Genomic DNA, 53,480 nt, shown 5'->3' with positions numbered 1-53,480 from the left:
TTGTAGATACAGAGCTGCAGGCCACTAGCTGAGCCGAACATAGCCGTTTCACCCCGGCCATAAGTCGAACACTTGGTTGCCCAGCTCACCTCGTTGATACCGTTGATGCTGCGTTGTGTCCGGGCGCGGCAATGGAGCTTTGCTGCGATGTCGTCTGGCGGTGTCCAGCCCTGTACATCGAGTGCCAAGTGAACGGCACACTGGTTCTTTTCCATGACGTTCAGAACTGCCGTGGCAAAGGTATCCATGAGCTTTTGCAGTTCTCCATGATCACGCGCTTCAATAGCGTGCGGTGACACCTCGATTTTGAGATGTGGCCCAACACTGTCAGGCTTGGCGTTGAAATTCTTGATCAACAGAATGATGCCCAAGTCAGCATTTTGCAGCTTGTACTGGTAGCCAGAGTCACGCCCTACCCTGCCTTTGTGCCAAATCTCACCGGCAAACTCGACATAACCTGGTTCTTCGAACATTGGCAGAATTTCAGGACGCAAAACGCCCCGGTAATGCTGTCGCACGGTGTCCACACCACAGCGCAAGATTCTAACTTTCGACAGGTCAGTGAGCTTTGCGTCTGATGGGTCAATGAAAAGACGACTTGTAGCGTCTTCCTCAAACGTCATCGGTGCGACACGAAGCTGATGCTTTGGCTTAGCCATGGTTAAAACCTCTTATTGCTGGACAATGCGAAACTTAAATTTGTTTTATATGACGTGTTACAGGGACGTCACCGGCGCGGCCGCGTCGCTCTGGACCGAGCCGCTCCGCTCCGCGCCGGTTCCGTCTACCTGCTGTACGGCTTTTCATCACGTGACGTGTCCTGAATGATCGTTACGCGCGGCTGATTGAGCTCAAACCGCTGTTGAGCCGTTAGCTTGGGTTCGGGTTGGTTTTTGTTTTCACGCTTCTCTTGAGCAGCTAGGCGCTGTTGTGGGTCAGTACCTTGGCACATGGCAACGCCGCTCCAGTCATCCCGCCTAAGCTCGACGTAACACGGCGTGATCACCCGGATTTGATACCCAAGCACCCGCAAATCAACCGAGCTTTGAGGGAAGTAGAAGCCTTCTTCATCGAGCATGTGAAACAACACCAGCTCTTTGCCTTTTTCGTTGTGATAGCCGCTCATAGCCGCCTTAACAACGATGGTTTTGTTCCAAAAAGGGTGCGAGCCGGGTTTGTCTTTGGCTACATAACGAGGCTGATCAGTTTGACCAGGAGGAACATCATTGCCACCCACAGGAGCAGGCGCAGGAGTAATCGGCCCGTTAGTTTCAGGGGTGGCAGCAGCAAGCGTTTTAGTAGTGTTGTGAGCGAGGCCACCAGTGAACAGATCGCCGGCCCCGCCAGCGAAAATAGAATAGATAATGACGGCGATAAAACCCAAAAGGCCCAATATCTTAGGCGAGAGAAGGAGGTTTTTACCGGCTGAGGTATCACGGACAGTACCGGTCGAAGTCGAGTCATACAGCTTGAAAGTAGAGGCCGTAATCTTTTTGAGTTCGACGATGGATGATCCGTCGGTCTGGGGTTTGTTTTCTTGTGCATCGTGCATTGCCTCCTTGTAACGGCCCTTGATGCCGATCAGCCCGAGGTTGGCGTGTAGATAGGCTTTTTCGCAGGTCAGGCGGATGTCTTCACGGATGTAGCGAATATTGGGCGTGGTCAGGATCACGTCCCAGTTCCAATGCCGGTGGCGCGTCCAACCATCTAGCCAACTGGTTGGCCGGTCGGCTTCTTTGGCTTTTTCGATGCCGCCGGGAAAATCGAATTGCTCCAGGTCTCTTTCGCGCCACGACTTGGGGAACAAGATTTGAGTTTCATCGAAGATCAGGAACGCGCCTTTCGGCGCCCACATGAACCAACGACGAAGCTTTTCAAGGTCTTCAGTTGATTCCATCGAGAGGTTGATAACCTCAGTCGTTTTCGGGCAATCAGGGAAGACCTCATACACCCGGTCCAGCGTGAAGCCGCGGATGTTGGTAATGATGGTGCGGCCCTCTTTGATTGCCGGTATGGCATCGTCCTGCAGGGCACCGGAAGTCTTGTAGCTGCCGTTCGGGCCGTGGTGAATCTTGATCGACATATCAGCGGCCTATGAAGGGAATGAACTTCATCGCCCACCGGGTCGGTATGGCCGAAAAGATGATCGTTAAGGCTTCGGGTATGCGGAAAAACGAGAGCGTGTTACGCATGCCCTCGGGTATCAGGGAATAGGCGTTTTGCACTTCTTGAGTCACGCCTAGATCATCGAAAATATCCTGTACGACTTCGTAACCAATCTGAGCCGCAAAGATCATGCTTTTGAAGTAGGCGTAGATCAGCACCTTGGTCAAAAACACCATCACTTCTTTGATGAACAGGTAAATGCCTGTAGTCATCCAGTCCCAGAGGTACTGGATGAACTCATAGATGTGCGCGAAAAAATCGGTGATAAATGAGAAGTCCATAATTAGCCCTCAATCCCGAACAAAGATGATGTAGGCCGCGAGCAACGCAGCAAGGAAGAGAATCACTAGGCCGATGCCTGATAGTTCGTTGGCGTACTTACTCAGGCACAGCTCATACGAGGTGCCCATCACGACATAGGATTCACAGTAGAGTTGGCCACCAGAGCCGGAGAGGTTGAGGCTTGTAACCCCTTTGAATAGCTCGCCAAAATCATTGGTCAGGTCAGACAGTTCGGCTTTGGTGTCCTCGATCTTTTGATCCCACTCTTCAAGATCAAAAGTGCCACGCTCATTGGGGGCAACTGGCGCACCTGGTGTGTTTTCGGTTGAGCCGGTGAGTGCTTCACCAATGGCATCGAGCTTGTCGCCTAGAGCATCTTTGAGATCGCCAATGCTTTTGTTGGTGGCACCGGCTCCAGTGGCTTGTTTACCGCCGCCAACGACTACAGCGCCTGGAGCTTGTTCATCGTTGTTCGGGTTGCCGTCTGCGTTGCCGCCGTTATTGGGATGGTCTGGAGAGTCCTGGGCGATAACTTCCTGACTGTCTTTGTCGACACAGGTGTAAGTGCCCTTGACGTAGGAGCAGATGCGCGAGCCTGATTTAGGGATGCATTGAAAGGTGCCTTCACCAGCACCGAAGACACCGCAGGTGTCCGATTCGTTATTGCAGTAAGCCCCACCATCGTAAGTGCCGCAGGCAGGGTTTTTGGTGCTTTGGCAAATCGTATGTGCACCGTACTTGGTGCAGGTCAGATCAGGGTCATCGGTAGGCGTCGGCACGGCCTGATCTTCGGGTATTTCCTCCGAGCCCTCGCCCGCTTCTTCACCAGTGGATTCAAAAGAAGCTACACAGAACGTATTGGCGGGGTCGTTGTAATCGGGATATGCCTTGAAGTAGCCGCCATAACGTTTGCGATACTCGCAACCATCAATGGAAATGGTGGTGCTGGTGGTATAGCTGCCAGTCCCTTTGTCGTAGGTACACTGAACATTTGCAGCAATGCCAGTACCGAGTTCGGGACACTCTTTAGGAGTTTCACATTTGCCATTTGCCGGGTTGTACACACCGGAATCACAGCCGTCACCACCGCGAAAGGTGATGTAGAAGGATGTTGGAAACCATTTGCCCTCTGCATCCGTATGACCACAGTAAAAGGATGTTTCGCTTTTACGTGCCCCCAGTGACCATGTTTCACCGGAGACGGTTAAGGTTTCACACGCATCAGCAGGTGAGGAATAAGGATAAGGTCCGCCCGAGCCGGTTTTGGGCGCCGACCACATATAGGGTGCTGCGTGTGCAGTACTGGCTGTGAAAGCCAGAAAAAGCAGTATGACTTTACTGATTTTTTGAATGCACAACATGGTTGAAACCTAGTTTTGAAGTGATAAAAAAAGGGGCCTTTCGACCCCCGTCCTCACAGGTACTCGGCACTGCGAATGCCTTGGACAAAGGCGCTCGCAACCAGAACGCCGAGTAGCAAAGACCAGATCATCGTTAGATCTTTTTCACGACAGCGATCACGATGCCCACGACCACCAATGCAGCGACGGCAGCAATGACGGACTGACCGACAGTCAGCCCATCAGTCTCAGCCGCCTTGATCGCCGTTTCGACGGCAGCGGTATCGATTGCAAAGGCGCTGTTTGCGGCAACAGCACCGACCAGACCGATGCAGGCGTTGCGAGGGTTGAGGGAACGACCGAAGGCCGAAGCGGTTTTTTGCAGGTTTACTTTGAGTTGATTCATTGGACTTACCTTTTTAATTTTCGGAGTTGTGAAATAACCAGCCCCACCCCGAAACCGGCCACGAACAGCGAAAGCGTGCCCAAGAAGCCGATACGAAATAGTTCTGGTGAGAAGCCACCCTGTAGAAGCAGATCAAGTTGACCCGCCGCCTCAGGTGGCAGCACATAGCCTTGAATCCATTCAAACGATGAGCAGGACACGGAGTTGTCAGCGTTGGTTGTCCAGGTGCGGCACGCTTGGATGAATTCAGTAGCCATGTTCAGAACGGTTCCTGTGCAGGAGGATCGACAGGAACCGAGTATTCAAAGCAAACAGGGCAAACCGTGTAGTGAGGCGGCACGCTCAGATCGGATAACCAATCGACTTGATCAGCGGGTTGGTTATGGAGCTGGCCCATATCCCCGCCGCAGAGGTCACAGAAGATGCGGTCGACTATCAGCACGGTCATGCTCTCCGATTAGTTGGCTTTTGCCGGGTCGGATGGTTTGGCCGTGCCAGTGTTGGACGGGGTTGGGGTTGGTGTTGGGGTCGGTGCAGAACGAGTGCCGGGTTTTTCTACGGCCTCGATGTGGACAGCAAGATTGTTGCCTTTCTGTTTGCCTGCACGGGCAACCTCGAAGGTGATGCGCACTTGTTGCAGCGGATCAAACTGAGAACCGGCGGCGAACACTTCATCAGAGACTTCGTTAGGCACGTCCATGCTGACAATGGACAAACCGTTTTCAGTAATGCCGTCGGGTTCATCGCCGTAGAACACCTTGACGATCTTTACATCGTTGCCGTTCTGGCTGAATGCCAGTTTCTGAGTGCCGAGAAATGCAACTTCCATAGTTGAACGAGCCATGTGTATTACCTCTCTAAATTGCGCTTGATTGCGCGGTTTTGCCTTTCTTCGGGCTGAGTTTTCCCGCACCGGATAACTTTCAGTTTTTCCGGTGGGTGGCTTTCAGATCGAAGCGGCGTTTGTGTTAAGTCGCTAAATTCGTGGGTTGCTGGTTAAGCGTTCAGGGTCAACATCGTCGGAGTCGTCTAAGCAATGCCTTAACCTTGGGCATGGAATTACATGACCCACCACCGAGGCGACTGAACACTGCCTTAAGCCTGGAAAGCGAGAAGCGGGTTGAACAGTGAAGGGAGTTGTCACGACCGCGTAACAGTCCGAGCCAGTCGCGCAGGACAAACCGCGCAATATTGCTCAGCGCCAAGATGCCTAACGCGCAAATCAGGATGATCTGCATGATGCCCAGGACGTGATAGAGGTTATAAACGCTCATTAGTTGGCACCTTGCTCAGACACGCTGCATGCCTGCATAGCCTTGTAAATTGACTCGTCTAATGCGCCTGAAAACTCATTCAACCCTTGCTCAACACCTATTAGCGAAACAAGGGCAGCGGCTACGCAACCGAGCGTGAAGGGAATCGTCCAGTGCCAGAGCAATTCCACTAAATAACGGGCTGTGCGGAAGTCGAACTTTGATTGAGCTGGCTCAAACTGTTGCGGGTCTGCTGGGCTTGATTTCCAGCAGATCAGCCAACTGCGAAGAACGAAGCGCCATAGCCGTTGTGGAAAGCCAAACAGTAAAGAACCCAGCAAAATGCCAACGAAGAACCACGGAACAAAAGAGTAAGCAGTCATCGTGTAATCGCCCATACAAAGCCGAGGTTGATGGTTACGCAGGTGCTGACAATTGCCAGCTCAGTCCACGTTATGCCCGTTCCCCAAAAGGTCATTGGTTAAGCCCCATGTTGGAACGTAAGGCACCGGCTTGCCCTAGTCGTAGATAACGCTCCAATACTTCGGAGGTCGGTTGCTGGGCGTGTGTTTCGCGCATTTGTAAGCCGTCTGGCAGTACCAGCGGCCATTGACGAGATACGGCAGCCCATGGGGTTTGCAGTCGTTGCAGGGTGTGGACTGGTAGAGTGCGGGCTTTGCCATTTCGGCCAGTGTCCAACATACAGAGCAGGCGCAGTTCTCGGCGTGGGGTTGATGCAGGTAGCGGTTGAGCGTCATAGCGCATGCCCTCCCCTGGTCGTCCGTTGGTGATGTTGATCACTGGGCGTCCTCCTGACTTTGTTTAACCTGGGCAAAGCTGGCTTCAAGACGAATGATTAGCTCTGCATTTATAGAGCGGCGTGATGCCTTTGCGGCTTGTTCCACCTGGGCACGTAGTGCAGCGGGTAAACGGAGCTTTAATTGGGCGTCTAGGCGGCTCATTTGGGCTAGTCCTCTTCGCAGAGCTGTTGCGTGAGCAACGCGACATTGACCATCAGGCGTTTGCCGACTTTGCGGCTAGGCAGGTAGTCGCGCTCTAACCAGGTGCGAACCACAACAGGCTCATGCCCCATGCCGATCCACTCGGCAAATGCCTGCCAAGGCATTAAAGGTGGCGGGCCGATCAGTTTTTGATTGTCTGGCACTTCCGTATCCATTCGCTTTAATCCACTATGTTCAGCAATGATCCGAAGGCAGCTCGGGGCAATTGTTTCTCTCGGGGAAAATATAACCCTGCCGTGGTGCAAGGGCAATAGCTTCCCCTGAAAAAAGTGAAAAAACCTTTTTATGACGACATCCGCAGACAGAGCACGAGCCTTGATAAAAAAGCTCGGGCCAAAAAAAGCCAGTGAATTGGGGAACGGCGATCACGACAGATGGAAGAGCGTGAGTAAGGGAGCCGTAAGGGTCACGACAGATGAAATTGACGTTCTGGTTAAGGCTTATCCGCAATATGCCTTGTGGCTTGCTAGTGGAGAAGTTGCGCCAGAATCAGGGCAGACAAGCCCTGAATACGATGAAGCGAACCGAAACTTGAGCCAACCCAACGCGGGATAGCGATCACAAAAAAAGTAACTAGGCGCTGGTACGCCCGTAGAAAGGACTCTAAAGATGACTAAAGCTCTTAAAACAGTAGAAGCTGTACTTATTTCACAAACAACTTTGGTCAGCTACCAGCCTAAAGACTCAACCAAGAGTAGATGAAGAAAATATTAACCTTGCCGATGGCGACATTGGTATTAAAAAGATAAACCATAAAGCCTTAAGGAAAATATGAAACAATTAAAACAAATAAATGCCATACATAAAAAAGCTACTCAAAGAGACGCTAAATGAGCCAAGTTAGCATCACTCCTGTATTCCTTATATTAATTGCAACATGGATGACAATGTCTTATGCCAGCAAGTGGATAAAGACACACACATCAGAATCAAGGTTCGGTTCAATTGACGGACTACGTGGATATTTAGCACTTTTTGTTTTTATGCACCACTCTATAATCTGGTATTTCTATTTAAATACCGGAAAATGGGCAGTTCCACCCTCAAACATTTACACGCATTTTGGACAGACTAGTGTTGCTCTATTTTTTATGGTTACGGGCTTTTTATTTACTAACAAAATAATTGAAAACAAAATCACCCCGATAGACTGGCTAAGGGTAATAGTTTCGCGAGTTTTACGGCTAACTCCTTTATACCTATTTGCAGTAACAATATTGTTTATCGTAGTAACCATTGCAACTAAAGCCGTACTAAATGTCACTTACAGCAAATTAATAATTGATTGCGTTAAATGGGTGTTTTTTACAATTCCTGGTGCACCTGACCTTAACGCCCTAAAACACACAACAATGGTTGTTGCCGGCGTGGTGTGGACACTACCATTTGAATGGTTTTTTTACCTTTCACTTCCTTTACTTGCAATGTTGCAGGGTCAAATACCAAAAGCACGCTATATCATATTCAGTGCTGCATCGCTATATATAATAACCAGATTCTTTTCACCTGCAACAATATTAATTATTCCATTTTTCGGAGGAATAATCGCTGCATATTTTGCACGATTGGAAATCTGTAAAAAATCTTCCAAGCACTGGATCTCATCAACTTTAGCAACAGCATGCTTAGTATTAGTAGTCACAGTATACCCAACAGCATACGGCTACCCTCAATACATACTTATAACTATATTTTTTATATTTATATCTTCCGGGAATGACTTGTTCGGGGTACTAACGCTTAAGCTATCCAGAACCCTAGGAGAGCTGACATACAGCATATATCTTTTACATGGCTTAGTTCTCTATATCTCCTTTAACCTCATCGGATACAACACAGCCACATCACTGTCTACAGTTTCATACTGGGCATTTATTATTTTTCTCACACCACTCATGTTAAGCCTAAGTATCTGGACATTTATATACATTGAACGACCTACATACTCTCTCACTTCGCCCATCACAAAAAAACTACGATCATTATTACACCGACTCAAGGCTTATCAATCGAAACCAAGAATAACTTTATAACTGGCACTATAAATAAAAACAATATAACTCTAACTAAAGCAAATAGTACCAGCATTAGAAATAGTGCCTTGGACTGTCGAAAAAGTGTCGAAATCACTGCATGAAAATGCAGATTTTTGCGAGATTGGCAGTAACACAAAGCCCATACAGCGGGGCTTTGCAAGCTAATGCAGCGGTCAAAGAGGGGTTCAAATCCCTATCTTCCCGCCACTATTCAATACTTAAGCCCCTGAAATTCCTAGAGTTTCGGGGGCTTTTGTTTTTCTGGACACGCAACGTGTCGAAAAAGTGTCGAAAAGATGCAATGCCGGCAATTCAACATGATGCTGGATATGCACATGGGATTGCTGGTGGCGCTGCATCGTAAGCGACCTATCCATTCTGCGACTTTGGTTACCTTGCGGATTTTGCTGCTAGGCTGAACTAATAGAGGTACAAACAACTGTTTGGTGCCATTTCTATTTAAACGTGGTCTGTTCCCTATTGTTGCTAGACCGTTACCGAAGGCCCCGCTGGTGACTCTGGACAGTCCAGACGTCGAGGCAACCAGCACGGAAATCTGGATATAGGAGGCAATGTCAAAGCCGTAGGATCTGTCATGGATGGCGGCGGCAACTCCAACCACCACGCCCATTAAGCTGCAGTTTCGCCGCCCGGCACTTGACCCACTCCATACTTCGCGCCGGCCCTTAGCGCGTGCCGAAGCTTCAAAGCCGGCCGCTCGACGTAGTAGTAAGAAACGCCGCTTAGCAGGAACGACAAGAGCAACACCGCCGCAACAATATGGCTGTCGTAAGCGACCGGCCAGAAACCCCGCAGAAAATACATCACCACGAAGTGATTCAAGAATACGCCGTAGCTGATGTTCCCAAGGAATTCATCAATCCGGTGAAACTTGAGTTTCGCCAGTAAAAACACGGCGGGCACGCCCAGCGCTATACCGACGGTTACCTCGGCGTTGAAAGGGCGACGCTCGATCAACCCCGCCATAATCGCCACAAAAAACAATGCGGCCGCCACGGCGGTGCCCGTAGCGATCGCTAAGCCCTTGGCCTGCGGTTTGTAAAGGTAGCTGCCGCACAGGAACATAAACAGGACGCCCGGCAGCAAACGGTAGCCGTACAGATCGGTGTTGATGAACCCAAGGCACGCGGCCATGAAGACGGCGACGGACAAGGCGAAGGCAACGCCCCTCGCCCTGTAGATGATCAGGAAAGGGATCACCAGGTAGAAGCACATCTCAAGCCCGAGCGACCAAGCCGGCGGCAAGATCTCCACCCCAGCCGCGCCGAACATGTAGAAACCGAGGGGCACCATAGGCAGGCTTGAAGCGATAGTTCTAAAGGTCAATTCGGCCGCTTGAGGCGTTCCTGGCAGCAGAAAATAAATCACCAAGCAGGAGGCAATGAAGTAGAAAAGGAACTGAGGATATAGACGCAAGGCCCTGTCCAGGTAGAACAGGCCAACTTTTTCCGGCGCCTTGTAGTTGCGCTCGATCAGCGAGGTCATTACGAAGCCGCTGATGATCAGGAAGGAAATCACGGCAACCACGCCAGGATTTAACCCCACGAACGTTTTGCCCATATGAGAAACAGCGACCAGAACGGCCAAAAGCAGACGAAAAGCTCCCACTTACCCCCCAAAAGTCTTTGTAGTTATGGCGCGTAAATTACGATGCTTTGCGCCCGGAGAACAGGCTTTTTCTCCGCTCCGGTATTTTCCTCATCCTCTTTAAACTCGATTAAAAGCCGCCGCCAAGCCACTTTCGCATGATGGGCGCATGACGACGCCCATTCCCTACTGGCTGACCACTCCCTAAGCCTGATAGGAGGACCTTCATTTATGCCGGAAAACGGTAAGCATAGTGTAGTGGTCAACTAATCTCAGACACGGTTTTAAGTTTTTCCTCTGCGGTTGCTGGAGCCAAACCATCGTTAAATTGATGAGGGCGGATCCAGCTGTAGTGATGCATCAGGTATTGGCCTGTAGTGGACGATCATGACCAGCTGCTTTCGGCCAAAGCTGACTTCATCAGTAAACTCACTCATACGATATAGTCTTAAAAATATCTCTGAAGCCTTTTCCTAGACAATAGTAGACAATAGGGGACAGACCACGTTTATTCTAAATCCCAACTAGAAACCGTGGTCTGTCCCCTATTGTTCAAGCTGAGCAAGCAGCGAAGAATTCTGGCCGATCATTAAATTCAGAATTGGTCGGTAGGATCGAAGCCAGCTTTCTAGGAGACTCGTCCTCGGAAAGCCTGATACCCGCAGATAGAGCACGTGAACTTGCACTGATGGCCAGAAGTGGCATGCCAGACGAGATACGCAGGCGTGTTATTGCAGAGATTGGCAAGTCTATAAGAGTGGGACACAGCGAAGCTTTCGTTAGCCTCGAGGACTTGAACTTAGACTTCGGCATTCCCGACAAAGAGCTTGAAGAACTTCAGAAGGGAATAATTGAAGAGCTGGAGAAAGCCGGTTATCGAGTAAAGTGGGACGATATAACGACTATTTCTATTGAGTTTAAGTAGCTCGTCAATAAAAATGAAATAGCTAAATGCTGGTACGCCCGAGGGACAAGGGAGAGAAAGAAATGAAGGCTGACTGGAACGATGCCCCAGACTACATACGGACAAGGGCACGTAGGGGAAACACAAAAGGACTGATCATAGCCGGTGTGATCGGAACCTGCGTGACGCTAGGAGGGCTTGCCTTTACCGACTCAGACCGAATAGGCGACTTGGCAAAGAACTTCACGAACCCAAACTACGTAAGACCTACGCCCGACTACGAGAAGCAGCGCAACAGAAGCGAAATCAGCGACTCCAAAAACTGGGATCGAGTCGTAGAACAGCAGGCAAGGCGTGATCAAGTCCGTGAAACAGTGACCATCACCCCACTGCCTCACAACGAACCAGAATCCACCCAGGTTAAACAAGTTTCCTTTAGCGACCGAAACTACGTACCACGCGGTGCCGATAACGTTTTGAAATTCGAAGACCCCAACATACCGATAGAAGCACCAAAGCCCCCTGAGAGAACGAAAATAACAATCGTTGAGACAATAGGGGACAGACCACGTTTATTCTAAATCCCAACTAGAAAACCGTGGTCTGTCCCCTATTGTTCATAACGTAGTGCCCGCAACAAAACCTCTTCCGAAAGAGATCGAAAAACTCAAAAGGCCAAAAGAAATCGTTGTTGTGAGTAAAGAGACACGGATTAGGGACTACTGCCCGTATAAGGAAGGAAGCCTTGAGCATAGAAACTGTAAAATGCGAGCTGACTTAAATTCGCGAAACAAGTATTAAATAACACAAACGCCCAACAGACCAATAAACTCAATGCAAGTCCAGAATTTCTAAATAGGCGTTACTAAACTCCCTATCTAAATCAGATACTGCACGATAGTTTGTAACTGCAATTGTTAGAGAAAGCCCAGATAGCTTACTCAATATATTTTCGCTTTCCTCTTTCCTCTTTAGCGCATTCTCAATATCCGTATCGATATCAAGTTTTGAATGTTGAATCTTTTTTTCTAAAAGATAATTACTCGACTGAATTGAACGATCAATAATTGTTTGATACAGTCCAATTTGCTGCGCTATAACAGATAAAATTATTTGCTTATAAGAGGCGACCTTATCACTTTCCGAAGAGGCTAGAGCATGAGAGAACTGGCTCTCTTGACTCTTTAAAACTTTATCTTGAACCTCATAGATTCTTATGAATTCATCAGACTGCATTTGCAGCATAGTTCTCTGCAACCGTATAGTAATAACTATTGCAACCAAGGTAACAAATGAAATTACTGGAGAAAAAACACCCCCAAAGAACCCTCCTAAATTTGACCAATTATTGGACTCACTAGATAACGCCCCGCTAAATGTTCGAGTATACAAATACACACATACACAAAAACCTATAAACACTCCTCCAACAAACACATACAAAAGGAACTCTAAAGGATCTTTTCTTTTCTCACTCATAGACAGTATAAACCAATAATAAACAAAAATATAAACCGCATGGACAGACTACGGTTTTGTGCAGATTGAATTCAAAGACAACCTGCCCCATATTACTATGATAAGCTACCGCACTCGTTTCGAGTTAGTCAGATAGTCACTACCACTTAGAGGACCTTTATATATATCCTCAAGTAAAAAATGCAAAACCTCCTTTAACTCTCTCTTATTAACTGGCAACATTATTGCCCCATTATTTACTACAACAGGTAAATCTGGAAAGTTTGCAGCAGCAGTTGAAATATCATTGACCGAGTAACTGTCGAGTATACCTAGGCTTTTTATAGTATGGACCATCTTCCTCACTTGCGAGTCAGCCTTAGATATAAAATCAGCCAAGTCAACTATCTCTATAGACCCATGCCCTGCCATCTCAGTTAAGTCGTCATCAGTAGCTTCTTTGTAATAGTCTGTCAGATCAAATACTATACGTGCATTATGAAAGCTTTTAAATTTAGTTTTATTACCCTCTATTACAGCTACCAACTTATTATCCACAGTAAATATATCGTCTGTAGACTTTACAAATACATTACCAGTTTGCATTTTTATGAGAGGCAGCTGACTTAAAGAAAGTGCTTGACGCGAAGAAAATTTTTGTAAATAAACCCTAGTCAACCCACCCGTTGTTACACCTGTAAACAGCGCTTTTATTGGCTCATTTATAAAATTAGATATAACCAAATTTGAAAATGAAGTTACATTAGCATTAATTGCATCAATCATAATTTGAGACTCAGCGACAGAGTCTAGAACTAGAACCTCATCATCATCTGGCTTCCAGTCACCATTGAAGGGCACTTCTGTACTCACCCCTCTTTCGAAAGCAACACGTTGATCTTCAAATATCTGAATAAGCTCGGTTTGAAGAGACTGATTTACTCCAATACGCTTAACCTGAGAATTACCGTTATCATCTTTGATAAACGCAAAAAAATTCTGTTGTGCTGGCATTTTAATCCTCGACGTCGATAACTATATATTCTGTTAGCTGAGCTGCTATTAATGGCGAACTAGCGCGCCTTAACTCTTTCTTTGTGATAAGTACATAAGTCACCCCTTCTGGAGTTCCCACTTTATAAAAATGCCATTTCATAACACCCAAAAGCGGATTAAAATGATAACTATATCCAGTAGATGTTATAATAGCGAATATAATCAATGTCGGAACCCACACCATCCAGTTGAGCGCACCAAAACTCGAAGTAAATAACGGCAACAAATAGAGCAGTAAGAAACCCATATTCTCACGATCAGCTGCCTCTACCGTTGAAACAGAAAAATTAAAATGCTCCAAGTTTTTTTTTGCATATCTAAGCATCCATATACATATCAAAACCAGAGTTAAAGATGCCGCAACTGCTAACCCTGAAAAAATGTGATCCCCATTAAACCAAGCCACCCATGCATATGTTAACCCCACGGGGGCTATGGAAGTGCTTGTAAGTAACACTTTTGCAACCGAACTTAACACCTCCCCTCCTCCTTGCACTCGAATTACAAGTTATAGTGAACAGCACACCAATAGCAAATTAACGTATTAAATTTTTCTAACAATAATAATTTTCGTACAACCAAGCTGTACTAATAAATATCTCTCAAGGAGCCGCCCTACAACTATAGGTCACCGCTTCGCATAAAATAGAAACTCTCATCACCAAAATGGCAATGTGCCACACTCCACTTACGAAGACTAGGCAACAAAAGTCTATGTGTCGAAAAAGTGTCGAAATCACTGGCTATAAATGCACAACATTGACCAGCTTGATGAAAGCGAAAGCCAGAGAATGACTGGCTTTGACTGAAATAGGTCAACAACGGACAGTGTTGAAAACGGGTTAAAATCCCCACCTTCCCGCCACTATTCAAAAGGCTCCAGAGGTTTTCGCCTCTGGAGCCTTTTTCGTTTCCGGGGCTTTTGGGGGAAATTTTGGGGAATGGATTTACCGGGGCTACCATTTTTGTTTACCCCGCCACCTTGTCCTTGCCTACTTCGAATAGCACTGCAGGCTTAGCTTCGTCACAAGAACAAAGCAATCAACCTGTCCTTCCCCGCCAGGGTAAGGAAATACCGAACGTCTGGAACTGAAGGCAAATTGAAGGCAATATGGCCGGGCCTGCGATAGCATAGGCGACTGAACCCACGGATGATGTTTTGACTTTACAAGGAATGTACTCAATGAAAGCTGCTTCTATAATTGCGACCTGTGTGCTCGCTCTTTCACCCGCAATCGTATTCGCTTCCGGTTGCCCCATAGGCAAGGAAGGACCAACCCCGTTTAAGCCAATCACTGAAAACAGCGGTTCGCTCGACGTGCAAATCTACAGCCAAACCGACCTCGGCAGCGAAGCGATCAAGGCAGAGGGCTGGCATTTCCGCGCACGGACAATCGTTTTCGGTAAGGATGCTGTGGCTCAACTTCATTCCCACGATAAGCGCCCCGAGACTGCGGTGATGAAGCACGGCACGGTAACGGTCTACGAAGAGAACTGCACTGTCAGCTATGAGATGAAAGAGGGTGATGTCTACCAGTCTGGCCACGGCGACGCCCATTGGGTGGTCAATAAAAGTGGCGCACCTGCTGTCATGTTTGTGGTTGACCTTGTGAGTAAAGATACCTTCCCGGGATCCCACGACAAGATGTAAGACGGCCAAGTGTTTGCGCAGTCGATTAACTTAGATAGTTGCGCTCACCCAATCTCGGCTGGATTAACACTTGGTTTCGATCCTATGGGGTCAAACAAAAATGCAGAACGCCTGGCGTTCTGCATTTTTTTGTAGCCGCACATGGCTTAACCCGAAGAGTCTGCACCACCAAGCTGGAGAAACTGCAGTTTGTGCACTTTACCCTGGCTGTCTTGGTACACCATGATGACCGGGACCACGCCGCGTAGCTCGCTGACGTCAGTCAAGGAAATAACTTTGGCCACATCCAGCTTGTTACCGTATTCGTACTGAACAGGATTGATGTCATCAATGTTGTTGGCGTTGGCAAAGGCTACTGGGGCCAAGCTCAATAATATTGCTGCAAGGGCGGTAGTCGCTTTCATCTGGTTAACTCCTGAGTCCATTCATTGGGTGTTGCTAAACCGGTCCTTGTGTTGCCACCTGAGCACCGGCTTGCTCTGATTGCTGGTTACGGGTTTATAGAGTCGAGTGGCTATTTGAAATTACAGAAGAAGCTTTCAAAGGCGATGACCGGTAATAGCAACAATCCAACGACCTGTTTTTCCCAGTCAGCCCCGATATTTGGCGCTAGCTGTAAACGCGTAATAGGCCCCACCTCGCTAAGCTCGGTCGAATTTAGCGTGAATAGCGCAGCTCACGATTGCTGCGACTCTTAATCATCGAGGACCACCCCGAGCAAGGCGCAGCTAATGGACAATGCATCAAAACTCCAAGCATTACTTGCATCTGACCCCTTACGCTGGCGCCTGCTGGAAGTTGTGCACTCCTTGGCTTTACCCGATTGCTGGATAGCTGCGGGCTTTGTCCGAAACGCTGTTTGGGATCACTTGCACGGCCGCGCGCCGGGCATGGTCTCAACCGATATCGATGTCATTTGGTTTGATCCGCTGCGCTGCTCGCATGAGGAGGACAAAGCTCTGGAGGCCAGACTGCGCAAGCTGGATGCGTCGGTTAGCTGGTCTGTGAAAAACCAAGCGAGGATGCATGTTCGCAACGGCGATGAACCTTACCTGTGTGCAACCCAGGCCATGAACTTCTGGCCAGAAACCGCAACGGCAATCGCGGTAAGGCTGGGCAAGGACAAATCCTGCGAAATTGCAGCGCCCTTTGGGCTCGATGATCTATTTGGCTTGGTGCTCAGGCACACAGGGCGGTTTGCTGGAGAAAAAAATGCCATCTATCAAGAGCGCTTGAAAACCAAGAACTGGCTGGCGACATGGCCTTTGCTTGAGCTTGCATCAAACCCGTCCAATGCCGGCTAGGCACAAACAAAGACCAGACACTGGGCGCGGCTTAAACAACAGGCATAAAAAAACCGGAAGCAAAGCGTACTGACGTTTGGCTTCCGGTTGTAGTTGCTCATGGTTTAACCCGATGAGTTTGCGCCGCCAATCTGAAGGAACTGCACCTTGTGCACATTACCCACGCTGTCTTGATACACCATGGTGACCGGAACTACGCCGCGTTGCTGGCTGACATCGGTCAACGAAATCACTTTTGCCACATCAAGTTTGGCGCCGTATTGGTATTGGACTGGATCAACTTTTGCGGCACTGCTGGTGCTGGCGAATGCAGCCGGGGCCAAGCTGAGTAATGCTGCTGCGAGGGCAATGGAAGCTTTCATCTGGGTCACTCCTGAGTTAATTCAATGGGTCATGTTCAAGCTTCTACCGGGCCGGTCCAGGTATTCTGGCCTGTGGGTTGTGGCTGGTAGTTGCTGGGTACGGGATTAGTTAAACACCCGTGGGTTCGCCAGAGAAATTGACTTGATTGGTACTAAATATTAGCGCGATAAATAGTTTCAGGTAATCGTCCCAAAACTATCTATAGAGACTGAATATAAATATTCCTGCGAGTCATAAGCCGTGCAAAGCGCTAACAACGCGACTGCACTGAGTTTCTCTGTACTGCTAGATAGAGTCGGGCCTGCGCCAGACATTACAAACCGACGCTATCCGCAGCAGGTATATTCATAGGCTCGACGCCTATCAGCGCACAGTTCCATGCCAAGGAAAGGCTCTAGCGCGAAAGGTTCAGGTTATCGAGCAGTGTGCTACGTTGTGCCAAAAGTCGCCCACAAAAAAGGCGCCGCAGCGCCCTTTTTGACCGATTAAGCCATTAAGCCGTCAGCTTGGTCAGTGCTTCGCGGTATTTGTCGGCGGTCTTTTGCGCAACATCCGCCGGAACCGCTGGCGCAGGAGCCTGTTTGTTCCAGCCGGTGGATTCTAGCCAATCGCGTACGAACTGTTTGTCGAAGCTTGGTGGATTGCTACCTTCGACGTAGCTCTCGGCTGGCCAGAAGCGGCTTGAGTCAGGAGTCAGCACTTCATCCATCAAGGTTAGCGTGCCGTCTTCATCGAGGCCGAACTCAAACTTGGTGTCAGCGATGATGATGCCGCGCGTGGCTGCATATTCAACAGCAGCGCTGTACAGGGCGATGGCGGTGTCACGTACTTTAAGCGCCAGTTCGTCGCCGATGATGGCTTGGCATTGCTCAAACGAGATGTTCTCGTCGTGGTCACCGACAGCGGCCTTGGTCGATGGTGTAAAGATAGGCGCAGGCAGCTTGGACGCTTCTTTCAGGCCAGCGGGCAGTTGAATACCGCAGATAGTGCCGCTGCTTTGGTATTCCTTCCAGCCAGAACCAACGATATAGCCACGTACGATCGCTTCAACAGCCACAGGTTTTAGGCGCTTGGCAACGACTGCACGACCTTCCACTAACGGCAATTCAGCAGCGCTAACGACGTCCTCGACCTTGTCGCCGGTGAAGTGGTTAGGAACCAAGCCCGCGAGCTTGTCGAACCAGAAATTTGAAATCGAGGTAAGGATTTTACCCTTCTCTGGGATCGGCTCATCGAGGATGACGTCAAACGCTGAAAGGCGGTCGGTCGCAACCATCAACATACGCTTATCATCAATTTCATAGAGGTCGCGGACTTTACCTGAGTAGATTTTTTTCAGGCTGAGGGTCGCAGGCATAGTCATGTCGGAGTTTCCGTCTTAAACAAACGAAACAGGCGAAACACGGGGTTTCGCCTATCGGTTTCATGCGGGCTGCGCGTGCAGCCTTGCGCGATGTCCAAACCACCTGACCTGAATCAGGTGGTATCGGTTTAACCCAGGTTGTCCTGAATCAAGCCGAGGATTTTGCGCGATACGTCTTCGGGTGCAACTGTATTGATGTCTTTATCAACCGACACTTGAACACTGTCACCCACTGTTGTCAGGCGTACCTGATAACGTTCGGCACGTGCATCGATTTCTTCTTGATCAGGTTCGCTGCTAAACAAGCTACTGAAGAAGCCCGGCTTCTCTTCTTTGGTTTTGGAACCTTCCGCGAGGTTGACGTAGTAAACACCCAGGCTGCGATTGAGGTCGTCGATACGTACATCCGCAGAATCCAGCGAACGGCCAACACCAGACCAAGCACGGTCGAAGTCCGAACCGAGGGTCAGGATTGGGTTGCCGTTACCGTCTTGCGACATGCTCACACGGCTTGGTGTGTCGTAGTCACGCGCGGCCAGCAGTGAAACCGAGCCACCTTGCTCGGAGCTACGCGCCATGCTCACCAGCATTTCATCAAGCAAAGCGGCATCGAGGCTTTCGTTGATGCTTTTCTCGGTGAAGGCCACATCGGCAGTGCTACCCGCAGGGCGCTCAGCACTCACGACGAAAATTTCACTTGTATTACGCTGCACGCCTGGCTCGATACGGACACGAACACGGGTTTCTGCATCGGGGGTCGAACCGGAAACGCGAGTGCTCAGGCGACGAGCCATAGCGGCGGAGAGATCACCAAAACGCTGCCAGTCGGTGGTGAATTCGCCGGTTTGCGGACGCTCGTCGGCAATACGAAAGCCATTCGACTCATAAAACTGGCGCGCCACTGGCCAGACTTCAGCAGGCACACGCTGAGCAACAATCCAACGTGAAGCGCCACTCTTCTGCAGGCTAAATTCACTGGCATCCGCCTGAACTTGCAACTGTTGAGGGCGCGGTACGTCGTATTCGCCTTCAACGTTTTCCGTAGCAACTTGCGGCGGAATAGGTAGCAGTGGGTCCAGCGGTTTGCTGTGAACATCGGCTGGCAGCTGCATAGGTGCAGTCTGACGAGCGTTCAGGTAATCGCTTCCACGATCACGAAAATAACCATCTTCACCCCAAATCCAGCCGCAACCGCTGGTGCTGGAGATAATCAAGGCAAGTGTTGTAAGTCCGGCCAGTCGCTTCATGCGTTGTAATTCCTCAATTAAACCAATACGCCGCACTGGCGCAGGGCCTGACGCAGCGGCTCATGACAACGCGGGCTGAGCCAGGTCAGAGGCAGACGGATACCGTCTGGCATCATGCCCATCTCGTGCAGTGCCCACTTGACTGGAATCGGGTTTGATTCAATAAACAGGTTCTTGTGCAGCGGCATCAAACGGTCGTTGATGGCACGCGCGATAGCCGCTTCACCACGCATTGCAGCTGCGCACAGGTCGCTCATGGCGCGCGGCGCAACGTTGGCGGTGACCGAAATATTGCCTTTGCCGCCCAACAGCATCAGTTCAACCGCAGTGGCGTCGTCGCCGGAATAAACCAGGAAATCTTTGCTGACGCGATCAATCACGTCTTTTGCTCGCTGCAAATCACCAGTGGCTTCTTTGATACCAATGATGTTGTCGATCTTCGACAGACGCTCAACAGTCTCAGGCAGCATGTCGCAGACCGTACGGCCCGGCACGTTATACAGAATCTGCGGAATGGCGACGGCTTCAGCGATATGCCGGAAATGCAGGTACAAGCCTTCCTGGGTCGGCTTGTTGTAGTAAGGCGTGACCAGCAGGCAGGCGTCTGCGCCGACGTCTTTGGCGGCGCGGGTGAGTTCTACTGACTCACGCGTGGAGTTGCCGCCAGTGCCGGCGATCACTGGGATGCGCCCCGCTACCTGATCAACAACGCGGCGGATCGCCTCAATGTGCTCAGACACTTCCAACGTCGCCGACTCACCCGTGGTGCCGACCGCGACGATGGCATTGGTGCCTTCTTGCAGATGGAAATCCACCAGTTTGCTCAGGCTATCCCAGTCGAGATCACCTTGTGCATCCATAGGAGTGACCAGTGCCACCATACTGCCCGCAATCATGCAACCGCTCCTGCCGAAAAAAGAGAGCCGTAATGGTACTGGCGCTATGAGCCTTGCACAAGCAAAGCGCAAGCGTTACCGGCAAGTGGATACAACTCAATCAGGATTACAAACCGTTTTGCCAGGTTTTGCGCGCGGACAAACAGTCTAGAAACACCCGTTTCAGGGCGTATTAGCAAGTTATGAGCGTGATACAGCTGGTAATGATCATGCTTGGTGTTTTTCAACGCTTGCCTTGGGCTTGATCAGTCAGTTCGTCGTGGGTGATTCCCCTGAGCAGCGCTTTTCGCTACCCTTCCCCTTTGAGCGTCACTGTTTAAGGTAAGTCGCTCGCTCATTGTTTTAGGAAGGCTGCATGTCCCCCCCCTCAGTACGCGAACAATTCCTCGTTATCAGCGCACTTGGCCCTAACGCCATGGAGCTGACTAACGTCCTGTGCCGCACTAGCCACGAAAACCGCTGCGCAGTAATCAGCACGCGCTTGAGCCGACACGGAGAGTTCAGCGCCCTGGTATTGCAGATCACCGGTAGTTGGGACGCTCTGGCTCGTCTGGAAGCAAGTTTGCCAGCACTGTCTAAAAAGCACAGTTTTACTGCCAACGTAATTCGCAGCGCGGCCACTGAAAACCGCCCGCAGGCTTTGCCTTACGTGGCCTATGTCAGCTCGGTATATCGCCCGGACATCCTTAATGAGTTGTGTCAGTTCTTTATCGACCATAACGTAGAGTTGGAAAACCTGACCTGTGACACCTATCAGGCGCCACAAACGGGTGGCACCATGCTCAATGCCACGCTAACTGTCACGCTGCCAGCGGGCACGCAAATCAGTTGGCTACGCGATCAGTTTCTGGACTTTGCTGATGCTCTCAACCTGGATGCGTTGATCGAGCCTTGGCGCCCACAAACCCCATAAAACCTTGTCTCGCCGTTTTAGGCGCAGCCATTTTGCATAGGGTTTCCAAGGAGTTTTGTATGACAGTGAAGATTGACGCCCCCGTCACCGATTTCCTGGCTCCGGCCACCAGCGAACAGCAGATCCAGCTGTCAGCGCTCAAAGGTCAACAAGTGGTGATCTACTTCTATCCAAAGGACAGCACACCGGGCTGCACCACTGAAGGCCAGGGCTTTCGGGATCAGTTTGCCGAATTCCAAGCAGCCAACACGCTGATCTTCGGGGTGTCGCGTGACGGCTTGAAGTCCCACGAAAACTTCAAAGCCAAACAGGGTTTTCCGTTTGAGCTGATCTCCGACAAAGACGAAGCTGTGTGTAAGCTGTTCGATGTGATCAAGCTGAAAAAGCTTTATGGCAAGGAATACATGGGCGTTGATCGCAGCACCTTCCTGATCGACAAAAACGGTGTGCTGCGCCAGGAGTGGCGCGGGGTAAAAGTCCCGGGGCACGTTGATGCCGTGCTCGCGGCGGCACAAGCACTTAATATAGCCTGATTACCCTAAGTACGAAAAAGGCCACTGTTTAAGTGGCCTTTTTTGTGCGCTGCGTTTAGTAGATAAAACCACCAACGCTGTTGGCTATGAACAGGGTTGCTGAGCAGTCTCGATAATCTCCACTCGCGGCCACGCGTCCAAAAGTGCCTTGAACAGGGTTGCCAATGGAATCGCAAAGAACACGCCCCAGAAGCCCCAGAGGCCGCCGAACAGCAATACCGCACAGATGATCGCCACTGGATGCAGATTGACCGCCTCAGAGAACAGCAGCGGCACCAGCACATTGCCATCGAGCGCCTGGATGATCGAGTAAACCAGCATCAAGTAAAGAAACTGATCGCCAAAGCCCCACTGGAACAAGCCAATCAGCGCCACCGGCACCGTCACCACGACGGCGCCGATATACGGCACCACAACTGACAAACCCACAGCCAGCGCCAACAAAGCTGGATAGTTGAGGCCTAACGCCGCAAAGGCAATGTAGGTCACCACACCGCAAATGATAATTTCGATCACTTTGCCGCGAATGTAATTGGCGATCTGCTTGTTCATCTCCGTTGCGACTTGGCTGATCAGGGTGCGTTCTTGCGGCAGATACCCCCGAAACCATTGACCGATGACTTCGCGGTCCTTGAGGAAGAAAAACACCAGAATCGGCACCAGCACCAGATAGATCATGACACTGATCAACACCGGCAGACTCGACAGCGAAAATGACAACGCCCACTGACCGAACCGCCCTGCCCCGCCACGCAGCGACTCGATCGACTGCAAGACCTGTTGCTCGGTGACCAAGCCCGGATAACGCTCAGGCAGCATCATAAACAATGATTGCCACTCGCCCAGCATGCGCGGCAGCTCATTAAATAACGTGCTGAGTTGATGCCAGAGCAACGGCATCAACCCCAGAATGATTAACGCAAGACCGCTGACAAATAAGGCAAAGACCAGCCATACCGAAATAATATGCGGCACGCGGATGCGCTCAAGCGCACTGACCATGCCTTGCATTAAAAAAGCCAAAACCAGACCCGTTAGTACAGGCGCCAACATGCCGCCCAAGGTCAAAATCAAGCCAAAGCCAACAACCAGTAAAACTGCCAGTATCACCGCCTGCTCGTCAGAGAAGTAACGGTGTAGCCAATCGCGTAAAACCTTGAGCATTAAAAATCCTTGATCAACCGATAATAAGCCGCACTACCAACCGGTATCGCTTAAGCTTTGCGTAACCAATAACGATAAACCCCGCCCTGCACTTCTTCGTGCAACAGGCCGTGGCCAGCCAGAGTAGCGAAAGCGCGAAAATCGCGCTGTGAGCCAGCATCCGTTGCGGTCACTTTGAGCACATTGCCACTAACCAGTTTATTCAACTCAAGTTTGGCTTTAAGCAGTGGCATCGGGCAATTCAAACCGCTGGCATCGACTTCTGCATCAAACGCTGGAGGCGAATCTTGCACATCAGCCATCAAACTATCTCCAAAATTCTGCCGAATAATATGCTTGATATCTTTACCGGTTATTTCATGACTAACAACCGAATAACCCACATGCGCGCTCAGGTACGATTGTCGGAGCGCAACATACGCGATGTAACCCAAGGATGCCATGCTCAGTGGAGCCGCCAAAGGAAGGAAAAACAACCGAAGCGCAAGGCACAAACACTCGCTGTAGCATGTGTTGACTAGCAAAGGGCTCTCCAGCTCCAGCGTCGGCTGCCGCAATGCCGATTGCCGCAGCGACGGGCTGCCCCAGCAAACGGCTGCCGCAGCAAACGGCTGCCGCAACGAACGGCTGCCGCAACAATATCTTTCACTGAAGTTTTCAACGGTTTCCTGGAGGCTCTGGTCATCGCAACCTGATCACAGCTACAGTAGGGACACTAGAAAAACCAAGAGCACCTTGAATGAACTTCCTGCGCCCTGCACTTTTGACGCTTGCCTGCCTGTCAGCCTCGGCTCAGGCTGCCAACGACTTGCCGTCATTAGGCGACGCCAGCTCGGCAATCGTCTCCCCCCAGCAAGAGCATCAGTTGGGCAGAGCCTGGTTGAGTTTGTTACGCGGTCAGGTCAGCCAGTTATCCGACCCGCAGCTCAAAGACTTCGTCGAGACGAGCGTTTATCGGCTCAGTGAAAGCAGCCAGCTGAATGACCGTCGGCTTGAGTTTGTCCTGTTGAACAGCCCGCAAATCAACGCATTCGCCGCACCGGGTGGAATTATCGGGGTTAACGGCGGCTTGTTCCTGTATGCCGAAACTGAAGCCGAATACGCCTCGGTACTCGCTCACGAATTAGCTCACTTATCGCAACGCCACTTTGCTCGCGGCCTCGAAGCCCAGCAACGCATGCAGCTGCCGGTGATGGCGGCGATGCTCGCGGGGATTGTCGCAGCAGCAGCGGGCGCAGGTGACGCCGGTATTGCGGCGATCGCCTCGACACAGGCGGCGGCGATTCAGGAACAGCGGCGCTTTTCCCGGCAAAATGAAGCAGAAGCCGACCGCATCGGCATTATCAACCTGGAGAAAGCCGGTTACGACCCCAAGGCCATGCCAACGATGTTTGAGCATTTGATGCGCCAATACCGTTACGACCGCATGCCTCCCGAGTTCCTGCTGACTCACCCCGTGTCCGAGTCACGTATCGCCGATACCCGCAACCGCGCTGCACAGTTGCCTAGCGGCGGCAAGGAAGACAGTCTGGAATATCAGATCATGCGCGCACGGGTGCAGCTGTTTTATGAAGGCACGCCGGGGCTGGCGGCAAAACGTTTCCGCGCAGAGCTGACAGAAGATCCAAGTAACGACGCCGCACGCTATGGCCTGGCCATTGCACTGATCAAAGGTGGTCGCCAGAAAGAAGCCGGTGAGATTCTGAAACAGTTGCTGAGCAAGTCCCCAAAATCAGTTCCCTACAATCTCGCCCAGGTTAGCCTGGATACCGCGGCCAGCCGCTTGAGCGACGCACAAAGTCGTCTCGAACGGATGCTGCGCGACTCTCCTGACAATTATCCACTGAATCAGGCACGGGTCGACCTGATGATCCGCCAAGGCCGTACTCAAGACGCCGAGAGCAAGCTCAACGCCCTGCTCAAGTCGCGACCGAAAGATCCTGACGTCTGGTACCAGGTCGCAGAAGTACGTGGCCTAAGCGGCGACAGGATCGGCCTGCACCAAGCACGTGCTGAGTTCTTTGCCTTGGTTGGCGACTACAAGCAGGCCATCGAACAACTCGACTACGCCAAACGCCGCGCCACCAACAACTTCCAACTGGCCTCACGGATTGATGCTCGCCAGCGTGAGCTGGTTGCCGAGAAACGCATGATCGACGAAATGCTCAATTAATCGACTAAGCGACGGACAACGCCATGCTTGTCCGCCGCGAACCCAACAGCAATGCACTCAACGATAAGCACAGCTCGTTGACAGCAAGGGTGATTGAACAACTGCCTTAGGCGTTGCCGGACAGCCTCATGCGCGCTGCCTTGGTGAACTCAAGCATGCGCGTCAGCGGTTTGATTGCTTTGGGAATCAGCGCTGAATCAACAAAGATTTCATTGCTGCCTTCACGCAAGCAGCTCAGCGTACGCTCAAGGGTGTTCATTGCCATCCACGGGCAATGCGCGCAACTCCGGCATGCCGCGCCGTTACCTGCGGTCGGCGCCTCGACAAACTCTTTATCCGGGCACAACTGCTGCATCTTGTAGAAGATGCCGCGATCGGTTGCGACGATAAATTTCTTGTTCGGCAGGCTTTGCGCCGCCGCGATCAACTGGCTGGTCGAACCGACTGCATCCGCCAACTCAATCACCGCAGTCGGTGATTCCGGGTGAACCAACACGGCAGCGTCTGGATACAGCGCCTTCATGTCTTCAAGCTGCTTGGCCTTGAACTCTTCGTGGACGATGCAGGCGCCGTCCCACAACAGCATGTCGGCGCCGGTCTTGTTCTGGATATAACGCCCCAGGTGCTGGTCCGGTGCCCAGATGATCTTTTCACCGTTGTCCATCAGGTGCTCGACGATCTCGACCGCGCAGCTTGATGTCACCACCCAGTCGGCACGCGCTTTAACCGCTGCTGAAGTATTGGCGTACACCACCACGGTGCGCTCAGGATGTTGATCACAAAAAGCAGCAAACTCATTGATAGGGCAACCCAGATCCAACGAACAAGTGGCTTCCAGCGTCGGCATCAGCACGCGCTTTTCAGGATTGAGAATCTTCGCCGTCTCGCCCATGAACTTAACGCCTGCCACCAGCACGGTTTGGGCCTCGTGCTGGTTACCAAAACGTGCCATCTCCAGTGAGTCGGAAACACAGCCACCGGTTTCTTCGGCCAGCGCTTGCAGCACCGGATCACAGTAATAATGCGCGACCAGCACAGCGTTCTGCTTTTTTAGCTCCGCGGCAATTTCAGCGCGATAAAACGCCTCTTGCTCGGCGGTCAGTGGCGCCGGTTGCTTGGCGTCTAGGTGCGCCTGAACCAGAAGGCGTTCGGAAATCTGCGTCATGTCATCAGGCCCTGTAACGGTCTATCAGCACGGGATTCAAGTATACCCCTGCTGCTGGCAATACAAGCGCCGAACAGACAGGTGTACAAGCGTAGAGGCTGGAGCGGGCCTGTTATCTTCAGGCCTCGATTGGGGTAGCGGCGGGCATAATATCGCGTTCAGGCAAGTTTGCTCAAACAGCATGACCTACCTAGCCAGCGCACAAACAAAAGGCACAAAAAAACCCGAGGTTCTGCAAGAGAACACTCGGGCTTTCTCCCTTTACAGCCAAGCAATCTGACTATGAAGGCAATATGGTGGGTCGTGTGGGATTCGAACCTACGACCAATTGGTTAAAAGCCAACTGCTCTACCAACTGAGCTAACGACCCGTTGCGGAGGCGCATAATACTGATTTAACTCAGCATTTCAACCCTTTAACGCATTTTTTTAGGCATATCGGGTTGGATCGGCAACGCCCGCGGCAATGAATCCCTCACTGCGCAAGCGGCAACTGTCGCACTTGCCACAGGCTCTACCCTGGTCGTCTGCCTGGTAACAGGACACAGTCAAAGCGTACTCAACGCCATGGGCAATCCCGGCCTGAACTATTTGCGCCTTGCTCATGTTTTGCAGTGGTGCCTGTATCCGAAATCCATTGCCTTCTACACCGGCCTTGGTCGCTAAATTGGCCATGCGCTCGAATGCTTCGACAAATTCTGGGCGGCAATCCGGGTAACCCGAATAGTCCACGGCATTGACGCCGATAAAAATATCACGCGCGCCCAGCACCTCTGCCCAACCGAGCGCCAACGAGAGGAAAACAGTGTTACGCGCAGGCACGTAAGTCACTGGAATGCCTTCAGACGGCGCCTCAGGCACATCGATGCTGTTGTCAGTCAATGCCGAACCGCCCATGCCGTTAAGGTTTAAACCAATCACCTTGTGCTCGACGACCCCCAACTGCTTGGCGACATGCTCTGCAGCCTGCAACTCGGAGCGGTGGCGCTGACCGTAATCAAAACTCATGGTGTAGCAGGCATAACCCTCGGCTTTGGCCAGAGCGACCACGGTTGCCGAATCAAGGCCGCCGGAAAGTAAGATGACAGCTCGTTTAATACTCATATTGAATCCTCGCGCCTTAGCTTAGGACGCCATGCTCAGATTGAAGGCTTACAACGCAAATCCTGCGTCGGCATAAAATCACTGGGGCCAGTTAACGGCCTTGCTCGTCATTCCAGAGAATTTTGTGCAACTGCAATTGCAGGCGAACCGGCAAATTGTCGGCGACGATCCAGTCAGCCAGATCACGCGCGCTGACTTGCTGGTGGCTTGGCGAAAACAGCACCTCACCGGCACGCTCATTGAGCCGATACTGAATCAGTTTAGTCGTCGCCCAGTCGTAATCTTCACGGGAGCAAATGACGAACTTGACCTGGTCATTGCGGGTTAGCAGGTCAATATTCTCGTAGCGATTGCGCGCCACTTCCGCTGAACCCGGTGTTTTCAGGTCAAGAACCTTGCTCACACGCGCGTCAACCGCTGAAACGTCGAGCGCGCCACTGGTTTCCAGCGACACCTCAAAGCCAGCGTCACACAGGCGCTCAAGCAGAGGGATGCAGTTTGGTTGGGCCAAGGGTTCGCCACCGGTGACACACACGTATCGCGGTGAATAGCTGGCGATCTTTTCGATGATGGCGTCAAGCGACATCAACTCGCCGCCATTGAAGGCGTAGGCGGTGTCGCAATATTGACAACGCAGGGGGCAGCCAGTCAGGCGCACGAATACTGTGGGTAAACCAGCAGTACGCGTCTCCCCCTGCAGCGAGAAAAATATCTCGGTGATGCGCAGGGTCTTTTGCATATAAGCCACGGGCGTAACAGCTAAACAGGCTGTCCGCCTCCGTTGCGGGAAAGAAAGGTGTTAATCATTACGAATAACACCCAGGACAAGCACAGTTAGCCTATCCACCAATGAAAACGCCGCGCTCAGTTTGGGCACGGCGTCTTTTACAATTTCAATTTCAATTTCAATTCAAACATCAAACCACTGCACGAAGAATTTAAGCTACATCCGCTGCAGGTTGCGCTGGGCAAGCTGCGCTGCAGATGAATTCGGGTATTGCGCAATCACTTGCTGGAATGTGCTCTTAGCCTTGGCCTGATCACCTAGGCGCTGCTCAACATCGCCCAGCTTGAACATCGAATCAGGCACTTTGCTGTGCTGTGGGTACTTTTGGGCAACGTCGGCAAATGCCTGTGCGGCACCTTGCAGATTGCCTTGAGCCAGGTTGACCTCACCCAACCAGTACTGGGCATTGCCAGCATATTGGCTTTTAGGGTACTTACGCAAAAAAGCGCTGAACGCCTGATTGGCTTTGTCAAAATCTTTAGCCTTGATCAGGTCGAAGGCAGCGTCATAAAACAGCTTTTCCTTCTCTGGATCTGGCTCACTGGCCCCAGCTGCTGGCTGGGAGTTTGGCGTCGCGTCGGCGCTTGTAGCGCCATCCGCTGAAGAATTCTGTGTAGCTGCAGCACCCGCACCCGCTGCCCCACTGCTCAGCCGTTGATCAAGGTCCTTGTACCGCTCAAGGTTCTCTTGTTTCATCCGCTGAATATCGTTTTGCTGCTCTTCAAGCATGCCGCGCAGCCGGCCGATCTCGTCCTGCATCTGCTGCAACTGATTGAATAGCATGCTCTGCGCAGAGGCCGGAGCTTGCGCTCCGCCTCCTGCATAAGCGCCGGACGCCTCATAACTCGGGGCTGGATAGCTGCCCGAGTTACTGTCGACAACTGGAACCTCAGCCCAGGCCACAAGTGGCAGGCTGAGAGCGAGTAGGCTTACGAGACGTCGGCACTTTTGCATATCGAATTACTTACGCAGTTCGACGCGACGGTTCTGAGCCCACGACTGTTCGTCGTTGCCAGTCGAAACTGGACGTTCTTCGCCGTAGGAAACCAGTTCCAGCTGAGCAGGAGAAACGCCCTGCAGAACCAGGTAGCGTTGAACGGCTTTCGCACGACGCTCGCCCAGAGCCATGTTGTATTCACGCGTACCGCGCTCGTCGGTGTTGCCTTCCAGAACGACGCGAGCGCCATTGCCTTTCAGGTCTTTAGCGTGAACGTCCAGAGCGCGCATGGCTTCTGGCTTCAGGTCCGAACTGTCGTATTCGAAGTAGAAAGTAGTGATAGCACGCAGAGCAGCTTCTTCGCTCATGTTGCCGTCAACCGAACCCGCGTCAGCACCGTAACCAGCGTTAGGATCGATTGCGCCTTCGCCAGCGGTATCGCCGCCTTTAGAAGAACAACCAACAGCAACAGCCAGAGCCAAGCTCAGCGCAGCAAACTTACCAAATTTCAGCATTTCCATCATATAGCTCCTAATGAACCCCAGTGTGTTAAGCAAAATTGCAAAGTAACAAATGTACAACGCCGCATCAGTTCAGGTAGGGGGACCAGGAAGGCTCTCGAACTTCGCCTTGAGCGGTAGGAAGAGGGAGCCTGACGCGACCATTTACGGACGCTAACATCAAGACTCCCCGACCCTGCTGGCGGGTTGCGAAGATTATCATGGTGCCATTAGGCGCAACAGTGGGTGATTCATCCAAATTTGTAGATGAAAGTATCCGCACGTTTCCGCGCTGCAGGTCTTGAGCCGCTACTTTGAAGTTGGTGAAGCCCTCTTGGCGATGAATCATGACCAAGGTTTTCTCATCAGCAGACAGTTTTGGGTTGGCGTTGTAGTTACCTACAAACGTTACACGTTCAACTGAACCGCTATTGATATTGGTTTTATAGATCTGTGGCTTGCCGCCACGATCCGATGTGAAGTAGATAGTTTGACCATCTTTACCCCAGAACGGTTCGGTATCAATACCAAACTGGTTCGTCACCCGGCGCAATGACTTGGATGCCATATCCATCACGTAGATTTCCGGGTTGCCGTCTTTGGACAAAACAAATGCCAGGCGATTGCCATCCGGAGACCAGGCTGGAGCGCCATTGAGACCTTCAAAATTGGTGATCTGCTCACGACGACCGGTATCGATATGCTGGACGAAGATGCGCGGGCGACGCTGCTCGAACGACACATAGGCAATACGCTTGCCATCCGGCGCGAACGAAGGCGACAGGATTGGCTCACGCGACTGCAACAGGGTTACAGCGCGAGCGCCGTCGTAGTCCGAACGCTGCAGGGTGTAGCGCGTGTTATCCACTGAAAAACGCTCAGCCGTGACATAGAGCAAGCGAGTTGAGAATGCACCCTTGACGCCGGTGAGCTTCTCAAACGCCTGATCGGAGATGTAATGCGCCATGTCACGCAGCTGATCAGTCGTACCGCCAACAGTACCGGTCATCACCTGCTGCTCAGTGGCCACGTTAAACAGTGCGTATTGCACCTGAATACGGCCACCAGCAGGCACCATGCTACCGACCAGAACATACTGCGCGTTGACCGCTTTCCAGTCGCGGTAGATCACTTCGCTGGCCTGGGTCGGCTGGCTGATCATGTTCTGACGAGGAATGGGCTCGAATACACCTGAGTTGCGCAGGTCATTGCCGACAATCTCGGCAATATCATCAGGCAGCACACTGCCGCCCTGCCATCCAAAAGGCACCACAGCAATTGGCGTAGCGCGGTCTGTACCGGTGCTAATGACCAGTGGATCAGCCGCCTGTACTGCGCCGACCATCATGGTCAAACTCAGTAGAACGATACGCATCAGGGTATTCACAGATCTAAATCCTCCGGTTTGAAGATGGCGCGACGCTTACGGTACTGGCTGTCAAACGTTGCACGATCAAGTTGTTGCATCTCAGAGATACGGCCGACGTTACGCACGGCTTGTACGGCTGAATTATCAAAAGGTGCATCGCCACTGGAGCGCGACACAGTGGCATTGGTGATGGTGCCATCCGGCAACATCTCTATCAGCACTTCAACACTCATTCCATTACGTGCCGAAGGCGGACGACGCCATTGTTCACTGACCAGCTTGATGATCAGGTCATCAAGGCTGCCAGCCACTTTATCACCGACTTCATCAGCCAATGCTTGCTGGTGGCCCACATCATCAGAGAGCAACTCAGCCAAAGCAGCGGCTTTTTTATCCTCTACAGCTTTACGGCGCGCCTCTTCGGCGGCCTTTTTCTTGGCGTCCTCCGCTGCCTTCTTTTTCTTCGCGTCTTCGGCCGCTTTCTTTTTTGCGTCCTCAGCTGCTTTTTTCTTGGCGTCTTCTTCCGCCTTCTTCTTGGCGTCCTCGGCCGCTTTTTTCTTGGCGGCGTCATCGGCTTTCTTGGCTATTGCGGCCTTTTTCGCTGCATCAGCCTTGGCTGCTTCCGCCTTTTTGGCCGCGTCAGCCTTCTTCGCAGCATCGGCTTTTTGAGCTTCCTCTGCTTTCTTTTGTTCCGTTGCCTTGGCCGCCGCTACTTTCTGTTCTTCAGCCTTTTTCAGCTCCAACTGCTCCGCTTCGTACTGCGGAGCGGCTGTTTTCTTCTTTTCACCGGCAATTTTCTGGTTGGTCTGCGTGGTCGCCTGACTCTGCGATTTAAGCTGATACAACGTCGCCTGAACGATCGGCTTGGCAGGTGGCAGGTCGGGGGCAAAAGCAAAACTGACAAACAGCATGCCGAACATCAACGTGTGCAGGGCTACTGCCCAGACAATCGGCCAGAAATAGTTTTCTGAGGTGGAGCGCTCACGTTGCTCGCGCATTACGGGGCCTCGGTAATCAGCCCGACGTTACCCACGTCAGCCTGCTGCAAACCACCCATGGCAGCCATCACCGTGCCGTAGTCGACCGATTTATCACCGCGTACAAACACCTGAACCTGTTTGCCCTGGCGACGACTCTCATTGATGATCGCTGTTACCGCCTGAGTCATGCCGTCGAGCGATACCGCTTGATCCTGCACGGTGTCGGTGTCGACTTCAGTTCCCATGTTCCAGTAATACGACTTGTCGGCCTTGATCGAGATCGTCAAGACTTGCGCGTCGTTGTCCTGCGGCAAAGTCTGGCTGCTGACTTGCGGCAGATCGACCTTGACTCCTTGGTTGAGCATTGGCGCAGTCACCATGAAGATAACCAGCAGCACCAACATCACGTCGATGTAGGGCACCACGTTCATCTCGGCGACCGGCTTGCGTCTGTTACGAATTCTGGCCATCGCTTAAAAACCTATCGAGTGAGCCAACAGCTAAACCAGCCCTTGGCAGAATACCGCGTCAGCGTTGAGTGGTTGGCGTGCGGTTATTGCCCGCCTGACCCTCGCTAAACAGCTGACGCCCGCTATCAAATCAACTGGCGGTCAGTCTTCTGTTGTATGTACTTTACGGTGCAGGATCGCGTGGAATTCGTCGGCGAATGTGTAATAGCGAGCAATGAACATTTCACCGCGCGAAGAGAAACGGTTGTAGGCGATTACCGCTGGAATCGCTGCAAACAGGCCGATTGCAGTCGCAATCAATGCCTCAGCGATGCCTGGCGCTACAGTCGCCAGCGTGGCTTGCTGCACCTGAGCCAAGCCGCGAAAGGAGTTCATGATGCCCCACACGGTGCCGAACAGGCCGATGTAAGGACTGGTTGAACCCACGGTCGCAAGAAACGGCAGGCTTGTTTCGAGCTTCTCTTCTTCACGCGAGATAGCCACACGCATGGCGCGGGCAACGCCGTCCATGACCGCATCAGGGTGAACATTTGGCTGCTGACGCATGCGCGAAAATTCTTTGAAACCGGCGCGGAATATTTGCTCCAGACCTGAATCCGGATCAGGATTGCTACCCGCCTGACGATACAGCTTGGACAAATCGATACCTGACCAAAAGCGCTCCTCGAACGAATCGAGAGAACGCTTGGCAGCACGGAGCATGGTGGTGCGCTGGAAAATCATGATCCAGGAAGTGACCGATGCGGCCACCAAGGTCAACATTACCAACTGAACAACCAGGCTGGCATTGCTGATCAAACTCCACATCGACATGTGGTCAACGGCGTTGGCTTCCACGCTTACTCTCCTGCTGTAGATGTACCCGCGCCGCTCTGCTCAGCAAAGGCTGTGCGCAAAGCTTCGGGAATGGCCCGGGGTTTCAAATTGTCGGCGCGCACACAGGCCACCAAAAACTGCCCTTCACAGAGCAGCACATCATCCGCAACCCGCCTGACTTGTTGACGAAACTTCAGGCTGACACGGTTCAATTCAATTACTTGCGCACTTACTTTTAGCTCATCGTCGAGCTTCGCCGGTGCGTGGTAACGCACTTCAGTCGAATGCACGACGAATAACAGGCCCTCACTTGCCAGCGTCGATTGGGAAAAACCCAGCGATCTCAGCTGTTCGGTGCGAGCCCGTTCCATAAACTTGAGGTAGTTGACGTAGTAGACGATACCGCCGGCATCAGTGTCTTCGTAATAAACCCGACAATGATAAGCGAACGGCTGAACTCCGTTTTGCGCGCGCATACTTTAGTGCTAGCTCCTAGTCTTGCCAATTGGGTAGAGCAAATATATTTTCGCCATCGCTAACCACTCACCCGTTATTCAACCGACGACTGGCCAGGTTATACAACCGAGTCCCCGTCAACACTGAACAGATCTGCGGCTGGAAGTTCCCCCATACGCTTCGGTACATTGAGTCCAAAATGTAAGTAAGCATGCCGTGTAACGACACGCCCCCTTGGGGTGCGCATGATGTAGCCCTGCTGGATCAGATACGGCTCCAGCACATCTTCAATGGTGTGACGCTCTTCGCTGATCGCAGCCGCCAAGCTATCAACCCCTACCGGACCGCCATCGAACTTCTCGATCATGGTCAGCAACAGGCGACGATCTTGATGATCAAAGCCACGCTCATCCACATCCAGCAAATTGAGCGCCAAATCGGCAACCTGACGACTGATATCACCATTGCTGCGCACTTCAGCGAAATCACGCACGCGGCGTAGCAAGCGGTTGGCGATACGCGGCGTACCACGGGCGCGGCGGGCAATCTCGAATGCGCCCTGCGCCTCTATCGGCAAATTCAAAATACCAGCTGAACGGGTGACGATAGTCGCCAGATCATCGGTGTTGTAAAACTCCAGACGCTGGACGATACCGAATCGGTCACGCAGCGGATTGGTCAACATGCCCGCGCGGGTGGTGGCGCCGACCAAGGTAAAAGGCGGCAGATCAAGCTTGATCGAACGTGCTGCTGGGCCTTCGCCAATCATTATATCGAGCTGGAAATCTTCCATCGCTGGATACAGCACTTCTTCGACAATCGGCGAAAGCCGGTGAATCTCATCAATAAACAGCACATCGCCCGGCTCAAGATTGGTCAGCAGCGCGGCCAGATCACCAGGCCGTTCAAGTACCGGACCCGAGGTGCTTTTGATCGACACGTTCATCTCTTGGGCGATGATATTGGCCAGCGTGGTCTTGCCCAAACCTGGCGGGCCAAATATCAAGGTATGATCCAGCGACTCTTTACGCCCTCTTGCCGCCTGAATAAACAGCTCCATTTGCTCACGCACACTTGGCTGGCCGATATATTCAGCTAGCGTCAGCGGACGAATCGCACGATCGACCTGTTCGTCGCGGTCGCGCGTGCTGGCGGTAATCAGGCGGTCAGCCTCTATCATTTAAACCATTCCTTTCAGAGCGCGACGGATCAAATCTTCACTGCTCAGACCATCTTCTTTGACGGCCGAGACCGCACGACTGGCTTCTTGCGGCTTGTAGCCCAGCGAGATCAACGCACTTACCGCGTCATTCTCGGCACTTGGTACAGCCACTCCAGCCGCAGGCGCCACCACCAGAGATGTCATGCCTGGCAAGGTTTCCCAGGCCTTGAAGCGGTCCTTGAGCTCGACCAGCAAGCGTTCCGCAGTCTTTTTACCGACGCCGGGAATCTTCACCAGCGCCGAGGTATCTTGCGCCTGGACACAGCGCACCAACTCGTCGACCTCAAGCCCGGACATCAATGCCAACGCCAGCTTGGGACCCACTCCGTTGAGCCGGATCAGCTCGCGAAACAGCTCACGCTCACGCTTCTCAAAGAAGCCATACAACAACTGTGCATCTTCACGCACGACCAAATGAGTGTGCAGCGTCAGCGGCTCTCCTACTGAAGGCAAACGGTACAACGTTGTCATGGGTACTTCCAACTCATAACCCAGACCATTCACATCCAGAATCAAATGCGGCGGTTGTTTCTCCGCCAAGGTGCCGCGTAAACGTCCGATCACCGTTAAATCCTTAAAAAATTCAAACTACAAACGAAGGCGCCCGCCACGTCGCTTGGCACCGGCCAGACCATGGGGAATAAGACTTTGCCGATGATGGGCATGGCACAAGGCAATGGCCAAAGCATCTGAAGCGTCGATCTGTGGCTTTTTTACCAGTTTGAGCAAGTGCATGACCATCATTTGCACCTGCTCCTTGTCCGCGCCACCCGTGCCAGCAATTGCCTGCTTGACCTGGGTTGCAGTGTATTCACTTATATCCAGCCCCGCCTCGGCCCCTGCGACAATCGCCGCGCCACGAGCCTGCCCCAGCTTAAGCGCCGAGTCGGCATTGCGCGCCATAAACACCTGCTCAATACCCATGGTTACCGGGCCATAGGTTTCGATCACCTCGCGCACGCCACGAAACACAATTTGCAGGCGCTCAGGCAGCGGGCCATTGCCCGTGCGAATACAGCCCGAGGCAACATACTCGCAGGTGCGCCCGGTGTCGCGTACCACGCCGTAGCCGGTGATCCGTGAACCTGGGTCTATCCCTAGAATCAGTGTCATAACAGCAGGCTCTCACACCGATGAATTAAAAGTCGCCGTCTGGGCTGCAGGGTCCGGCAACGCGAAGCTTGTCCATCATTTTGCCAACCAACAAGCCAAAGACAGGATACTGCCGATGGTGGATGCATAAAGCGTCATCCAGCCCACCACTGCAAAACGCCGATCAATTAAAAAAGCCGGAACTTACTCCGGCTTTTTCGTTACCCCAACTGGGCCATGACCTCGTCAGGAATCTCAGCGTTTGAATGGACATTCTGCACATCGTCCAGATCTTCGAGCATATCGATCAACTTAAGCACTTTCTGCGCCGTATCGACATCCTCAAGCGCTGAGTAGGTAGACGGCAACATCACCACCTCCGACTCCTCGGCCTTATAACCTGCCGCACTCAGAGCTTCACTCACCGCGATAAAGTCGACAAACGCGGTAAACACGTCGATCGACCCATCATCGTTTGTGACGATATCATCTGCGCCCGCTTCAAGAGCCGCTTCCATCAACGCCTCCTCGTCCAGGCCCGGGGCGAAACTGATTTGCCCTTTACGCTCGAACATATAAGCGACCGAACCGTCGGTGCCGAGGTTGCCACCGCACTTGGTGAACGCATGGCGCACCTCGGCGGCCGTGCGGTTGCGGTTGTCGGTCATCGCTTCAACGATGATTGCCACGCCACTCGGCGCGTAACCTTCGTAGCTGAGCTCTTCAACTTTTTCGCCATCCGCCGAACCCACACCACGAGCAATGGCCCGATCAATGGTGTCGCGCGTCATGTTTGCGGTCAGGGCTTTATCAACCGCCAAACGCAGACGCGGGTTATCCGCCGGAATCCCACCGCCCTGACTTGCAGCAACTGTCAGCTCACGAATAAGTTTGGTAAAGATCTTGCCGCGCTTGGCGTCTTGACGACCTTTGCGATGCTTGATGTTTGCCCACTTGGAATGACCCGCCATAACAACTCCGCTTTCTATTACTTATGGGCGCCCACTTAACGCGGGCGCCCAATGCTTATTACTCAGCCTTTGGCTGTTCACGCAGGCGAATGTGCAATTCGCGCAGCGCTTTGTTATCGACCAGACCCGGTGCTTGCGTCATCACGCAGGCAGCACTTTGGGTTTTCGGGAAGGCAATCACTTCACGAATCGACTGTGCGCCGGTCATCAGCATCACCAGACGATCAAGACCGAATGCCAGGCCACCATGCGGCGGCGCACCGTACTTCAGCGCATCGAGCAGGAAGCCAAACTTCTCTTCCTGTTCAGCCGCTTCGATACCCAGCAGACGGAACACAGCTTGCTGCATTTCCTTGCGGTGGATACGAATCGAACCGCCACCCAGCTCAGTGCCGTTAAGCACCATGTCGTACGCACGCGACAGCGCGGTGGCCGGATTGGCCTCCAGCTCTTGCGGGCTGCACTTCGGTGCAGTGAACGGGTGATGCAGAGCGCTGAAGCTGCCGTCGTCGTTCTCTTCGAACATTGGGAAGTCGACCACCCACATTGGCGCCCACTCACAGGTCAGCAGATCCAGATCGGTGCCAAGCTTCAGGCGCAGCGCACCCAGCGCCTCGCTGACGATTTTAGCTTTGTCCGCACCGAAGAAGACGATATCGCCGTCAACCGCGCCCACGCGATCAAGGATCACGTTCAGGTTGTCCAGCGGGATGTTTTTCACGATTGGCGACTGCAGGCCTTCTACACCGCTGGCGCGGTCGTTGACCTTGATGTAGGCCAAGCCGCGAGCGCCGTAGATCCCTACAAACTTGGTGTAGTCGTCGATCTGCTTGCGCGGCATGCTTGCACCGCCCGGAACGCGCAGCGCGGCAACGCGGCACTTCGGATCATTGGCCGGGCCGCTGAACACCTTGAATTCAACGTCTTTGAGCTGGTCTTCAACATCAACCAGTTCCATTGGGTTACGCAGATCCGGTTTGTCCGAACCATAACGACGCATGGCTTCGGCAAAGGTCATGTGCGGGAACTCGCCAAACTCGACGTCAAGTACTTCTTTAAACAGCTGGCGCACCATCTTCTCGGTAATGCCCATGATGTCTTTTTCATCGAGGAAGCTGGTCTCGATGTCGATCTGGGTGAATTCCGGCTGGCGATCGGCACGTAAGTCTTCGTCACGGAAGCACTTGGCGATCTGGTAGTAACGATCGAAACCAGCAACCATCAACAACTGCTTGAACAGCTGCGGCGACTGCGGTAAAGCGAAGAAGCTACCCGGATGGGTACGGCTAGGCACCAAGTAGTCGCGGGCGCCTTCAGGAGTGGCGCGGGTCAGAATTGGGGTTTCAACATCAAGGAAGCCATTTTCGTCGAGATAACGACGAATGCTGGTGGTGATGCTCGAACGCAGCTTCAGCTTGGCCGCCATTTCTGGGCGACGCAGGTCGATAAAGCGATAGCGCAGGCGCGTTTCTTCGCCGACATCGGAGTATTCGTTGAGCGGGAACGGCGGCGTTTCGGCTTCATTGAGCACTTCAAGCTCATAGCCAAGCACTTCAATTGCGCCAGAGGCCATGTTCGAGTTGCCTGCACCAGCTGGACGCAGACGCACCTTACCGGTGATCTTGACCACAAATTCGCTGCGCACTTTGTCGGCGACAGCAAAGGTTTCAGCACGATCAGGGTCAAACACTACCTGAGCCAAGCCTTCACGATCACGAATATCGAGGAAAATAACCCCGCCGTGGTCACGGCGACGGTGGACCCAGCCGCAAAGGGTAATTTCCTGACCGTCCAGGCTCTCGTTCAACTGGCCGCAATAGTGGCTGCGCATCATGATGGTAATCGCTTCTCTTGAGTCTTGAATTCGTATGGCTGCACGTTCGAACGCCAAGCGTACGACTTGCAGCATTTAGCTTCAGGCAAATCTGGCCGTATAGATGTATGCACTAATTTGTGTTGATCACACACAAGATACAACAGGCAATCGCCCTGCACTGAGCTTGGGCAGCGCAAAACACCGGCATAAATCTCGGCAAAGCGCGAGATTATATATGGTTAAGCCGCTACATGCAGCCGCCCCGCTACGGCTATTCGATCACAGACTGCATCACTCACCGTGATCAGCCAATCAAACAGACCTGATCGCCAGCGCCATTGCCAGTCAATAGTTGACAATTATTGAACCAAAAGGCCCTGAATAGACTCAAGCAATGACACCCATTGAGACAAGCATCGGCACAGTGCCATACTGCCGATGCTAAAATTTTCCCATTACGGGGCACATCACCTCACGCCCAACCTGAGAGGATAAATGGTATGGAAATCAACATCGGAATCGCCGAACAGGATCGCGCAGCAATCGCCGAAGGGCTTTCTCGCCTGCTGGCAGACACCTACACCCTGTATCTGAAAACCCATAATTTTCACTGGAATGTCACCGGCCCGATGTTCAATACCCTGCACCTGATGTTTGAAGGTCAGTACACCGAACTGGCAGTCGCGGTTGACGATATTGCTGAGCGCATCCGCGCCATTGGCTTCCCAGCACCGGGCACCTACGCGGCTTACGCTCGCCTTTCCTCTATTAAAGAGGAAGAAGGTATTCCCAACGCCCAGGACATGATCAAACTACTGGTTCAAGGCCAGGAAGCTGTGACTCGCACTGCACGCGGAATTTTTCCGCTGCTGGAAAAGGTTAACGATGAGCCAACAGCTGACCTGCTGACCCAGCGTATGCAAGTCCACGAGAAAACTGCCTGGATGCTGCGCAGCCTGCTCGCCGCCGAATAAAGTTTCACATGGCATTGCCACAAGGCCCGACATGTTCGGGCCTTGTTATTACCACCCAAATTATTTGCCACCAACAAAAGCTGCGAGACAACAGCCCGGCAGCATTGAGTCGCCCTGCCCTTTACTGTTAAATACGCCTCCGTGCTAGCAACTCCGCTTTTGGCTTTTTTAGCACGCCTGCCTGCTTACGCTATCCACGCCTTTCACATCTACGGCAACGCATAGGCAGCCAGTTTTCCTAGCGATTCGTTAAATTAAGTGAGCTCATTGAACATGTTGAAAATCGTCCACCTACTAACGGGCCTAGCAGCCCTGCTTCTATCTTTTGTGCCTAGCCTTACAAATAACGCCCCGGCATTCCTGCAACACGCCGACGCGCTATGCCTTGCCTTGTTTGGCCTCCTTAACCTCACCCTCGCACCACAACTGCCGATCTGGCATGCCGGACAGCGCAGCTACCTGCAAAATCTGGTCTCTGTACTTTTATTAACTGCAAGCGTGCTGCAAGCCCTGGTTTTACTTGCACCATTGCCAACCATCGCAAACCTGCCAGCAATACTCTTTAGCTTACTGGTGTTGGGTGCAGGCGTACTGCTACACCTGTGCATCAACCTGCGCTTGGCTTCACGTCAGTCAACCTCTACACCGACTGACGCCAACCGCGAAAATGGCACAGTCAAGTGGTTCAATACATCCAAGGGGTTTGGCTTTATTTCCCGCGACTCCGGCGATGATATTTTTGTCCACTTCCGGGCAATTCGCGGTGAAGGCCACCGCGTATTGGTCGAAGGCCAGCGTGTAGAGTTCTCAGTGATGCAGCGCGACAAAGGCCTGCAAGCTGAAGATGTGATTGCCGCACCGCCCGCACGGCGCTAATCGGTCAATACAAAAAACCCGCATCTAGCGGGTTTTTTGTGGTTTTTTTCAGCAATTAATAGTGTGGCGGCGGCGCCTCATCCTCAGAAATTTCAATTTGCCCGGTTAACTCTTCCTGACGCTTAGCCAACCCCGCCACCTGCATTTGCAGATGGTCGATACGCTTTTGCTGCTCGACCAGCACATCATTAAGCGATTGGATGGTGTCATCCTGAAACGCCAGACGCGTCTCGAGCTCAACAACCCGTCCTTCAATTTCCATACTCATACCTGCGCCCCGCTAAAGCCTTCAAGATATGCCGATTGCAGGCGCTGACGAAGGCTATCGATTTCGGCCTCAGAATAAGCCAGAGCTGGAGCCTTGCCCCAGACAGGCGCAGGCCAGGCAATATCAGAGGTGCGCCGCACCACTACATGCATATGAAGCTGGGAAACCATGTTACCCAGCGTCGCAATATTGATTTTATCCGCGGCAAATTCATCCTTTAAGAACGCGGCTAACAGCGCGGTCTCTTGCCAAAGCAAAAGCTGGTCTGATGCTTCCAGATCAAACACCTCGCTCATCCCTTCACGCCGAGGCACCAGAATGAACCACGGGTAGTTGGCATCATTCATTAACAACAGACGACACAGAGCAAAATCGCCAATAACCCGCGTATCGTTGTGCAGACGTGAATCCAACACAAACATAAATAACCTCACAACAATGATGGTAATAAAATTGTAATCAAGCAGCCGTACCCTGCCGCCAAGACATCAAGGATACGCGCCGAACGGCTACACATAAACGCTTAAGAACACAGCAGAAAGCGAGCTTGAGGCATGCGCACCAAGACATTGCACAGATAATCCCAAGCAGTCATTTGAATGCACCACTTTGTTCCCTTCGGTAATGAATAACCGTTCAAAAGCAGCCTAAGGCAATCCCCAGACAAACACTGGGCAAAGCGAAGATACAAAATTGAAACAGCGTCTCAAGCATTGAAATTCCAAGAAAAAATGCTTGTGAGGCCCGCAAAGACTAGCTATAACATGGCCCAGATCGCCCAGCCGCCAACAAGAGCGGACCAAATGATCAAGGAATTTTGCAAAGACTGCGTTTTGAGCACGACTTTTGCTTGGTGCTACAACAATGCTCGGAATGCGGTGATGCAAACCCGCAAACCAAGCTTAATAAGTAAACAATTACAAGATCCGTTGACGTTATCGAGTACACAAGTGAAACCTACAAAATTGCGACATGCTTTATCAGTATTTGCGACATCACTGAGAAGAACTAGCAACAAGCAGGTGGCAACTATCGCCAATAATGGCGGCGTGTTATAAGTTATCGCCGACACAAAAAGAAAGAGCCGTCCATACAATAATTAATTGGACAGCACAACTCTTCTAAAAACCAAAGGAGCAGTCACGATGCAAGTGATGAAGTGGAGCGTAATGGCCCTGGCAGTAGCCGCGGGTAGCACTCAAATGGCTTTCGCCTCTAGCCAATCCGAATCTAACGGCTTTCTTGAAGACAGCAGCTTCGACATCTTCAACCGTGTTCTGTACATGAACCGTGACTTCCGTAGCGGCAATCCTGCAAAAGCTCAGAGCTATCGCGAAGAAACTGGCTGGGGCCTGCGTACTCTGTTCGAATCGGGCTTTACTCAAGGTACCATCGGTGTAGGCTTTGATGCTTTCACCCTGAGCAGCTTGAAGCTGGACGGTGGCAGCGGTCACGGCGGCAATGGTCTGTTCTCGGCTGACAGTGATGGCGACTTCGAAAAAACTCAATCCCAAGCTGGCGGCGCGATCAAGTTCCGCGTTTCCAACACCGGCCTGAAATACGGCGACATGTTCGTCAGCAGCCCAGTGTTCAGCACCGATGACAGCCGTATCCTGCCTGAATCTGCAACCGGTACTTACCTGGTCAGCAACGAAATCGAAGGCCTGGAACTGAGCGCAGGTCGCTTCACAGCGATGAGCAGCCAGGTTGCTACTGGCCGCGACACCATCGACGGTACCGGCTTGAAGTCAGCCAATATCTACGGTGCAAACTACAGCTTCACTGATAATCTTAGCGCTGGCGTGCACTACTCTGACGTTGAAGATTACTTCAAGAAGACTTACCTGAACGTCAACTACAACCTGCCAATCGCTGAAGAGCAGAGCCTCAACTTTGACCTGAACGGTTACCACACCAAGGGTGATGGCGACGAAATTTATGGTGAAGTTGACAACGACATCTGGAGCTTGGCAGCCGCTTACAACATCGGCGCACACACCTTCACTGTTGCTCACCAACGCTCTACCGGTGATTCTGGCTACGCCTACGGCGTAGACGGTGGTGGTACCGTCTATCTGGCGAACTCGGTTCAATACTCCGACTTCAACGGCAAAGACGAAACCTCTTGGCAGGCGCGTTACGACATCAACATGGCTACCTACGGTGTACCAGGTCTGAGCTTTATGACCCGCTACATCGTTGGTGACAACATTGAAGGTGATGACGGCCAGGACGCTCAAGAGCGTGAGATCGACGTTGAAGCCAAATACGTGATTCAAGACGGTGCTGCTAAAGACCTGTCTTTCCGCGTACGTAGCGCCTTCTACCGCTCTAGCCGAAACTACGCTAGCTACGGTGGTGATTTGAACGATTTCCGTCTGATCATGGACTACCCGCTGGACGTGCTGTAATCATCGGTTAGTTTGTAAGCGATAAAAAACCCGGCTTCGGCCGGGTTTTTTTATCGCTTTAATTAAATATCGCTTAGCAATATATAAAGTACTGGCGTCTCAAATTGGTAACGCATAAGTTCCTGTCACATGCGCCACCAACTCATCTTCATTACCTGCTGAATACAACGCGACTTCGCACACAGCCTGACGCCGACTTAAGCGCAATATTTTTGCCTGCGCTAATAAATCGACCGCTTTTGGTTTGACCAGAAAGTTTATGTTCAAGTTAGAAGTCACCGCCATTTCAACTCGGCCTAATCGGCCTAGCACCACCGCATACATCGCCGCATCGGCTAGCGCCATAATAGTGGGCCCCGAAATAGTGCCGCCGGGGCGCACCAATCTTGCGCAGAAAGGTACGCGCGCCAGGACACCTTCGGAATCAAGCCGGTCGATGGTCAGCTGCATCTCTTCAGCTTGCGGTAATCCAGACCAGATAAGTGCTTGGACTTGCTCTGCGGTTAGTCCCGACATCCTAATCTCCTCTTATTGTGCGTAGCTGCATCCTATACGTCTCTGTGCAGGCACCGTACAATGCCGGTCAATTAATTGCCCTTGCAACAGACAGAACGGTCAACCATGCGTACTAGTCAGTTCCTGCTCGCCACACAAAAAGAAACCCCATCCGATGCCGTTGTCGTCAGCCATCAGTTGATGCTGCGCGCCGGAATGATCCGCAAACTTGCCTCCGGCCTCTACACTTGGCTACCGATGGGCCTGCGCACCTTGCGCAAGGTTGAACGCGTAGTCCGTGAGGAAATGGACGCCGCAGGCGCACTCGAAGTGCTGATGCCTGGCATCCAGCCCGCCGAGCTTTGGCAAGAATCTGGCCGCTGGGAACAGTACGGCCCAGAACTGCTGCGCATGAAGGATCGCCATGGTCGTGATTTTTGCGCAGGCCCGACGCACGAAGAAGTCATCACCGATATGGCACGCAATGAGCTCAACAGCTACAAGCAGCTGCCAATCAACATGTACCAGATCCAGACCAAGTTCCGTGACGAAATTCGTCCACGCTTTGGCTTGATGCGCGGTCGTGAGTTCATCATGAAGGACGCCTACTCCTTCCATGCGAGCCCTGAGTCCCTGCAAGAAACCTACGACCGCATGCATCAGGCGTACTGCAATGTATTCAGCCGCCTGGGCCTTGATTTCCGTCCAGTGCAGGCCGACACCGGCTCGATTGGCGGCACTGGCTCCCATGAGTTCCATGTACTGGCGGAGTCTGGCGAAGATGATATCGCGTTCAGTGATGCATCCGATTACGCCGCCAACATCGAAAAAGCCGAAGCTGTACCGCGTGAAACCGAACGCGGCGCTGCCAGTGAAGAGCTGCGCCTGGTTGATACGCCAAACACCAAAACCATCAACGATTTGATCACTGGCTTTAACCTGCCAATTGAAAAAACCATCAAAACGCTGATCGCCCACGGCACTGAAGAAGGCACCTTGGTCGCCCTGATTATTCGTGGCGACCACGAACTCAACGAAATCAAGGCAGCCAACCTCGAACAGGTAGCCAACCCATTGGTTTTCGCCACAGAAGACGAAATCCGCAGCGCCGTTGGCGCAGGTCCAGGCTCACTCGGCCCAGTGAATATGCCAATCACCTGCATTATCGACCGCTCAGTGGCGATGATGAGCGACTTTGCCGCTGGCGCCAATATCGAAGAGAAGCACTACTTTGGCGTTAACTGGGAGCGCGACATGCCGCTGCCCGAGATCGCAGACCTGCGCAATGTTGTCGAAGGCGACCCAAGCCCAGATGGCAAAGGCACGCTGGTGATCAAGCGCGGCATCGAAGTGGGTCACATCTTCCAACTCGGCACCAAGTACAGCGAAGCAATGAACTGTCAGGTGCTCGGTGAAAATGGCAAGCCAGTAACCCTGAGCATGGGCTGCTACGGCATCGGCGTGTCACGCGTTGTCGCCGCTGCAATTGAGCAGAACTCAGACGAGCGCGGGATTATCTGGAATGACGCTCTCGCGCCGTTCCAAATCGCCCTTGTGCCGCTGCGTTACGAAACCGAGGTTGTTCGCGAAGCAACCGACAAGCTGTATGCTGAACTAACCGCTGCAGGTTACGAAGTATTGCTTGATGACCGTGACAAAAAGACCAGTCCGGGCATCAAATTCGCAGACATGGAACTGATAGGTATCCCGCATCGCATCGTGGTCAGTGACCGCGGCCTTGCTGAAGGCAATCTGGAATACAAGAGCAGGATCGAAACCGAAGCTCAAGCCGTTCCAGCCGCTGACATCCTGTCGTTTATCAAAGCACGTATCAGCCGCTGATTTCAGCCAATAGCAAGAGCAATCATGTTCAATAGAAGCACCCTACGCCTTGGCGGCGCCGCACTTTGCGGCGCCGTTTTTCTGAGCGGCTGCGCCAACCAACTCCCTCAACGCAGTGAGCATGAAGAGCGCATTGAGCGCAAATTACTCGATCACAGCCTGCAGATAGATGCCGGTCAACCCGGCGTGCTGGAACTGCCGCAACGCCGTGTTCGGGTAAATGAGCAAAAGACATTCGAAGTCACCGCCTTCGAAGTCACGCGTAAATACGACCGCTACACACCCTACCAGCCGTGGCGCGAGTTATACGAGATCCCACTCGGCGCGGTAGCAGTGGTCGCAGGCGTAGGTGCAAACATATTGAATGTGGTACTGCTCGGCAGCTTGCCAGATACGGCCACCAAAGGCTGGATCAGCTATGGCTTTGCCGGACTGAACCCGTTTATGAATGTGCAATCCAACGGGCGCTCGCAACAAAATTTGGCAAGCATTGACGAACAACGTCAGGACGCACGCCTTGAATATTCAAGCTTGCCCTGGTCTGAGCGGCCGGTATCAGTCAAAGCTGGCGATCAGCAACATGAGTTATCAACCGATCGCAGCGGCATTCTGCGCATCAATCTGCTCGACAGCCCTTTTGCCGAACAAGACATCAGCCGCGTCAGTTCCCTGCAAATACATGTTGAGGACCCGGACGGCGAAGTTAGAGCGGATACATCCCTGATGGTCAGCCGCACGCTGCGCGGTAAGCTCAACGAAGCGCACAAACTCATTTACGATGATCTTGAAGGCGATGACACCCGCCAGTGGGTACATCGCGTCAAGCGGCTTTCCGAGTTGGGCCTCGAAGAGGAAGCCAGCGAGCTTGAGCAAAGCCTGATTGAGTTGACACGCAACGACCCCGAACTGCAGGAAGCCTTTTTGCGCTCACTGACCAAAGATGCTGGACGCTTGGTCGCCGATCCCGGTCGCAATTAAACACCACCCTTAATACGCTTGCCGACACCTGCTCAGCTTATGCAGAGCAGGTGATCAGCACCTTGCTGACAGAAAGAGTGCTTAGCACGCTGTTCAGCGAATTATGAAACCGGCAATACCCTGAACCCCTTGTTCGGTCAGCTCAACAGCCTCAACCTTGGCGCTTTTGGGGCCCCGTGCAAGCCATTTGCGCATCAGCTCAATCGCTTGCCTGTCGCCCTCACACATCACCTCAACCCGGCCGTCAGGCAGGTTTCTCACCCAGCCATCAATACCCAACAGCTCAGCCTGCTCGGCTGTGGTTTGACGAAAGCTGACCCCTTGCACGCGACCACGAATATAGCCATGCAGACTGACTCTAGTTTCGAGTTCATTGCTCATAACGATCTAGCCCTCGCTTTTAAGCTCTGCCAGCTTGGCCGTGATGCCCGCTGCGGTTTGCTCGCCTAATAAGCGCTCACGCGTACGCCCGGTGTTATCAATGATATAAGTCACAGGCAGTACTTCACTGCGCGGTAATTTAAAGCGCTCAGCCGGATCACTGGCCAGTACGGTAAAGCTGATACCCAGCGCCTTACTGGCCTTTTCCAACTCGGCGCCCTGTAAGTTATCGAAGTTCACCCCCAAAACACTTACACCTTGACCGGCCAGCTCTTTATCCAGTGCATTAAGCTGCGGAATCTCAGTTCGGCAAGGAGCACACCACTCAGCCCAATAATTGATAACCAACCACTGGCCTTCAATCCGTTCAGACGGTACCTTGCGACCATACTGGTCAACACCAACCGCATCGGAGCATGCTGTCAGGACGACCACTGCAAATGCGCCTATAACTAAACGAATGACCCATTGGAGTTGTGCGCCCATGTATTCGATCCTCATGCTGGCAGGGTTGATATGACACTCGATGCCTTGCGCCTGGAGGTGCCGGACATCACTGATGAAGCTTCTGCGTCACAGGCCGAGCTGGTGGAGCTTTTCAGCAACGCGCGCGCGGAGCCTCAAGAGCCTGCATTACAGCAAATAGTCAGCATGTTGTTTCGGCTGAACCGCAGCACAATGACCTTACTCGAAAGACAGCGTGCGCTGCAAAACTTCAGCGATGAGTATCGCCACTACTCGCTTTCCCAGCAAAGCCAAGTGCCACCTCCGGTGATGTACATACACCTGTGCAGCGAACTGGCAATTGGTTTCAAACGCTTATTACTGCAAATCCTCCAAGGCCATAGCCCCTCGCGCCCGCACTTGGCCTGGTGCCTGTATATGGCGCAGCACTTCCTGGCCCAGACCCAATTACGCCACTATCAAGTCTATCAAGAGCCGCCCCCAAGCCTGTGGCGTGACAGCCACCTGCTGTACTGGATTGGTGAGCATCAAAATTGCCTGGACGAGCCAGTAGCTGCAGCATTCAAACCTGCACCTGCGCCGACCCAGCGCGGCGTTTATCAACAGATGCTGATTCTGGCACTGAGCAACCCGTTTCATCTGCATGAAGGTGAGTGCCTACTGCTATTCAGCGCGCTTGCGCCTCTCACCGGCTTAGCACGGTTGTTGTCCTGGGAAGATGATGATGAGACGGAAGGCCCGATTGTTGACCTCAGCGAATCACAACCTTGCTTGAGTTTTGATCAGCCCGTAACCGGCGATCCTCAGTATTTGCGCCGCTTTGAACTGGGCGCCCTGCTGGTTGCGCTGCATGACCCCGCGCCATTGCAGACAACTGCAGAAGCAAAGGTACTCAACCATGTACAGCAACATTGGATGGGCCGCCAGCAACGCCGTCACGAGCGCGCCGAGCATGCTTCGGACTGTGATTTAGTCGTCGGGCTAGGTGCAATCCACACCCAGCTACTGGGCCAACGCCCGCCTCGCACCGAAGCACGAATAATTGATGCCAGCCCAGGCGGCTCCCGCCTACTTTGCAACGTAGACCGAGCTCAAACGCTGCAGGTCGGCCAGTTAGTGCTGATCATCAACAACAGTGAGACACCGACCCTCGCCTTGGTACGTTGGCGCCACTTGAACCCGGAGGGTTTACATATTGGGCTGCGCTACCTGAAAGGCTTGCCACGGCCAGTCTGGCTGCGCCGGGCGCCTGTTGCTCAAACCCATCCTGGCTTACTGCAAAGCACCCCGGCGCCCGGTAGCGGCTGGCATCACGGCTTGTGGCTACCACTTGGCCAGTTTGTTGAGGGCGAAAGTCTTTGGCTGCAATTGGCCAAGGTCAACAGCCAGAAAACCTTGCTGTTACCAGCTTCCAACCTGAGCACTCCGATGGTTAGCCGCCACCCACTGAGCCAATGAGTAAAGCCTCGGTGAATACCTAAATCTGCGAGACCGATCACGCGCGACCTCGCTTGAGCGCACAGTTTATGTAACTTCATGAGGTTTATAATTGCGCTGACTGGTTAATCATCATTTTGCTTGGATGCTTACATGACTCAGCCTCACGACACGTTAATCGGCTCTGTTCCCTCTAGAATTGTTAAAAGCGCACGCCAACAAGTGAGTGCTTTTGAAGGACGCATCGCTGAGTACAATGTGGCCGTCTGGCTGCATGTTCCGGGGCTGGCCAACTTACCTGCGTCGTTGTTTGTTACCTTCATTGACGCCGGTAAACGACGTGAAGTGGCAGTCGATCATGGTCAGGTCAACAGCCATCACAAAATCATGCTGTCAGGTGTTGCACGCCTGCCTTTCAAGCAGCAGATTGAAGAGATGCAACTGCAACTGCGAACAGCTGTAAGCTGTCAAACCCTCAGCGTTGAAGAGATGTTTGTGCAGGCTGCGGAGCTTGAGCAAAGTGCAAGTCACCAAGCATTTGCCTAAGAAGCCTCTGCAAAACTACTGCGCTAGATATTACTGCGTTAAAAAACTGCTCAAAATGCTCATTTACAGCTCGTAAAGTCGAGCGCGACCTCGGTCGCTTTTTCGCATTTTTTTGCCTTGTACTCTCGTCGCTCGTTACCTTTTTCAGAGGCTCCCTAACGATTAAGTCTTAAGCCGAAATACTCTCGATAACACCGACAACCTCTGCAACCACTTTCTCCGGCCTTTCTGCACGCGGCTGAATCTGCGGCGCCAGCGATTCTGGCCAGCGCGCAAAGCGCAGACCGGTAACTCGATTTAGTCGCTCAAGCGCTGCATCCGAGTCATGCGCGCACAGCGCTACGACCTTGCCCTGTTTTTTACTCATAGCCCGCTCTAAGCTCCGTAGTCAGCTGATCTTTTAGTCGCTTGAGTGCTTTTGTAGTGCCCAATTCATTTGTCCTGTTCATACATTAACTAAAGCCTGTGCCAGAAGCATGCCAGACCTAAATCTCAGCCGCTCGCAGTGCCCCGATCATCGATGCAACTGCGGCTGAGCGGCAGTTCGCCGCAAACTGACATTATTTGTCAGTCGTTGCAGGCTGCAGCCAGTGCGCCAAGCTGCCATCAAACAAACTGGCTTGCTGCTCGTGAAAACGCTCAAGCGACTGACGAAATGCCGGGTACCAGGGTTCATCCAATGTTTCCGGTAATTGCTCTATTTGCGGCATGGGCCACGGGCTTTGGCTGATCAAGCGTTGCAAAGAAAAACTATTGAGGTCTCGCCCCACCACCCAAGCGCCAGCACCACTGGTGGTTACCAGTCGCTGACTTTCAAGAAACCCCAACACCTCTTCCCACTCATGCTCAGGCAACTGCCAGCCCTTGCGGCGAACGTCACGGTAGCGGACCTTCAACCCCGACTGCTGTCGCTCATAGAACACTCGCAGAACCGCTATCACCAGTAATATCCGCGGAATTTCCAAGCGCCTCCATTGATAGGATGACGACAAGTTGCACACCAACTCAGCACCAAACAGCACAATCAACCACGACAAATAAATCCATAACAAAAACAGCGGCACCGTGGCAAACGCCCCGTAGATAAGCTGATAGCCGGGAAAAAAGCGCACATACAGACCAAATATCGCCTTGGCCACTTCAAATAAAACCGCAGTAAACAGACCGCCGAGCAGCGCATGCTTGATCGGCACCCGCGCATTCGGGACGGTCGCGTAAAGCAAGGTAAAAGCCGCCACACTGAAGATAAGCGGCATAAAGCGCAGCAGTGTTTGCGCCCCGAGAAGCGCATCCGGACCAGACATCAGTGATAAAGAAGCAACGTACGTACTGATGGCAAACCCGGCGCCGAGCAAAATCGGTCCCAAACTGAGGATCGCCCAATACAATAAGAAGCTCGACACACCGCGCCGTGGCTGTCGCACACGCCAGATGGTGTTGAAGGTTTTTTCGATGGTTACCAGCATCAGAAATGCGGTCACCGCCAAAATAATTACCCCAATCCAAGTCAACTGACGTGCTTGAACAGTGAAGTTTCGCAAGTATTCCTGAACGGTCTCGCCAGCGGATGGCACAAAATTGCGAAACACGAAGTTCTGAATTTGCTCATCGGTGCCCTGAAATGCAGGAATCGCCGAAAGCATGGTAAAGGTGACGGTCATCATCGGCACCACGGCAAACAGCGTGGTGTAAGTCAGGGCTGCGGCATTGCTGGCACCCTTATCAGCGAAAAAACGCTGAAACAGAAACCGCCAAAACTCGAACCACTCTCTGAACCGTAGAAACATGCCTTCTCCTTAGCGAGTCGCGGTACAGCCACGCTGTTTTCCTTAATATGGAACAGTTGTGCCCTTAATCGACAACTGAAAGCAAGGTTTTACTGCACATTGCGCTGCGCACATCACCGCTCGACGCGGTTAGAATAGTCGCCACCTGACGCAAGATGCGAACCGCACATGACCGATTTAATCCTGTACCACAACCCGCGCTGTTCAAAATCACGCGCTGCATTGCAGCTTCTCGAAGACCGTGGCCTGACGCCTGAGATCGTCCGTTACCTCGACACACCGCCAACTGCCGAGCAGCTAAGCGCGGTACTGGGCAAACTTGGAATCGCCGCACGCGCCCTGTTGCGCACCGGTGAAGATGACTACAAGACGCTAAATCTGGCCGCACCAGAGCTGAGCGAAGCGCAACTGATCGCCGCGATGGTTGCTCACCCCAAGCTGATTGAACGACCGATTCTGATTGCAGGCGATCGCGCAGTGGTTGGACGCCCGCCTGAAAATGTTTTGGAGATCCTGCCGTGAGCGCAGCCTACATTCTGGTCCTGTATTACAGCCGCCATGGCGCGACCAGCGAAATGGCCAAGCAGATTGCCCGCGGCATCGAAAGTGCCGGTTTTGAAGCACGCCTGCGAACTGTGCCAGCAGTCTCGGCTGACTGCGAAGCCACAGCCCCTGAGATTCCAGAACAGGGAGCCTTGTACGCAACCTTGGATGACCTGAAAAACTGCAGCGGTTTGGCCCTCGGCAGCCCAACGCGTTTTGGCAACATGGCGGCAGCGTTGAAATACTTTCTCGATGGCACCAGCAATCTCTGGTTAACCGGCTCGCTGGTTGGTAAACCCGCTGGCGTATTTACCTCGACAGCCAGCTTGCACGGTGGTCAGGAAACCACATTGCTGTCGATGATGATGCCACTGCTGCACCACGGCATGCTGATTACCGGGCTGCCTTACAGCGAGTCAGCCCTACTTGAAACCCGTGGCGGCGGCACACCATACGGGCCGAGCCATCATGCTGGAGCAGACGGCAAGCGCTCGCTGGACGAACACGAGAAAACCCTGTGCAGAGCACTTGGCCTACGCCTGGCTGAAACTGCGCAGAAATTGGAGAAGCCACGTGGCTAAAGAAAAAAAGCCATTGCCAGATGTGCAATGGTTAGAACCTCGGGTCAAGTTCAGCCGTGCGTTAAGCCTGTTTAACTACATTGCCCTGTTGGTCTTGATTACCGTGTGGAATCTTGCTTTTGCAGACCTGCATGGCGCACGCAGTTGGGTGGTGCTGAGCATTCAGTTAGTACCGTTGCTGCTGCTCGCACCGGGTATGGTTCTCGGCAATGCCCGCGCGCACGCCTGGCTCTGCTTCGTCATCAACCTGTATTTTATTCAAGGCATCCTGGCCGCCATCGACCCGGCAAGAGCGCTTTACGGCGTGCTGGAAACGATCATCAGCTTCGCCTTGTTCTGCAGCGCCCTGCTCTACACCCGCTGGCGCTTCCAATACGACCGCAAACTGGCGGGCGAACAATAGTCAGACCAGCTACAGAGGTGCCAATGCGCCTCTGTAGCAATTGCGCTTGCGACATTTAATCCAATGCTCAAGCGCAGTCGCTTCAAAACAGGTCACGTAACACTCAGTCTACGATCTGCTTTTTTCGCCTCTAACCCAAACTTAAAATCTGACTTTCAAGCGCAACGAGCGCAGGTCAGACAAGGCGAAGGGCTGCCTGAAACGCGGAGCTTACTCTTGTAAGTGAGCATTTTCAGGTGGCCATTCAACGCAGTATCACCAAGCGCAGTCGCTTCAAAACAGGTCACGTGACACTCAGTCTACGATCTGCTTTTTTCACCTCTAACCCAAACTTAAAATCTGACTTTCAAGCGCAACGAGCGCAGGTCAGACAAGGCGAAGGGCTGCCTGAAACGCGGAGCTTACTCTTGTAAGTGAGCATTTTCAGGTGGCCATTCAACGCAGTATCACCAAGCGCAGTCGCTTCAAAACAGGTCACGTGACACTCAGTCTACGATCTGCTTTTTTCACCTCTAACCCAAACTTAAAATCTGACTTTCAAGCGCAACGAGCGCAGGTCAGACAAGGCGAAGGGCTGCCTGAAACGCGGAGCTTACTCTTGTAAGTGAGCATTTTCAGGTGGCCATTCAACGCAGTATCACCAAGCGCAGTCGCTTCAAAACAGGTCACGT

At 52.4% G+C, this 53,480-nt stretch carries 65 protein-coding genes, 1 tRNA gene and 2 pseudogenes (1 of these 68 cut by a window edge); 23 read left to right on the top strand and 45 right to left on the bottom strand.

The annotated features are described in order from the left end of the window. The 11 genes from ACN0UH_RS16285 to ACN0UH_RS16235 all read right to left on the bottom strand — a co-directional run. A protein-coding gene (locus ACN0UH_RS16285) for a hypothetical protein (protein WP_417663040.1) crosses the window boundary here: on the bottom strand, positions 1 to 659 show its 5' portion. It extends 625 nt beyond the left edge of the window; the window shows 659 of its 1,284 coding nt (coding positions 1-659); its start codon is at positions 657 to 659; the stop codon falls past the left edge of the window. A 125-nt stretch (positions 660 to 784) separates the two neighbouring features. Continuing rightward, complete coding sequence (locus tag ACN0UH_RS16280) at positions 785 to 2,083, bottom strand: zonular occludens toxin domain-containing protein (RefSeq protein ID WP_417663039.1); 1,299 nt, start codon at positions 2,081 to 2,083, stop codon at positions 785 to 787. Between the two features lies 1 nt (position 2,084). After that, positions 2,085 to 2,447: a DUF2523 family protein gene (locus ACN0UH_RS16275; RefSeq protein ID WP_417663038.1), complete on the bottom strand. Its 363-nt coding sequence runs from the start codon at positions 2,445 to 2,447 to the stop codon at positions 2,085 to 2,087. Positions 2,448 to 2,456: 9 nt separating this feature from the next. Continuing rightward, complete coding sequence (locus tag ACN0UH_RS16270) at positions 2,457 to 3,809, bottom strand: hypothetical protein (protein ID WP_417663037.1); 1,353 nt, start codon at positions 3,807 to 3,809, stop codon at positions 2,457 to 2,459. A gap of 133 nt (positions 3,810 to 3,942) precedes the next feature. Next, the gene (locus ACN0UH_RS16265; RefSeq protein ID WP_417663036.1) at positions 3,943 to 4,194 is read right to left on the bottom strand and encodes a major capsid protein; all 252 of its coding nucleotides are present in this window, start codon (positions 4,192 to 4,194) and stop codon (positions 3,943 to 3,945) included. A 5-nt stretch (positions 4,195 to 4,199) separates the two neighbouring features. Then, entirely contained in the window at positions 4,200 to 4,451 is a 252-nt protein-coding gene (locus tag ACN0UH_RS16260) for a hypothetical protein (RefSeq protein ID WP_417663035.1), read from the bottom strand. 200 nt (positions 4,452 to 4,651) lie between these two features. Next, a complete protein-coding gene (locus tag ACN0UH_RS16255) occupies positions 4,652 to 5,038 on the bottom strand; it encodes a hypothetical protein (protein ID WP_417663034.1) in 387 nt (128 codons plus the stop codon). A 429-nt stretch (positions 5,039 to 5,467) separates the two neighbouring features. Further along, entirely contained in the window at positions 5,468 to 5,830 is a 363-nt protein-coding gene (locus ACN0UH_RS16250) for a hypothetical protein (protein ID WP_417663033.1), read from the bottom strand. Positions 5,831 to 5,965: 135 nt separating this feature from the next. After that, the gene (gene pflM / locus ACN0UH_RS16245; RefSeq protein ID WP_417663032.1) at positions 5,966 to 6,205 is read right to left on the bottom strand and encodes a lysogeny maintenance protein PflM; all 240 of its coding nucleotides are present in this window, start codon (positions 6,203 to 6,205) and stop codon (positions 5,966 to 5,968) included. A gap of 39 nt (positions 6,206 to 6,244) precedes the next feature. Beyond that, positions 6,245 to 6,409 carry an Arc family DNA-binding protein gene (locus tag ACN0UH_RS16240; RefSeq protein WP_010489554.1) on the bottom strand — a complete coding sequence of 55 codons (165 nt, stop codon included), beginning with the start codon at positions 6,407 to 6,409 and terminating at the stop codon, positions 6,245 to 6,247. Positions 6,410 to 6,414: 5 nt separating this feature from the next. Next, positions 6,415 to 6,624: a DNA-binding protein gene (locus tag ACN0UH_RS16235; RefSeq protein WP_417663031.1), complete on the bottom strand. Its 210-nt coding sequence runs from the start codon at positions 6,622 to 6,624 to the stop codon at positions 6,415 to 6,417. Between the two features lie 130 nt (positions 6,625 to 6,754). Here ACN0UH_RS16235 and ACN0UH_RS16230 point away from each other — a divergent pair, with 130 nt between their 5' ends. From ACN0UH_RS16230 to ACN0UH_RS16220, 3 genes are all read left to right on the top strand, one after another. Further along, positions 6,755 to 7,024, top strand: a complete 270-nt coding sequence (locus ACN0UH_RS16230; RefSeq protein ID WP_417663030.1) for a DNA-binding protein — start codon at positions 6,755 to 6,757, stop codon at positions 7,022 to 7,024. 275 nt (positions 7,025 to 7,299) lie between these two features. Continuing rightward, complete coding sequence (locus ACN0UH_RS16225; protein ID WP_417663029.1) at positions 7,300 to 8,502, top strand: acyltransferase family protein; 1,203 nt, start codon at positions 7,300 to 7,302, stop codon at positions 8,500 to 8,502. 100 nt (positions 8,503 to 8,602) lie between these two features. Beyond that, on the top strand, positions 8,603 to 8,869 hold the full coding sequence (locus ACN0UH_RS16220; protein ID WP_417663028.1) for a hypothetical protein: 267 nt from the start codon (positions 8,603 to 8,605) through the stop codon (positions 8,867 to 8,869). 266 nt (positions 8,870 to 9,135) lie between these two features. Here ACN0UH_RS16220 and ACN0UH_RS16215 read toward each other — a convergent pair whose 3' ends face one another. After that, complete coding sequence (locus ACN0UH_RS16215; protein WP_417663027.1) at positions 9,136 to 10,134, bottom strand: acyltransferase family protein; 999 nt, start codon at positions 10,132 to 10,134, stop codon at positions 9,136 to 9,138. Positions 10,135 to 10,630: 496 nt separating this feature from the next. Between ACN0UH_RS16215 and ACN0UH_RS16210 the strand changes: the two are divergent. The 3 genes and pseudogenes from ACN0UH_RS16210 to ACN0UH_RS16200 form a co-directional block, all read left to right on the top strand. Then, positions 10,631 to 10,741: pseudogene (locus tag ACN0UH_RS16210) on the top strand (Arc family DNA-binding protein); the annotation flags it as partial. Between the two features lie 75 nt (positions 10,742 to 10,816). Next, complete coding sequence (locus tag ACN0UH_RS16205; RefSeq protein ID WP_417663026.1) at positions 10,817 to 11,038, top strand: hypothetical protein; 222 nt, start codon at positions 10,817 to 10,819, stop codon at positions 11,036 to 11,038. A 26-nt stretch (positions 11,039 to 11,064) separates the two neighbouring features. Further along, positions 11,065 to 11,598, top strand: a complete 534-nt coding sequence (locus ACN0UH_RS16200) for a hypothetical protein (protein WP_417663025.1) — start codon at positions 11,065 to 11,067, stop codon at positions 11,596 to 11,598. A 250-nt stretch (positions 11,599 to 11,848) separates the two neighbouring features. Here ACN0UH_RS16200 and ACN0UH_RS16195 read toward each other — a convergent pair whose 3' ends face one another. From ACN0UH_RS16195 to ACN0UH_RS16185, 3 genes are all read right to left on the bottom strand, one after another. Continuing rightward, complete coding sequence (locus ACN0UH_RS16195; RefSeq protein WP_417663024.1) at positions 11,849 to 12,496, bottom strand: hypothetical protein; 648 nt, start codon at positions 12,494 to 12,496, stop codon at positions 11,849 to 11,851. 105 nt (positions 12,497 to 12,601) lie between these two features. After that, a complete protein-coding gene (locus tag ACN0UH_RS16190; protein ID WP_417663023.1) occupies positions 12,602 to 13,489 on the bottom strand; it encodes a Kiwa anti-phage protein KwaB-like domain-containing protein in 888 nt (295 codons plus the stop codon). Position 13,490: 1 nt separating this feature from the next. After that, a complete protein-coding gene (locus ACN0UH_RS16185) occupies positions 13,491 to 14,009 on the bottom strand; it encodes a hypothetical protein (RefSeq protein ID WP_417663022.1) in 519 nt (172 codons plus the stop codon). Positions 14,010 to 14,714: 705 nt separating this feature from the next. On the opposite strand from ACN0UH_RS16185, the gene ACN0UH_RS16180 reads away from it, so the two are divergent. Next, a complete protein-coding gene (locus tag ACN0UH_RS16180) occupies positions 14,715 to 15,182 on the top strand; it encodes a cupin domain-containing protein (protein WP_417663021.1) in 468 nt (155 codons plus the stop codon). A gap of 146 nt (positions 15,183 to 15,328) precedes the next feature. Here ACN0UH_RS16180 and ACN0UH_RS16175 read toward each other — a convergent pair whose 3' ends face one another. After that, on the bottom strand, positions 15,329 to 15,586 hold the full coding sequence (locus ACN0UH_RS16175; protein ID WP_417663020.1) for a DUF2790 domain-containing protein: 258 nt from the start codon (positions 15,584 to 15,586) through the stop codon (positions 15,329 to 15,331). Positions 15,587 to 15,913: 327 nt separating this feature from the next. On the opposite strand from ACN0UH_RS16175, the gene ACN0UH_RS16170 reads away from it, so the two are divergent. Beyond that, positions 15,914 to 16,486, top strand: a complete 573-nt coding sequence (locus ACN0UH_RS16170) for a nucleotidyltransferase family protein (protein ID WP_417663019.1) — start codon at positions 15,914 to 15,916, stop codon at positions 16,484 to 16,486. A 104-nt stretch (positions 16,487 to 16,590) separates the two neighbouring features. On the opposite strand, the gene ACN0UH_RS16165 is transcribed toward ACN0UH_RS16170, so the two are convergent. The 4 genes from ACN0UH_RS16165 to dapA form a co-directional block, all read right to left on the bottom strand. After that, positions 16,591 to 16,848, bottom strand: a complete 258-nt coding sequence (locus ACN0UH_RS16165) for a DUF2790 domain-containing protein (RefSeq protein WP_417663018.1) — start codon at positions 16,846 to 16,848, stop codon at positions 16,591 to 16,593. A gap of 494 nt (positions 16,849 to 17,342) precedes the next feature. After that, on the bottom strand, positions 17,343 to 18,212 hold the full coding sequence (locus ACN0UH_RS16160; protein ID WP_417663017.1) for a phosphoribosylaminoimidazolesuccinocarboxamide synthase: 870 nt from the start codon (positions 18,210 to 18,212) through the stop codon (positions 17,343 to 17,345). A gap of 128 nt (positions 18,213 to 18,340) precedes the next feature. After that, on the bottom strand, positions 18,341 to 19,459 hold the full coding sequence (gene bamC, locus ACN0UH_RS16155) for an outer membrane protein assembly factor BamC (RefSeq protein ID WP_417663016.1): 1,119 nt from the start codon (positions 19,457 to 19,459) through the stop codon (positions 18,341 to 18,343). A gap of 17 nt (positions 19,460 to 19,476) precedes the next feature. After that, complete coding sequence (dapA, locus tag ACN0UH_RS16150; protein WP_087516239.1) at positions 19,477 to 20,355, bottom strand: 4-hydroxy-tetrahydrodipicolinate synthase; 879 nt, start codon at positions 20,353 to 20,355, stop codon at positions 19,477 to 19,479. 355 nt (positions 20,356 to 20,710) lie between these two features. Between dapA and ACN0UH_RS16145 the strand changes: the two genes are divergently transcribed. Further along, positions 20,711 to 21,268, top strand: coding sequence for a glycine cleavage system protein R (locus ACN0UH_RS16145; protein WP_417663015.1), 558 nt, complete (start codon positions 20,711 to 20,713; stop codon positions 21,266 to 21,268). A gap of 59 nt (positions 21,269 to 21,327) precedes the next feature. Further along, a complete protein-coding gene (locus ACN0UH_RS16140; RefSeq protein WP_417663014.1) occupies positions 21,328 to 21,801 on the top strand; it encodes a peroxiredoxin in 474 nt (157 codons plus the stop codon). 84 nt (positions 21,802 to 21,885) lie between these two features. On the opposite strand, the gene ACN0UH_RS16135 is transcribed toward ACN0UH_RS16140, so the two are convergent. Together ACN0UH_RS16135 and ACN0UH_RS16130 are read right to left on the bottom strand one after the other, a co-directional pair. After that, a complete protein-coding gene (locus ACN0UH_RS16135) occupies positions 21,886 to 22,965 on the bottom strand; it encodes an AI-2E family transporter (RefSeq protein WP_417663013.1) in 1,080 nt (359 codons plus the stop codon). Positions 22,966 to 23,015: 50 nt separating this feature from the next. Beyond that, positions 23,016 to 23,267 (bottom strand): sulfurtransferase TusA family protein, encoded by a 252-nt coding sequence (locus ACN0UH_RS16130; protein WP_417663012.1) that lies wholly within the window; start codon positions 23,265 to 23,267, stop codon positions 23,016 to 23,018. A gap of 437 nt (positions 23,268 to 23,704) precedes the next feature. On the opposite strand from ACN0UH_RS16130, the gene ACN0UH_RS16125 reads away from it, so the two are divergent. Continuing rightward, positions 23,705 to 25,138 carry a M48 family metalloprotease gene (locus ACN0UH_RS16125; protein ID WP_417663011.1) on the top strand — a complete coding sequence of 478 codons (1,434 nt, stop codon included), beginning with the start codon at positions 23,705 to 23,707 and terminating at the stop codon, positions 25,136 to 25,138. 106 nt (positions 25,139 to 25,244) lie between these two features. Here ACN0UH_RS16125 and nadA read toward each other — a convergent pair whose 3' ends face one another. The 16 genes from nadA to aspS all read right to left on the bottom strand — a co-directional run bounded on the left by nadA (position 25,245) and on the right by aspS (position 38,840). Next, complete coding sequence (gene nadA, locus ACN0UH_RS16120) at positions 25,245 to 26,303, bottom strand: quinolinate synthase NadA (RefSeq protein WP_417663010.1); 1,059 nt, start codon at positions 26,301 to 26,303, stop codon at positions 25,245 to 25,247. A 294-nt stretch (positions 26,304 to 26,597) separates the two neighbouring features. Next, positions 26,598 to 26,673 (bottom strand) — tRNA-Lys (locus ACN0UH_RS16115). 58 nt (positions 26,674 to 26,731) lie between these two features. Further along, positions 26,732 to 27,406: a 7-cyano-7-deazaguanine synthase QueC gene (gene queC / locus ACN0UH_RS16110; protein WP_417663009.1), complete on the bottom strand. Its 675-nt coding sequence runs from the start codon at positions 27,404 to 27,406 to the stop codon at positions 26,732 to 26,734. Between the two features lie 91 nt (positions 27,407 to 27,497). Continuing rightward, positions 27,498 to 28,145: a 7-carboxy-7-deazaguanine synthase QueE gene (gene queE / locus ACN0UH_RS16105; protein ID WP_417663008.1), complete on the bottom strand. Its 648-nt coding sequence runs from the start codon at positions 28,143 to 28,145 to the stop codon at positions 27,498 to 27,500. 204 nt (positions 28,146 to 28,349) lie between these two features. Then, positions 28,350 to 29,147, bottom strand: coding sequence for a tol-pal system protein YbgF (gene ybgF / locus ACN0UH_RS16100; protein ID WP_417663007.1), 798 nt, complete (start codon positions 29,145 to 29,147; stop codon positions 28,350 to 28,352). Positions 29,148 to 29,153: 6 nt separating this feature from the next. Then, positions 29,154 to 29,651, bottom strand: coding sequence for a peptidoglycan-associated lipoprotein Pal (gene pal / locus ACN0UH_RS16095; RefSeq protein ID WP_087516229.1), 498 nt, complete (start codon positions 29,649 to 29,651; stop codon positions 29,154 to 29,156). A gap of 67 nt (positions 29,652 to 29,718) precedes the next feature. After that, positions 29,719 to 31,017, bottom strand: a complete 1,299-nt coding sequence (gene tolB, locus ACN0UH_RS16090; protein WP_417663006.1) for a Tol-Pal system beta propeller repeat protein TolB — start codon at positions 31,015 to 31,017, stop codon at positions 29,719 to 29,721. After that, complete coding sequence (gene tolA, locus ACN0UH_RS16085; RefSeq protein WP_417663005.1) at positions 31,014 to 31,997, bottom strand: cell envelope integrity protein TolA; 984 nt, start codon at positions 31,995 to 31,997, stop codon at positions 31,014 to 31,016. Before tolA ends, tolB begins: the two co-directional genes overlap by 4 nt. After that, on the bottom strand, positions 31,997 to 32,449 hold the full coding sequence (tolR, locus tag ACN0UH_RS16080; protein WP_417663004.1) for a protein TolR: 453 nt from the start codon (positions 32,447 to 32,449) through the stop codon (positions 31,997 to 31,999). Before tolR ends, tolA begins: the two co-directional genes overlap by 1 nt. A 141-nt stretch (positions 32,450 to 32,590) precedes the next feature. Further along, positions 32,591 to 33,286: a protein TolQ gene (tolQ, locus tag ACN0UH_RS16075; RefSeq protein WP_417663003.1), complete on the bottom strand. Its 696-nt coding sequence runs from the start codon at positions 33,284 to 33,286 to the stop codon at positions 32,591 to 32,593. A 2-nt stretch (positions 33,287 to 33,288) separates the two neighbouring features. Then, entirely contained in the window at positions 33,289 to 33,741 is a 453-nt protein-coding gene (gene ybgC / locus ACN0UH_RS16070) for a tol-pal system-associated acyl-CoA thioesterase (protein WP_417663002.1), read from the bottom strand. 98 nt (positions 33,742 to 33,839) lie between these two features. Then, positions 33,840 to 34,901 (bottom strand): Holliday junction branch migration DNA helicase RuvB, encoded by a 1,062-nt coding sequence (gene ruvB, locus ACN0UH_RS16065; protein WP_417663001.1) that lies wholly within the window; start codon positions 34,899 to 34,901, stop codon positions 33,840 to 33,842. Then, the gene (ruvA, locus tag ACN0UH_RS16060) at positions 34,902 to 35,507 is read right to left on the bottom strand and encodes a Holliday junction branch migration protein RuvA (RefSeq protein WP_417663000.1); all 606 of its coding nucleotides are present in this window, start codon (positions 35,505 to 35,507) and stop codon (positions 34,902 to 34,904) included. A gap of 24 nt (positions 35,508 to 35,531) precedes the next feature. After that, positions 35,532 to 36,056, bottom strand: coding sequence for a crossover junction endodeoxyribonuclease RuvC (ruvC, locus tag ACN0UH_RS16055; RefSeq protein ID WP_417662999.1), 525 nt, complete (start codon positions 36,054 to 36,056; stop codon positions 35,532 to 35,534). A 200-nt stretch (positions 36,057 to 36,256) separates the two neighbouring features. Further along, complete coding sequence (locus ACN0UH_RS16050; RefSeq protein WP_087516220.1) at positions 36,257 to 37,006, bottom strand: YebC/PmpR family DNA-binding transcriptional regulator; 750 nt, start codon at positions 37,004 to 37,006, stop codon at positions 36,257 to 36,259. A 58-nt stretch (positions 37,007 to 37,064) separates the two neighbouring features. Then, positions 37,065 to 38,840 (bottom strand): aspartate--tRNA ligase, encoded by a 1,776-nt coding sequence (aspS, locus tag ACN0UH_RS16045; RefSeq protein WP_417663087.1) that lies wholly within the window; start codon positions 38,838 to 38,840, stop codon positions 37,065 to 37,067. 482 nt (positions 38,841 to 39,322) lie between these two features. Between aspS and ACN0UH_RS16040 the strand changes: the two genes are divergently transcribed. The 3 genes and pseudogenes from ACN0UH_RS16040 to ACN0UH_RS16030 all read left to right on the top strand — a co-directional run bounded on the left by ACN0UH_RS16040 (position 39,323) and on the right by ACN0UH_RS16030 (position 40,672). After that, positions 39,323 to 39,796, top strand: coding sequence for a Dps family protein (locus ACN0UH_RS16040; protein ID WP_417662998.1), 474 nt, complete (start codon positions 39,323 to 39,325; stop codon positions 39,794 to 39,796). 273 nt (positions 39,797 to 40,069) lie between these two features. Next, a pseudogene (locus tag ACN0UH_RS16035) lies at positions 40,070 to 40,390 on the top strand (cold shock domain-containing protein membrane protein); the annotation flags it as partial. A gap of 24 nt (positions 40,391 to 40,414) precedes the next feature. After that, positions 40,415 to 40,672 carry a cold-shock protein gene (locus ACN0UH_RS16030; protein ID WP_417663086.1) on the top strand — a complete coding sequence of 86 codons (258 nt, stop codon included), beginning with the start codon at positions 40,415 to 40,417 and terminating at the stop codon, positions 40,670 to 40,672. 55 nt (positions 40,673 to 40,727) lie between these two features. Here the strand turns inward: ACN0UH_RS16030 and ACN0UH_RS16025 are convergent, their stop codons facing one another. Together ACN0UH_RS16025 and ACN0UH_RS16020 are read right to left on the bottom strand one after the other, a co-directional pair. After that, positions 40,728 to 40,934, bottom strand: a complete 207-nt coding sequence (locus ACN0UH_RS16025; protein ID WP_417663085.1) for a SlyX family protein — start codon at positions 40,932 to 40,934, stop codon at positions 40,728 to 40,730. 2 nt (positions 40,935 to 40,936) lie between these two features. Further along, positions 40,937 to 41,362, bottom strand: a complete 426-nt coding sequence (locus ACN0UH_RS16020; protein WP_417662997.1) for an HIT domain-containing protein — start codon at positions 41,360 to 41,362, stop codon at positions 40,937 to 40,939. Between the two features lie 342 nt (positions 41,363 to 41,704). Here ACN0UH_RS16020 and ACN0UH_RS16015 point away from each other — a divergent pair, with 342 nt between their 5' ends. Together ACN0UH_RS16015 and ACN0UH_RS16010 are read left to right on the top strand one after the other, a co-directional pair. Then, the gene (locus tag ACN0UH_RS16015; RefSeq protein ID WP_417662996.1) at positions 41,705 to 41,998 is read left to right on the top strand and encodes a hypothetical protein; all 294 of its coding nucleotides are present in this window, start codon (positions 41,705 to 41,707) and stop codon (positions 41,996 to 41,998) included. A gap of 87 nt (positions 41,999 to 42,085) precedes the next feature. Further along, complete coding sequence (locus ACN0UH_RS16010; protein WP_417662995.1) at positions 42,086 to 43,351, top strand: OprD family porin; 1,266 nt, start codon at positions 42,086 to 42,088, stop codon at positions 43,349 to 43,351. A 99-nt stretch (positions 43,352 to 43,450) separates the two neighbouring features. Here ACN0UH_RS16010 and ACN0UH_RS16005 read toward each other — a convergent pair whose 3' ends face one another. Further along, positions 43,451 to 43,867 (bottom strand): PaaI family thioesterase, encoded by a 417-nt coding sequence (locus ACN0UH_RS16005; protein ID WP_417662994.1) that lies wholly within the window; start codon positions 43,865 to 43,867, stop codon positions 43,451 to 43,453. Positions 43,868 to 43,972: 105 nt separating this feature from the next. On the opposite strand from ACN0UH_RS16005, the gene ACN0UH_RS16000 reads away from it, so the two are divergent. Both ACN0UH_RS16000 and ACN0UH_RS15995 read left to right on the top strand, forming a co-directional pair. Then, positions 43,973 to 45,688 carry a proline--tRNA ligase gene (locus ACN0UH_RS16000; RefSeq protein WP_417662993.1) on the top strand — a complete coding sequence of 572 codons (1,716 nt, stop codon included), beginning with the start codon at positions 43,973 to 43,975 and terminating at the stop codon, positions 45,686 to 45,688. Positions 45,689 to 45,712: 24 nt separating this feature from the next. Then, a complete protein-coding gene (locus ACN0UH_RS15995; protein ID WP_417662992.1) occupies positions 45,713 to 46,666 on the top strand; it encodes a hypothetical protein in 954 nt (317 codons plus the stop codon). A 93-nt stretch (positions 46,667 to 46,759) separates the two neighbouring features. Here ACN0UH_RS15995 and ACN0UH_RS15990 read toward each other — a convergent pair whose 3' ends face one another. Together ACN0UH_RS15990 and ACN0UH_RS15985 are read right to left on the bottom strand one after the other, a co-directional pair. Continuing rightward, positions 46,760 to 47,047, bottom strand: coding sequence for an acylphosphatase (locus ACN0UH_RS15990; protein ID WP_417662991.1), 288 nt, complete (start codon positions 47,045 to 47,047; stop codon positions 46,760 to 46,762). 6 nt (positions 47,048 to 47,053) lie between these two features. Continuing rightward, on the bottom strand, positions 47,054 to 47,533 hold the full coding sequence (locus ACN0UH_RS15985) for a TlpA disulfide reductase family protein (protein WP_417662990.1): 480 nt from the start codon (positions 47,531 to 47,533) through the stop codon (positions 47,054 to 47,056). A gap of 30 nt (positions 47,534 to 47,563) precedes the next feature. On the opposite strand from ACN0UH_RS15985, the gene ACN0UH_RS15980 reads away from it, so the two are divergent. Beyond that, positions 47,564 to 48,970 (top strand): PilZ domain-containing protein, encoded by a 1,407-nt coding sequence (locus ACN0UH_RS15980; protein WP_417662989.1) that lies wholly within the window; start codon positions 47,564 to 47,566, stop codon positions 48,968 to 48,970. A gap of 132 nt (positions 48,971 to 49,102) precedes the next feature. After that, a complete protein-coding gene (locus tag ACN0UH_RS15975; RefSeq protein ID WP_417662988.1) occupies positions 49,103 to 49,495 on the top strand; it encodes a hypothetical protein in 393 nt (130 codons plus the stop codon). A gap of 169 nt (positions 49,496 to 49,664) precedes the next feature. Here the strand turns inward: ACN0UH_RS15975 and ACN0UH_RS15970 are convergent, their stop codons facing one another. Both ACN0UH_RS15970 and ACN0UH_RS15965 read right to left on the bottom strand, forming a co-directional pair. Continuing rightward, positions 49,665 to 49,862 (bottom strand): hypothetical protein, encoded by a 198-nt coding sequence (locus ACN0UH_RS15970; RefSeq protein ID WP_417662987.1) that lies wholly within the window; start codon positions 49,860 to 49,862, stop codon positions 49,665 to 49,667. A gap of 193 nt (positions 49,863 to 50,055) precedes the next feature. Next, positions 50,056 to 51,282, bottom strand: coding sequence for a virulence factor BrkB family protein (locus ACN0UH_RS15965; protein WP_417662986.1), 1,227 nt, complete (start codon positions 51,280 to 51,282; stop codon positions 50,056 to 50,058). A 168-nt stretch (positions 51,283 to 51,450) separates the two neighbouring features. Between ACN0UH_RS15965 and arsC the strand changes: the two genes are divergently transcribed. The 3 genes from arsC to ACN0UH_RS15950 are packed head-to-tail and all read left to right on the top strand — an operon-like array spanning position 51,451 to position 52,809. Next, positions 51,451 to 51,804, top strand: coding sequence for an arsenate reductase (glutaredoxin) (arsC, locus tag ACN0UH_RS15960; protein WP_417662985.1), 354 nt, complete (start codon positions 51,451 to 51,453; stop codon positions 51,802 to 51,804). After that, entirely contained in the window at positions 51,801 to 52,406 is a 606-nt protein-coding gene (gene wrbA / locus ACN0UH_RS15955) for an NAD(P)H:quinone oxidoreductase (protein WP_417662984.1), read from the top strand. The genes arsC and wrbA overlap by 4 nt, the downstream gene beginning before the upstream one ends. Continuing rightward, the gene (locus ACN0UH_RS15950; protein WP_417662983.1) at positions 52,399 to 52,809 is read left to right on the top strand and encodes a DUF2069 domain-containing protein; all 411 of its coding nucleotides are present in this window, start codon (positions 52,399 to 52,401) and stop codon (positions 52,807 to 52,809) included. Before wrbA ends, ACN0UH_RS15950 begins: the two co-directional genes overlap by 8 nt. Positions 52,810 to 53,480: the final 671 nt, after the last annotated feature.

Origin of the sequence: Pseudomonas sp. (assembly GCF_048265905.1) — a bacterium.
In the GTDB taxonomy this organism is placed as follows: domain Bacteria; phylum Pseudomonadota; class Gammaproteobacteria; order Pseudomonadales; family Pseudomonadaceae; genus Aquipseudomonas.
Note: the sequence above shows the minus strand (reverse complement) of the source record. Positions and strands in the feature narration are given on the sequence as shown.

Excerpts from the sequence above, each read along its gene's own strand:
- ACN0UH_RS16280 (WP_417663039.1), bottom strand. The coding sequence starts at position 2,083 with ATGTCGATCAAGATTCACCACGGCCCGAACGGCAGCTACAAGACTTCC.
- ACN0UH_RS16275 (WP_417663038.1), bottom strand. The coding sequence starts at position 2,447 with ATGGACTTCTCATTTATCACCGATTTTTTCGCGCACATCTATGAGTTC.
- ACN0UH_RS16270 (WP_417663037.1), bottom strand. The coding sequence starts at position 3,809 with ATGTTGTGCATTCAAAAAATCAGTAAAGTCATACTGCTTTTTCTGGCT.
- ACN0UH_RS16265 (WP_417663036.1), bottom strand. The coding sequence starts at position 4,194 with ATGAATCAACTCAAAGTAAACCTGCAAAAAACCGCTTCGGCCTTCGGT.
- ACN0UH_RS16260 (WP_417663035.1), bottom strand. The coding sequence starts at position 4,451 with ATGGCTACTGAATTCATCCAAGCGTGCCGCACCTGGACAACCAACGCT.
- ACN0UH_RS16255 (WP_417663034.1), bottom strand. The coding sequence starts at position 5,038 with ATGGCTCGTTCAACTATGGAAGTTGCATTTCTCGGCACTCAGAAACTG.
- ACN0UH_RS16250 (WP_417663033.1), bottom strand. The coding sequence starts at position 5,830 with ATGACTGCTTACTCTTTTGTTCCGTGGTTCTTCGTTGGCATTTTGCTG.
- pflM (WP_417663032.1), bottom strand. The coding sequence starts at position 6,205 with ATGACGCTCAACCGCTACCTGCATCAACCCCACGCCGAGAACTGCGCC.
- ACN0UH_RS16240 (WP_010489554.1), bottom strand. The coding sequence starts at position 6,409 with ATGAGCCGCCTAGACGCCCAATTAAAGCTCCGTTTACCCGCTGCACTA.
- ACN0UH_RS16235 (WP_417663031.1), bottom strand. The coding sequence starts at position 6,624 with ATGGATACGGAAGTGCCAGACAATCAAAAACTGATCGGCCCGCCACCT.
- ACN0UH_RS16230 (WP_417663030.1), top strand. The coding sequence starts at position 6,755 with ATGACGACATCCGCAGACAGAGCACGAGCCTTGATAAAAAAGCTCGGG.
- ACN0UH_RS16225 (WP_417663029.1), top strand. The coding sequence starts at position 7,300 with ATGAGCCAAGTTAGCATCACTCCTGTATTCCTTATATTAATTGCAACA.
- ACN0UH_RS16220 (WP_417663028.1), top strand. The coding sequence starts at position 8,603 with ATGAAAATGCAGATTTTTGCGAGATTGGCAGTAACACAAAGCCCATAC.
- ACN0UH_RS16205 (WP_417663026.1), top strand. The coding sequence starts at position 10,817 with ATGCCAGACGAGATACGCAGGCGTGTTATTGCAGAGATTGGCAAGTCT.
- ACN0UH_RS16200 (WP_417663025.1), top strand. The coding sequence starts at position 11,065 with ATGCTGGTACGCCCGAGGGACAAGGGAGAGAAAGAAATGAAGGCTGAC.
- ACN0UH_RS16195 (WP_417663024.1), bottom strand. The coding sequence starts at position 12,496 with ATGAGTGAGAAAAGAAAAGATCCTTTAGAGTTCCTTTTGTATGTGTTT.
- ACN0UH_RS16190 (WP_417663023.1), bottom strand. The coding sequence starts at position 13,489 with ATGCCAGCACAACAGAATTTTTTTGCGTTTATCAAAGATGATAACGGT.
- ACN0UH_RS16180 (WP_417663021.1), top strand. The coding sequence starts at position 14,715 with ATGAAAGCTGCTTCTATAATTGCGACCTGTGTGCTCGCTCTTTCACCC.
- ACN0UH_RS16175 (WP_417663020.1), bottom strand. The coding sequence starts at position 15,586 with ATGAAAGCGACTACCGCCCTTGCAGCAATATTATTGAGCTTGGCCCCA.
- ACN0UH_RS16170 (WP_417663019.1), top strand. The coding sequence starts at position 15,914 with ATGGACAATGCATCAAAACTCCAAGCATTACTTGCATCTGACCCCTTA.
- ACN0UH_RS16165 (WP_417663018.1), bottom strand. The coding sequence starts at position 16,848 with ATGAAAGCTTCCATTGCCCTCGCAGCAGCATTACTCAGCTTGGCCCCG.
- ACN0UH_RS16160 (WP_417663017.1), bottom strand. The coding sequence starts at position 18,212 with ATGACTATGCCTGCGACCCTCAGCCTGAAAAAAATCTACTCAGGTAAA.
- bamC (WP_417663016.1), bottom strand. The coding sequence starts at position 19,459 with ATGAAGCGACTGGCCGGACTTACAACACTTGCCTTGATTATCTCCAGC.
- dapA (WP_087516239.1), bottom strand. The coding sequence starts at position 20,355 with ATGATTGCGGGCAGTATGGTGGCACTGGTCACTCCTATGGATGCACAA.
- ACN0UH_RS16145 (WP_417663015.1), top strand. The coding sequence starts at position 20,711 with ATGTCCCCCCCCTCAGTACGCGAACAATTCCTCGTTATCAGCGCACTT.
- ACN0UH_RS16140 (WP_417663014.1), top strand. The coding sequence starts at position 21,328 with ATGACAGTGAAGATTGACGCCCCCGTCACCGATTTCCTGGCTCCGGCC.
- ACN0UH_RS16135 (WP_417663013.1), bottom strand. The coding sequence starts at position 22,965 with ATGCTCAAGGTTTTACGCGATTGGCTACACCGTTACTTCTCTGACGAG.
- ACN0UH_RS16130 (WP_417663012.1), bottom strand. The coding sequence starts at position 23,267 with ATGGCTGATGTGCAAGATTCGCCTCCAGCGTTTGATGCAGAAGTCGAT.
- ACN0UH_RS16125 (WP_417663011.1), top strand. The coding sequence starts at position 23,705 with ATGAACTTCCTGCGCCCTGCACTTTTGACGCTTGCCTGCCTGTCAGCC.
- nadA (WP_417663010.1), bottom strand. The coding sequence starts at position 26,303 with ATGACGCAGATTTCCGAACGCCTTCTGGTTCAGGCGCACCTAGACGCC.
- queC (WP_417663009.1), bottom strand. The coding sequence starts at position 27,406 with ATGAGTATTAAACGAGCTGTCATCTTACTTTCCGGCGGCCTTGATTCG.
- queE (WP_417663008.1), bottom strand. The coding sequence starts at position 28,145 with ATGCAAAAGACCCTGCGCATCACCGAGATATTTTTCTCGCTGCAGGGG.
- ybgF (WP_417663007.1), bottom strand. The coding sequence starts at position 29,147 with ATGCAAAAGTGCCGACGTCTCGTAAGCCTACTCGCTCTCAGCCTGCCA.
- pal (WP_087516229.1), bottom strand. The coding sequence starts at position 29,651 with ATGGAAATGCTGAAATTTGGTAAGTTTGCTGCGCTGAGCTTGGCTCTG.
- tolA (WP_417663005.1), bottom strand. The coding sequence starts at position 31,997 with ATGCGCGAGCAACGTGAGCGCTCCACCTCAGAAAACTATTTCTGGCCG.
- tolR (WP_417663004.1), bottom strand. The coding sequence starts at position 32,449 with ATGGCCAGAATTCGTAACAGACGCAAGCCGGTCGCCGAGATGAACGTG.
- ybgC (WP_417663002.1), bottom strand. The coding sequence starts at position 33,741 with ATGCGCGCGCAAAACGGAGTTCAGCCGTTCGCTTATCATTGTCGGGTT.
- ruvB (WP_417663001.1), bottom strand. The coding sequence starts at position 34,901 with ATGATAGAGGCTGACCGCCTGATTACCGCCAGCACGCGCGACCGCGAC.
- ruvC (WP_417662999.1), bottom strand. The coding sequence starts at position 36,056 with ATGACACTGATTCTAGGGATAGACCCAGGTTCACGGATCACCGGCTAC.
- ACN0UH_RS16050 (WP_087516220.1), bottom strand. The coding sequence starts at position 37,006 with ATGGCGGGTCATTCCAAGTGGGCAAACATCAAGCATCGCAAAGGTCGT.
- aspS (WP_417663087.1), bottom strand. The coding sequence starts at position 38,840 with ATGATGCGCAGCCACTATTGCGGCCAGTTGAACGAGAGCCTGGACGGT.
- ACN0UH_RS16040 (WP_417662998.1), top strand. The coding sequence starts at position 39,323 with ATGGAAATCAACATCGGAATCGCCGAACAGGATCGCGCAGCAATCGCC.
- ACN0UH_RS16025 (WP_417663085.1), bottom strand. The coding sequence starts at position 40,934 with ATGGAAATTGAAGGACGGGTTGTTGAGCTCGAGACGCGTCTGGCGTTT.
- ACN0UH_RS16020 (WP_417662997.1), bottom strand. The coding sequence starts at position 41,362 with ATGTTTGTGTTGGATTCACGTCTGCACAACGATACGCGGGTTATTGGC.
- ACN0UH_RS16015 (WP_417662996.1), top strand. The coding sequence starts at position 41,705 with ATGGCCCAGATCGCCCAGCCGCCAACAAGAGCGGACCAAATGATCAAG.
- ACN0UH_RS16010 (WP_417662995.1), top strand. The coding sequence starts at position 42,086 with ATGCAAGTGATGAAGTGGAGCGTAATGGCCCTGGCAGTAGCCGCGGGT.
- ACN0UH_RS16005 (WP_417662994.1), bottom strand. The coding sequence starts at position 43,867 with ATGTCGGGACTAACCGCAGAGCAAGTCCAAGCACTTATCTGGTCTGGA.
- ACN0UH_RS16000 (WP_417662993.1), top strand. The coding sequence starts at position 43,973 with ATGCGTACTAGTCAGTTCCTGCTCGCCACACAAAAAGAAACCCCATCC.
- ACN0UH_RS15995 (WP_417662992.1), top strand. The coding sequence starts at position 45,713 with ATGTTCAATAGAAGCACCCTACGCCTTGGCGGCGCCGCACTTTGCGGC.
- ACN0UH_RS15990 (WP_417662991.1), bottom strand. The coding sequence starts at position 47,047 with ATGAGCAATGAACTCGAAACTAGAGTCAGTCTGCATGGCTATATTCGT.
- ACN0UH_RS15985 (WP_417662990.1), bottom strand. The coding sequence starts at position 47,533 with ATGGGCGCACAACTCCAATGGGTCATTCGTTTAGTTATAGGCGCATTT.
- ACN0UH_RS15980 (WP_417662989.1), top strand. The coding sequence starts at position 47,564 with ATGACACTCGATGCCTTGCGCCTGGAGGTGCCGGACATCACTGATGAA.
- ACN0UH_RS15975 (WP_417662988.1), top strand. The coding sequence starts at position 49,103 with ATGACTCAGCCTCACGACACGTTAATCGGCTCTGTTCCCTCTAGAATT.
- ACN0UH_RS15970 (WP_417662987.1), bottom strand. The coding sequence starts at position 49,862 with ATGAGTAAAAAACAGGGCAAGGTCGTAGCGCTGTGCGCGCATGACTCG.
- ACN0UH_RS15965 (WP_417662986.1), bottom strand. The coding sequence starts at position 51,282 with ATGTTTCTACGGTTCAGAGAGTGGTTCGAGTTTTGGCGGTTTCTGTTT.
- arsC (WP_417662985.1), top strand. The coding sequence starts at position 51,451 with ATGACCGATTTAATCCTGTACCACAACCCGCGCTGTTCAAAATCACGC.